The organism is Nocardioides acrostichi (assembly GCF_015319165.1).
Classification (GTDB): domain Bacteria; phylum Actinomycetota; class Actinomycetes; order Propionibacteriales; family Nocardioidaceae; genus Nocardioides; species Nocardioides acrostichi.
Map to the genome: position 1 here is coordinate 1 of NZ_JADIVZ010000015.1, position 57433 is coordinate 57433.

49 protein-coding genes, 1 pseudogene and 1 riboswitch (1 of these 51 cut by a window edge) are annotated in these 57433 nt (G+C 71.9%); of the genes and pseudogenes, 17 read left to right on the forward strand and 33 right to left on the reverse strand.

The window, feature by feature from the left end; all coding sequences use genetic code 11:
* The 3 genes and pseudogenes from ISG29_RS18905 to ISG29_RS18915 all read right to left on the reverse strand — a co-directional run.
* Positions 1-452, reverse strand: a pseudogene (locus ISG29_RS18905) (DUF222 domain-containing protein); the annotation flags it as partial.
* 447 nt (positions 453-899) lie between these two features.
* Positions 900-1835, reverse strand: a complete 936-nt coding sequence (locus ISG29_RS18910; protein ID WP_194505016.1) for a phosphotransferase family protein — start codon at positions 1833-1835, stop codon at positions 900-902.
* A gap of 178 nt (positions 1836-2013) precedes the next feature.
* A complete protein-coding gene (locus ISG29_RS18915; RefSeq protein ID WP_207793355.1) occupies positions 2014-2766 on the reverse strand; it encodes a class I SAM-dependent methyltransferase in 753 nt (250 codons plus the stop codon).
* 142 nt (positions 2767-2908) lie between these two features.
* On the opposite strand from ISG29_RS18915, the gene ISG29_RS18920 reads away from it, so the two are divergent.
* Entirely contained in the window at positions 2909-3715 is an 807-nt protein-coding gene (locus tag ISG29_RS18920) for an aminoglycoside phosphotransferase family protein (RefSeq protein WP_235960399.1), read from the forward strand.
* Positions 3716-3811: 96 nt separating this feature from the next.
* Here ISG29_RS18920 and ISG29_RS18925 read toward each other — a convergent pair whose 3' ends face one another.
* Complete coding sequence (locus tag ISG29_RS18925) at positions 3812-4645, reverse strand: PIG-L deacetylase family protein (RefSeq protein ID WP_194505019.1); 834 nt, start codon at positions 4643-4645, stop codon at positions 3812-3814.
* Positions 4646-4697: 52 nt separating this feature from the next.
* On the opposite strand from ISG29_RS18925, the gene ISG29_RS18930 reads away from it, so the two are divergent.
* Entirely contained in the window at positions 4698-5207 is a 510-nt protein-coding gene (locus ISG29_RS18930; RefSeq protein WP_194505020.1) for a polyketide cyclase, read from the forward strand.
* Here ISG29_RS18930 and ISG29_RS18935 read toward each other — a convergent pair.
* Together ISG29_RS18935 and ISG29_RS18940 are read right to left on the reverse strand one after the other, a co-directional pair.
* Complete coding sequence (locus tag ISG29_RS18935; protein WP_207793356.1) at positions 5192-6319, reverse strand: AAA family ATPase; 1128 nt, start codon at positions 6317-6319, stop codon at positions 5192-5194. The genes ISG29_RS18930 and ISG29_RS18935 overlap by 16 nt on opposite strands.
* A 25-nt stretch (positions 6320-6344) precedes the next feature.
* Positions 6345-7217 carry an LLM class F420-dependent oxidoreductase gene (locus ISG29_RS18940; RefSeq protein ID WP_194505022.1) on the reverse strand — a complete coding sequence of 291 codons (873 nt, stop codon included), beginning with the start codon at positions 7215-7217 and terminating at the stop codon, positions 6345-6347.
* A gap of 53 nt (positions 7218-7270) precedes the next feature.
* Here ISG29_RS18940 and ISG29_RS18945 point away from each other — a divergent pair, with 53 nt between their 5' ends.
* The 4 genes from ISG29_RS18945 (at position 7271) to ISG29_RS18960 (ending at position 11912) form a co-directional block, all read left to right on the forward strand.
* Positions 7271-8572 (forward strand): competence/damage-inducible protein A, encoded by a 1302-nt coding sequence (locus tag ISG29_RS18945; RefSeq protein WP_194505023.1) that lies wholly within the window; start codon positions 7271-7273, stop codon positions 8570-8572.
* 102 nt (positions 8573-8674) lie between these two features.
* Complete coding sequence (locus ISG29_RS18950) at positions 8675-10108, forward strand: MFS transporter (protein ID WP_194505024.1); 1434 nt, start codon at positions 8675-8677, stop codon at positions 10106-10108.
* Between the two features lie 10 nt (positions 10109-10118).
* Complete coding sequence (locus ISG29_RS18955; protein WP_328829863.1) at positions 10119-11177, forward strand: alanine racemase; 1059 nt, start codon at positions 10119-10121, stop codon at positions 11175-11177.
* Positions 11178-11231: 54 nt separating this feature from the next.
* Positions 11232-11912 carry a peptidylprolyl isomerase gene (locus ISG29_RS18960; RefSeq protein WP_194505026.1) on the forward strand — a complete coding sequence of 227 codons (681 nt, stop codon included), beginning with the start codon at positions 11232-11234 and terminating at the stop codon, positions 11910-11912.
* 44 nt (positions 11913-11956) lie between these two features.
* Here ISG29_RS18960 and ISG29_RS18965 read toward each other — a convergent pair whose 3' ends face one another.
* Positions 11957-13750 (reverse strand): SpoIVB peptidase S55 domain-containing protein, encoded by a 1794-nt coding sequence (locus ISG29_RS18965; protein ID WP_194505027.1) that lies wholly within the window; start codon positions 13748-13750, stop codon positions 11957-11959.
* 124 nt (positions 13751-13874) lie between these two features.
* Here ISG29_RS18965 and pepN point away from each other — a divergent pair, with 124 nt between their 5' ends.
* The 6 genes from pepN to ISG29_RS18995 all read left to right on the forward strand — a co-directional run bounded on the left by pepN (position 13875) and on the right by ISG29_RS18995 (position 24266).
* Positions 13875-16373 carry an aminopeptidase N gene (gene pepN / locus ISG29_RS18970; RefSeq protein WP_328829866.1) on the forward strand — a complete coding sequence of 833 codons (2499 nt, stop codon included), beginning with the start codon at positions 13875-13877 and terminating at the stop codon, positions 16371-16373.
* On the forward strand, positions 16370-17203 hold the full coding sequence (locus ISG29_RS18975; protein WP_194505028.1) for a formate dehydrogenase accessory sulfurtransferase FdhD: 834 nt from the start codon (positions 16370-16372) through the stop codon (positions 17201-17203). Before pepN ends, ISG29_RS18975 begins: the two co-directional genes overlap by 4 nt.
* Before the next feature lie 70 nt (positions 17204-17273).
* Complete coding sequence (locus ISG29_RS18980) at positions 17274-18422, forward strand: exonuclease SbcCD subunit D (RefSeq protein WP_194505029.1); 1149 nt, start codon at positions 17274-17276, stop codon at positions 18420-18422.
* Positions 18422-21355 carry an AAA family ATPase gene (locus ISG29_RS18985; protein WP_194505030.1) on the forward strand — a complete coding sequence of 978 codons (2934 nt, stop codon included), beginning with the start codon at positions 18422-18424 and terminating at the stop codon, positions 21353-21355. The genes ISG29_RS18980 and ISG29_RS18985 overlap by 1 nt, the downstream gene beginning before the upstream one ends.
* Positions 21352-22887 carry a TldD/PmbA family protein gene (locus tag ISG29_RS18990; RefSeq protein ID WP_194505031.1) on the forward strand — a complete coding sequence of 512 codons (1536 nt, stop codon included), beginning with the start codon at positions 21352-21354 and terminating at the stop codon, positions 22885-22887. Before ISG29_RS18985 ends, ISG29_RS18990 begins: the two co-directional genes overlap by 4 nt.
* Positions 22884-24266 carry a metallopeptidase TldD-related protein gene (locus ISG29_RS18995; protein WP_194505032.1) on the forward strand — a complete coding sequence of 461 codons (1383 nt, stop codon included), beginning with the start codon at positions 22884-22886 and terminating at the stop codon, positions 24264-24266. Before ISG29_RS18990 ends, ISG29_RS18995 begins: the two co-directional genes overlap by 4 nt.
* Here the strand turns inward: ISG29_RS18995 and ISG29_RS19000 are convergent.
* The 13 genes from ISG29_RS19000 to ISG29_RS19060 all read right to left on the reverse strand — a co-directional run bounded on the left by ISG29_RS19000 (position 24235) and on the right by ISG29_RS19060 (position 36405).
* Positions 24235-25266, reverse strand: a complete 1032-nt coding sequence (locus tag ISG29_RS19000; RefSeq protein WP_194505033.1) for an MFS transporter — start codon at positions 25264-25266, stop codon at positions 24235-24237. The genes ISG29_RS18995 and ISG29_RS19000 overlap by 32 nt on opposite strands.
* Positions 25263-28037: an aminomethyl-transferring glycine dehydrogenase gene (gene gcvP, locus ISG29_RS19005; protein WP_235960417.1), complete on the reverse strand. Its 2775-nt coding sequence runs from the start codon at positions 28035-28037 to the stop codon at positions 25263-25265. The genes ISG29_RS19000 and gcvP overlap by 4 nt, the downstream gene beginning before the upstream one ends.
* A gap of 143 nt (positions 28038-28180) precedes the next feature.
* Positions 28181-28270: riboswitch (glycine riboswitch) on the reverse strand.
* A 24-nt stretch (positions 28271-28294) separates the two neighbouring features.
* Entirely contained in the window at positions 28295-28894 is a 600-nt protein-coding gene (locus ISG29_RS19010) for a MerR family transcriptional regulator (protein WP_328829873.1), read from the reverse strand.
* Positions 28895-29079: 185 nt separating this feature from the next.
* Positions 29080-29553 carry a bifunctional nuclease family protein gene (locus ISG29_RS19015; protein WP_194505036.1) on the reverse strand — a complete coding sequence of 158 codons (474 nt, stop codon included), beginning with the start codon at positions 29551-29553 and terminating at the stop codon, positions 29080-29082.
* 40 nt (positions 29554-29593) lie between these two features.
* Entirely contained in the window at positions 29594-30337 is a 744-nt protein-coding gene (ftsR, locus tag ISG29_RS19020) for a transcriptional regulator FtsR (protein ID WP_194505037.1), read from the reverse strand.
* 4 nt (positions 30338-30341) lie between these two features.
* Entirely contained in the window at positions 30342-30860 is a 519-nt protein-coding gene (locus ISG29_RS19025; protein WP_194505038.1) for an FHA domain-containing protein, read from the reverse strand.
* 80 nt (positions 30861-30940) lie between these two features.
* A complete protein-coding gene (gcvH, locus tag ISG29_RS19030; protein WP_194505039.1) occupies positions 30941-31333 on the reverse strand; it encodes a glycine cleavage system protein GcvH in 393 nt (130 codons plus the stop codon).
* Positions 31334-31387: 54 nt separating this feature from the next.
* The gene (locus ISG29_RS19035) at positions 31388-32137 is read right to left on the reverse strand and encodes a DUF881 domain-containing protein (protein WP_194505040.1); all 750 of its coding nucleotides are present in this window, start codon (positions 32135-32137) and stop codon (positions 31388-31390) included.
* A complete protein-coding gene (locus ISG29_RS19040; RefSeq protein WP_194505041.1) occupies positions 32130-32462 on the reverse strand; it encodes a small basic family protein in 333 nt (110 codons plus the stop codon). Before ISG29_RS19040 ends, ISG29_RS19035 begins: the two co-directional genes overlap by 8 nt.
* Positions 32459-33328 carry a DUF881 domain-containing protein gene (locus tag ISG29_RS19045; protein WP_194505042.1) on the reverse strand — a complete coding sequence of 290 codons (870 nt, stop codon included), beginning with the start codon at positions 33326-33328 and terminating at the stop codon, positions 32459-32461. Before ISG29_RS19045 ends, ISG29_RS19040 begins: the two co-directional genes overlap by 4 nt.
* Complete coding sequence (locus ISG29_RS19050; RefSeq protein WP_194505043.1) at positions 33321-33923, reverse strand: CDP-alcohol phosphatidyltransferase family protein; 603 nt, start codon at positions 33921-33923, stop codon at positions 33321-33323. The genes ISG29_RS19045 and ISG29_RS19050 overlap by 8 nt, the downstream gene beginning before the upstream one ends.
* Positions 33924-33965: 42 nt before the next feature.
* The gene (locus ISG29_RS19055; RefSeq protein WP_194505044.1) at positions 33966-35033 is read right to left on the reverse strand and encodes a hemolysin family protein; all 1068 of its coding nucleotides are present in this window, start codon (positions 35031-35033) and stop codon (positions 33966-33968) included.
* Positions 35026-36405, reverse strand: coding sequence for a hemolysin family protein (locus ISG29_RS19060; protein ID WP_194505045.1), 1380 nt, complete (start codon positions 36403-36405; stop codon positions 35026-35028). The genes ISG29_RS19055 and ISG29_RS19060 overlap by 8 nt, the downstream gene beginning before the upstream one ends.
* Positions 36406-36557: 152 nt before the next feature.
* On the opposite strand from ISG29_RS19060, the gene ISG29_RS19065 reads away from it, so the two are divergent.
* Both ISG29_RS19065 and ISG29_RS19070 read left to right on the forward strand, forming a co-directional pair.
* Entirely contained in the window at positions 36558-38039 is a 1482-nt protein-coding gene (locus ISG29_RS19065) for a DUF1800 domain-containing protein (protein ID WP_194505046.1), read from the forward strand.
* Positions 38040-38067: 28 nt separating this feature from the next.
* Positions 38068-39336: a DUF1501 domain-containing protein gene (locus ISG29_RS19070; RefSeq protein ID WP_207793358.1), complete on the forward strand. Its 1269-nt coding sequence runs from the start codon at positions 38068-38070 to the stop codon at positions 39334-39336.
* Positions 39337-39353: 17 nt separating this feature from the next.
* Here the strand turns inward: ISG29_RS19070 and ISG29_RS19075 are convergent, their stop codons facing one another.
* The 7 genes from ISG29_RS19075 to ISG29_RS19105 form a co-directional block, all read right to left on the reverse strand.
* The gene (locus ISG29_RS19075; protein ID WP_194505047.1) at positions 39354-39809 is read right to left on the reverse strand and encodes a hypothetical protein; all 456 of its coding nucleotides are present in this window, start codon (positions 39807-39809) and stop codon (positions 39354-39356) included.
* Between the two features lie 69 nt (positions 39810-39878).
* Positions 39879-40703, reverse strand: coding sequence for an ABC transporter permease (locus tag ISG29_RS19080; protein ID WP_194505048.1), 825 nt, complete (start codon positions 40701-40703; stop codon positions 39879-39881).
* Positions 40700-43222, reverse strand: coding sequence for an alpha/beta fold hydrolase (locus ISG29_RS19085; protein WP_194505049.1), 2523 nt, complete (start codon positions 43220-43222; stop codon positions 40700-40702). The genes ISG29_RS19080 and ISG29_RS19085 overlap by 4 nt, the downstream gene beginning before the upstream one ends.
* Before the next feature lie 52 nt (positions 43223-43274).
* Entirely contained in the window at positions 43275-44129 is an 855-nt protein-coding gene (locus ISG29_RS19090; RefSeq protein ID WP_194505050.1) for an alpha/beta fold hydrolase, read from the reverse strand.
* Positions 44130-44165: 36 nt separating this feature from the next.
* Positions 44166-44573 carry a DUF309 domain-containing protein gene (locus ISG29_RS19095; RefSeq protein WP_194505051.1) on the reverse strand — a complete coding sequence of 136 codons (408 nt, stop codon included), beginning with the start codon at positions 44571-44573 and terminating at the stop codon, positions 44166-44168.
* Between the two features lie 7 nt (positions 44574-44580).
* Entirely contained in the window at positions 44581-45318 is a 738-nt protein-coding gene (locus ISG29_RS19100) for an SDR family NAD(P)-dependent oxidoreductase (protein WP_194505052.1), read from the reverse strand.
* A 79-nt stretch (positions 45319-45397) separates the two neighbouring features.
* Positions 45398-46600, reverse strand: a complete 1203-nt coding sequence (locus ISG29_RS19105; RefSeq protein WP_194505053.1) for a site-specific DNA-methyltransferase — start codon at positions 46598-46600, stop codon at positions 45398-45400.
* Positions 46601-46628: 28 nt separating this feature from the next.
* Between ISG29_RS19105 and ISG29_RS19110 the strand changes: the two genes are divergently transcribed.
* A complete protein-coding gene (locus tag ISG29_RS19110; RefSeq protein ID WP_194505054.1) occupies positions 46629-46919 on the forward strand; it encodes a DUF1330 domain-containing protein in 291 nt (96 codons plus the stop codon).
* Here the strand turns inward: ISG29_RS19110 and ISG29_RS19115 are convergent.
* From ISG29_RS19115 to ISG29_RS19125, 3 genes are all read right to left on the reverse strand, one after another.
* On the reverse strand, positions 46847-48727 hold the full coding sequence (locus tag ISG29_RS19115) for a DUF429 domain-containing protein (protein ID WP_194505055.1): 1881 nt from the start codon (positions 48725-48727) through the stop codon (positions 46847-46849). The two genes, ISG29_RS19110 and ISG29_RS19115, sit on opposite strands and share 73 nt — an antisense overlap.
* Before the next feature lie 59 nt (positions 48728-48786).
* Entirely contained in the window at positions 48787-51192 is a 2406-nt protein-coding gene (locus ISG29_RS19120) for a hypothetical protein (RefSeq protein WP_194505056.1), read from the reverse strand.
* Between the two features lie 63 nt (positions 51193-51255).
* Positions 51256-53409 (reverse strand): acyltransferase family protein, encoded by a 2154-nt coding sequence (locus ISG29_RS19125; RefSeq protein ID WP_194505057.1) that lies wholly within the window; start codon positions 53407-53409, stop codon positions 51256-51258.
* Positions 53410-53516: 107 nt separating this feature from the next.
* Between ISG29_RS19125 and ISG29_RS19130 the strand changes: the two genes are divergently transcribed.
* Both ISG29_RS19130 and ISG29_RS19135 read left to right on the forward strand, forming a co-directional pair.
* The gene (locus tag ISG29_RS19130) at positions 53517-53840 is read left to right on the forward strand and encodes a hypothetical protein (RefSeq protein WP_194505058.1); all 324 of its coding nucleotides are present in this window, start codon (positions 53517-53519) and stop codon (positions 53838-53840) included.
* Positions 53841-53855: 15 nt separating this feature from the next.
* Entirely contained in the window at positions 53856-54668 is an 813-nt protein-coding gene (locus ISG29_RS19135; RefSeq protein ID WP_194505059.1) for a lipase family alpha/beta hydrolase, read from the forward strand.
* Here ISG29_RS19135 and ISG29_RS19140 read toward each other — a convergent pair.
* The 3 genes in view from ISG29_RS19140 to ISG29_RS19150 are tightly spaced (each overlapping or abutting the next) and all read right to left on the reverse strand, a layout consistent with a single transcriptional unit that may run on beyond the window.
* Positions 54658-55482, reverse strand: coding sequence for an ABC transporter permease (locus tag ISG29_RS19140; protein WP_194505060.1), 825 nt, complete (start codon positions 55480-55482; stop codon positions 54658-54660). The two genes, ISG29_RS19135 and ISG29_RS19140, sit on opposite strands and share 11 nt — an antisense overlap.
* The gene (locus ISG29_RS19145) at positions 55479-56381 is read right to left on the reverse strand and encodes an ABC transporter ATP-binding protein (RefSeq protein ID WP_207793360.1); all 903 of its coding nucleotides are present in this window, start codon (positions 56379-56381) and stop codon (positions 55479-55481) included. Before ISG29_RS19145 ends, ISG29_RS19140 begins: the two co-directional genes overlap by 4 nt.
* Positions 56378-57433 carry the 3' portion of a sigma-E factor regulatory protein RseB domain-containing protein gene (locus ISG29_RS19150; protein ID WP_194505061.1) on the reverse strand. Its footprint extends 45 nt past the window's final position, so 1056 of the gene's 1101 nt are visible here — the last part of the coding sequence; its start codon lies beyond the right edge, outside the window; the stop codon is at positions 56378-56380. The genes ISG29_RS19145 and ISG29_RS19150 overlap by 4 nt, the downstream gene beginning before the upstream one ends.

The following is a 57433-nucleotide window of genomic DNA, read 5'->3' on the forward strand; positions in this document are numbered from 1 at the left end:
GGCAGGCGCCCGTCGGCGGATTCTGCGACCCGGCCATCGACACAGATCGCCTCAGCGGGGGTGAGGTCGCGAGTCTTCGTTGCGACGTGGCGGGCATAGGAGGCACGGACCTCACCGGCCTGCACCCGAGACCACAACAACGGCAGCCGGTGGTGCAGGTCGAGCGCGTCGGCCATCAACGCACGCGCGGCCCACGTGGTGCGCCCGATCCGGGCACCCAGCGACGCGGCGGCGAACTCCGCGACCTCCGGACTACCCACACCGCCATAAGACGTCGCGCGTTCGGCGCCGGGGATCTGCTTCTCCCGCCGACGGTCCGGGTGGTTGACCACCGCCCACTGGTAGGCCAGATGCAGCAGATCCGTCTCGGCCCGACGCGCCTCCTCCGCACGGTCGCCAGCCAGGTCGAGGAGCTCATCCTCGCTCAGGTCGGCCAACGTGTCGGGGCTCATGACCCGACTCTAATCGAACTGGTGTTCGTAGGAAAGGTCTGCCGAGAACATGTTGACGAGGCGTTGACGCTCTGTGCAGAGGGACTGCATCTCATCGAGGAGCCGGCCTCGCGGGGCCGGCAAGTGGCTCATCCAGATTCGCGCAAGGGGCCTTTTCAACGCATGAGAATGGATGCTGCGCCGATCAGAAGCGTGCGCCGCCGGCAAACTGGCAGGCACGGCGCAATCGATCGGAGACGGGAGTTCTCGCATCTAGTGCAACTCCCAATACCTGGGAGCCGATAAGTGACATTATGTCAGGTAATGTTCGGAGTGCCCCAGCTGGAACACTGCGACCGAGGCAGCCTCACCCCCTCTACTCGATCTCGAATCGTTCCGTCATGCGTACCCCGCTCACCTGCTCGGAGCTGCATGGAACCCGCGGTTCGGGCTGGCAGCGCGCGAGACTCACAGACCGATGGCGTCCTTGATGTCTGAGCGCTCCAGCATCCTGGCGCACCACTCGAAATGGCCATCACTTCCGGAAGCGCTGTAGCAGTTGCTCGTGGCCAGCGCATAGGCAGCTCGGTACAGGTGTAGCACACGGCGCTCGTACCCGAACTCGGCGATCACAGCCGAGTCGAGGACATCTTCGTTCGTGCGAGCGCGGACGCCGTACATGTCATAGATGCTCGCGGCGACCGCGGCATCGAAACGCGGATCGCCGACGGTGCTGAAGAATCCGAAGTCCAGTAGCGCGGAGGGCGTCAGGTTCTCGCCGACGAGGATGTTTGCCGGTATGAGGTCTCCGTGAATCAAGGAAGATGGTGTTTCGTCGGCTTCCCGAAGGTGAGCGACCACGGCTGGGACCACTCGTTCCACATCGGGAATGCGGGCGGTGAGTACCTCGCGGAACCGAGAGGTTCTGCGCTCAACCAGGGCTGCGAGGTTCGCGCTGAAACTCTCGTCGAACGAGAAGGGTTGTTCACCCTCGAGCACCGGCAGCGACGTCATCGCCTTCGTAGGAGTCGCTCGTTGCAGGTCGGACAACACCTGAAGGACACAAGAGACATCGACGTCTGCGATGAAGTACGCCCGGTCACTCATCTCGCCACGCAGAGGTCGGCCGCTCAGTCGGCTCTCGATGGTGGCCGTCTGATCGCCGAACCTGAGCACCCGCAGAATGTGCGGCGTGTCGAGACCGGTACCGCTCTCCCGGACGGCCGCGTAGAACCTCTGCAGTCGGTGGAGATCGTCGTGTGCGCGCGCGTGCCACGTCTTGGCCACGAGGTCATCGCCGAGATCCACCACGATGCCTTCCATTCCGGCCCCGATCACACGCCCCGGCGAGTACCCGGCGTCGATCAATGCTTGGCGGGCGTCAGTGGAGAGAGCAGTTGTCACCCGGTGAACACTGCCGCTCGTCGCGAGCGCAGGGCAACGTTCTTTCGACGATCTGTGCAAGCGAAGGTCTGAGAGCACTGGAATTCGCCCGGAGTTCATACGCGCTCCACACCGATCGTGGCCTGCTGATCTCCGCGGACCAGGACACGCACGACCGCCTCCTTGAGATCATCGAGCTTCATCTCGCGGCTGTTGACGAAGGCGTCTGAAGCGGGCGCAGTCGGAACATCAAGATGCCGAGATAGCGGTCCAGCACCGCCTTCTTGTGTGGATACCGCTCCGCGAGGTCCGCCGCCATCTGCGGCTCGACCGTGGTGTCGATCCAGAGGCCGGCGGCGCTGAAGGTGTTGAGCAGGTCCGACATCGTGTACGGACGTTTGGTGAGGGTGACGTGCTCGTCCCAGGTGCGGTGCCGGTAGGAGAACGCGTCGGTCGAGAAATACTCCTCGCCCAGCGACGTGCCGTTCTGCTCCGCGCGTTCCAGGGCGTGGCGCACCGGCTGGGTGCGGGTGAGCAGGATGAAGCCGTCGTCGGTCAGCATCGACCGCGCGGTGCGTAAGGCGGCTACCCCGTCGGCGGCGTAGCCGAAAGACTGGAGGAACAGGATCCGGTCGAAGCTTCGGCCCGACAGTCCCGGCACCGCCGCGAGGTCTGAGAGGTCGCCGAGCACCAGCCGGACCCCGCGTGGCGGCTCGATGAAGTTTTCGCTGAGGTCGACGCCGACGCAGTCCACCGCCCCCTCCGTCGCGAGCTGGGCGAGCTTGGCGCCGTTGCCGCACCCGGCGTCGAGGACGGAGAGGCCGGTGACGTCGCCGAGCAGCTCGCGCTGAGCCGGCCACTCGACGAGCCGGTCGAGAGAGTCCTCCCGGGCGCGGGCCTCCTCGAAACCTGACGAGAGCCGCTGCCACGGACGAGTCGCGTCGCCGCTCATGGGGACCATGATGTCGCAGCTCGTCCTAGGGTGGAGCCGTGCCGGTCGCGTGTCGTCGGTTCGATCCGGACTCCGGTGACATGACCGACCTGACACGGCTCTTCGCGCAGTATCTTGACCCTCCGCTGGACAGGTGGCACAGATGGACCAGGAGCGGCCCCTGGCCGGGGGCAACACCTCCGAGGTCGTGCGCGCCGGAGACACCGTGCGCCGCAGCACCGGTGCCTGGACGCCGGCCGTGCACCGGCTGCTCAGGCACCTCGAACGCGTCGGGTTCGACGGCGCGCCCCGCGTGCGGGGCCTCGACGACGCCGGTCGCGAGATCCTCGAATACGTGCCCGGCGATGTCGGCACCCTCACCGCGGAGCAGCCCCTGCTCCCCTGGTTCCGCACGGCCGAGGCGTGCCGGGCGGTCGGCGTCTGGGTCAAGGACTTCCAGGCCGCGCAGGCGGGCTACGCGCCAGATCCCGCACAGCCGTGGCGCCGCGTTCCGGGCCGATCGCTCGCACCCGGCGACGTGCTCGTGCACCACGACGTCTCCCCCTACAACACCGTGCGCCGCGACGACGGCTCCCTGGTGGTGCTCGACTGGGACTTCGCCTGCCCCGGCGACCCGCTGGAGGATCTCGCCTGGGCGGCCTGGCGCTGGGTGCCGCTCATGGCCGGCACTCGATGGCACGCCGAGTACGGCGTCGGCCCGCACGACGACGGCGACGCTCGCCGGCGCCGTAACCTCGCCGCCCTGCTCGAGGGCTACTGCCCCACAGCCGCGCAGCGTGGTGCCCTGGCAGAGGTCGTCTACCGGCAGATGACCGTGCACGCCGATTCTCTGGAGGAGATGGCGACGACCGACGTGGCCTTCGCGGCGCTGGTCGACCGCGGGTTCGCCCGGGAGGCGCGCGAGGACGCCGCCTGGCTGGAGCAGAACGCGGTCAGGCTGGGCCTCTGAACGCCGTGACGCCATCGAGGGTGGGCGCGAACACCCAGTCCCCGGCGGGAGGACGAGCGGCTGACGCCAGCATGCTGCGTGCGGCGTCCGAGGGGATCACCCGGCGGGGACCGGGTCCATCCACCAGCCGGTGACCATGCCCTCGGGGCGCCCCGGCTCGACGTAGTGCTCGGTGCCGAAGGCGATCGAGAAGACGTCCTCGGGCATGGAGAGGATCTGCTGGACGTCGGTCTGACTGCCGTGGCACGCCAGCGCAGCGCGCTTCGCGGCGATGTCGGGTGTCACGTCGACCGCCCAGTGGATCTCCGCCTCGGGCGTGCCGATCGGCAGGCCGTCGTCGCCCCGCGCATCGGGATCGAAGCCCTCCATGCCCATCTCCTGGGCGGCCTTGAACAGTTCGCGCATCTTGTCGCGGTTCATCGTGACCTCGAGGTAGCGCGGCTGCGTCGCGGCCATGTCGATGGCGCGCTTGCTGACCGTGTGCACCATGACGTGGTCGGGGTGCCCGTAGCCACCGTGCCAGTCGTAGCCCACGACGACGTCGGCGCCCTCCTGGTCGAGGACGTCGGCCAGCCGACGCGCGGCCTCGTCGACCTCGGCGCGTGAGAACGCGCGCTCGCCGGAGTTCTGCTCCCACCCCGTCATCCCGGAGTCGGCGTAGTCGAGCCAGGCGACCCGGGCGAGCCCGGTGATCGCGGCCGAGGCCTCCGCCTCGCTGCGACGGCGCGCGACGAGCGTCTCCCCCGGAGCAAGATCCTCCGGGGCCGCGCCGAAGTCGCCGTTCGTGGCGTACACGACGACCACCCGGTGGCCCTCGCGGGCCAGCCGCACCATGGTGCCGGCGGTACCGGTGCCCTCGTCGTCCGGGTGGGCGTGGACGAACACGACGGTCTGCCCCATGCTCGCGTCGGGAGTCTGGTCGGCACTCATGGCCGCTGCAACCCCTCGACCCGTCCACTCATTCCGCAGCTATCGTCGTGCCGTGCTGGCGGACCGTTGGGGTGTCACCGACGCCGAGGTGACCCGTCGCTACCCGTGCGACACCCTCGTCCCCTCCCCCGCGCTGGCGGCGTGGCGCGGCGTGTCGGTCGCGGCACCGCCCGACGGCGTGTGGCCGTGGGTCGGGCAGATTCGGCTGGCCCCGTACTCCTACGACTGGATCGACAACCTGGGGCGCCGCTCGCCACGTGAGCTGCACGGCCTGCCCGAGCCGCGCGTCGGCGAGGCCTTCACCGCCGTCGCCGGCCGACGGACCGGCACGATCCTCGCCGTCGATCCGGGACGAGCGCTGACCGGGCGGATCATGGGTGCCGTGATGTCGTACGTGCTCGTGCCGGCACCCGGTGAGTCGATCCGCCTGGTGCTCAAGGTCGTGACTGCCGGTGGGCCACGACCGCTCCTGGCCCTGCTGAGCGCGGGCGACCTGGTGATGGCCAGGCGCCAACTGCTGAACCTCGCGCGACTGGCGGAGGGCGGCTACTCGGCCTCGTAGTCGGGCAGCGAGCGCAGGAACTCTCGCAGGTAGGGCAGGGTGAACCGCAGGTAGCCCCGCCGCGTCGGTTCGACGATGCCGGCCACGATGAGACGGGAGCGGTAGCGCGAGACGTAGCCGTGGTCACGGTCCATGCGTCGGGCGACGTCGGAGATCGCGGAGTCGCCGTCGTCGGGGGCCATCGCCATCAGGAAGGCCCGATCGGTCTCCGAGAGATCGTTGACCGCCGGCTCGTGCAGCGCGAAGCCCGCCTCGCGCACCGCGTCTGCGATGCCGCGAGCCACGTGCTCGGCCGTGATGGTCGAAGCGTCGGGATCCTGACGCCAGGCGCGATCGCCGATGACCTGCACGAGGTAGGGATAGCCGAACGTCGCGGCGGCCATCGTGGTGACCTCGGCGTCGGCCACCTCCCGGCCGGCGGCGCGCACGGGCACTCGCAGCGCCTCCTCGGCGGCCACCGGGCTCAAGGGCTCCAGCACGAAGCGACGGGCTCGGCGCAAGAACGTCGACACGTCCGCGGTGAGCAGGTCCTGCACGGCCGCAGGCAGGCCGGCAGCCGCGAAGGCGACCGGCCGATCCTCCCGGAAGGCGTGCTGCACCGTGGCCGCGAGCTGGGCCACGTCGTCGCGCGCGGCCCGGGAATGAACCTCGTCGAGGGTGATCATGATGCCGGTGCCGTGCTGGTCGAGCAGGTCGGTGAGCGCATTGAGCTGCCGCCGAAGTCCACCCGGGCCGCGCTCGTCGGGCAGGTCGAGCTCGACGCCTCCCAGCCCGGCCGGCAACGAGATGCCCCGCACGCGCGTGCGGGTCGACGGCGCCTGCCGGATCACCCCCGCCAGCTCGGGAAGTCCGTCGGTCGTGATGCGCTCGATCAGGCCGACCGTGGCGGTCTCGGAGAGCACCAACCAACCGCGCTGCCTGGCCAGCACCTCGGCCTCGTTGAGCACGACGGTCTTGCCGATGCCGCGGTTGCCGGTGATCAGCGCGGCCCGCCCGCTCGCTCCCGGGCCGGCGTCCAGAGCCTCGGCGATGTCGTCGAGCACGGCCTCGCGGCCGGTGACGAGCGGTGGGTTGGAGCCGAAGGACGGGCGGAACGGACTGGACGGCCTCACGCGGACCATCCTTCATCATGTTTCATCAAGTGGCCAGGTCGTGCAGTCGCGGAACGACCTGCTCGACGACGCGGGTCGTCCAGGCGACGGGGTCGTCGCTCATCGGTCCGGTGACGACGGTGTCGACACCGAGCGCGGCGTACGCCTCGCACCGGCGCAGGAAGGCGTCCGGGTCGGCGGCAGGGTCGTCCATGACGATGACACTCTTCTCGATGGCGTCGTAGTCGGTGCCGGCGTCGTCGCAGTGACCGCGCAACACCGCCAACTTGTGCTCGACGACATCGTCGGACTCGCCGAAGAGGTTGCACATCTGCGCGAACTCCGCGACCAGGCGCAGCGTCTTGCGCTCCCCCGAGCCGCCGATCAGGATCGGCAGGTTCTTCTGGTAGGGCGGCGGCACGGCCACCGGCTCGGCCAGCTGGTAATGGGTGCCGGTGTACGGCTCGGTGGACTCACCCCACACGCGTCGACACACCTCCAGCGTCTCGCGCAGCCGCTCGAAGCGCTCGGATGTCGTCGGGAAGGGCACGCCGAGCCCGTGGTGCTCGCGCTCGTACCAGGCTGCGCCGATGCCGAGCATCGCGCGGCCCCGCGACAGCCGGTCGAGGGTCACGACCTGCTTGGCCAGCAGACCGGGGTGCCGGTAGGTGACCCCGCTGACGAGGAGGGAGAGGCGCACTCGCTCGGTGACGGCGGCCAGGTAGCCGAGCGTCGTGTAGCCCTCGAGCATCGGCTCGCTGGGACCGCCGAGATCCTCCATCTGGAACCAGTGGTCCATCACGGTCAGCAGGGAGACCCCACCCTGGTCGGCGACCCGTGCGGTCTCGGTGAGTCTGTCCTCCAAGGTGTGCTGCCAGTCGGGATGGGTGAAGTTCGCGTAGTGCACTCCCAGTCTCACGCTCGCCAACCTACTCCGGTCGACCGACAGCGTCGCGTGGCTAGGGTCGGGGCATGACAGCGCGCGCGGGCATCGTCGTGACCGGCACCGAAGTGCTCACCGGCCGGGTGGCCGACGCGAACGGCCCGTGGCTGGCCGAGGCCCTGCGCGGACGGGGCGTCGACGTGGGCCGCGTCGTCGTGGTGGGCGACCGGCCCGACGACCTGGCCGCCGCCGTCGGGTTCCTGGCAGGTGAGGGTGGCCACGACCTCGTCATCACCACCGGCGGCCTCGGTCCGACCGCCGACGACCTCACCGCCCGCGTGGTGGCGCAGGTCCAGGGGCGCGCACTGCGCCTCGACGAGGGGCTGCGGGCGCTGATCGACGACATCGTGCGCCGGATCGCGGACGAGCGCGGTTGGCAGGGACCGCTCGGCGACGCCCTCGACGAGGGCACTCGCAAGCAGGCTCTCGTGCCCGACGGCGCCACCTGGCTGCACCCCACCGGCACCGCTCCGGGGCTGGTCGTGCCACCGACCGGGGCGGGGGCGCCGGTGGTCGTGCTCCCCGGCCCGCCCGGTGAGCTGCGGGCGATGTGGGACGCCGTCCTCGTCGACCCGGTCGTGACGTCGGCGCTGGCGGGCGCCGAGCCGCTGGAGCAACGCACCCTGCGCATGTGGGGGCCGCCCGAGGCCGAGCTGGCGGTCGTGCTGCGCGAGCACGGGGAGCAGCACTCCATGGCCGGCCTCGAGGTGACCACCTGCCTGCGAGGTGGCGAGCTCGAGGTCGTCACCCGCTACTCCCCCGCGGCTGCCGGGGCCTACGCCGACCTGGAGGCGACCCTGCTGGAGAGGTTCGCCGACACCTTGGTGAGTGCCGACGGGCGCAGCGTCGACGAGGTCGTGGCCGACGCGCTGCGCGCCGGCGGTCTCACGGTCGCGACGGCCGAGTCGTGCACCGCCGGCTTGCTCGCGGGCCGGTTCGCCGACCGGCCGGGCTCGTCGGCCTACCTGCTCGGCGGCCTGGTGACCTACTCCAACGAGGCGAAGACGGCACTCCTCGACGTCCCGGCCGCCCTCATCGAGCGGGTGGGAGCCGTGAGCGAGGAGGTCGCGCTCGCGATGGCCGCCGGCGCCCGCGCGCGTCTGGGTGCCGACCTCGGGTTCGGTGTCACCGGCGTCGCCGGACCCGACGGCGGCACGGCCGACAAGCCGGTCGGGCTCGTGCACGTGGCGCTCGTCGGCACCCTGCCCGACGGCACCGCGGTCTCCGAGCATCGACGTCTGCGGCTGCCCGGCGACCGGATGAGCGTCCGGGCACGCACCGTGACCACGTGCCTGCACCTGCTGCGCGGCGTACTCACGTCGAGATCCTGACGCCACGGAGGGTGGCCGGGCTCACACCGGGCGAAAGTTGCGACTCGCAACGATCTCTGACTTGATGGTGCTTCGATCCCTAGTGAGAGACGTGTTTAATCCATGGTCACCGCCCCCCGCGCCAGCACTCCGACCCTGAGCGTCGTCGCGCTCTGCTTCGGCGGCCTCGCCGCGTCCCTGACCCAGACGATGGTCATCCCGATCCAGGCGCAGTTCCCGCAGCTGCTGGGCACCAGCCCGGCCAACGCGGCCTGGGTCATCACCGTCACCCTCCTCGCAGGCGCCGTGACCATGCCCGTGTCGGGTCGACTCGCGGACATGGTCGGCAAGCAGCGCATCGTCGTGCTCACCACGGTGGCCCTGCTGGTCGGCTCGATCGTGTGCGCCCTCTCGGACTCGCTGCTGCCGATGCTCGTGGGTCGCGGCATCCAGGGCGTCTCCATGGGCTTCATCCCCGTCGGCATCGCCCTGCTCCGTGAGATCGTGCCGCCGCGCCTGGCAGGCTCCGCCGTCGCCGCCATGAGCGCCACCCTCGGCGTCGGTGGCGCCATCGGGCTCCCCCTCGCGGCCTGGATCGTCCAATCCGGCAGCTGGCACGCACTCTTCTGGGTCTCCGCCGCCGTCGCCGCCGCGGTGCTCGTCGCCGTCCTCACCCTCGTGCCACACGTGCACGACGCTGCGCCGGGAAGGTTCGACGTGGCGGGTGCGATCGGGCTGGTCTTGGGCCTCAGCGCGTTCCTCGTGGGTCTCTCCAAGGCGAGCGTGTGGGGCTGGAGCTCCGGCCGCACCCTGGGATTCATGCTCGGCGGCGTCGCGGTGCTGCTCGTGTGGGGCATGGCCGAGCTGCGCGTCGCCGAGCCCCTGGTCGACCTGCGCACCACCGCTCGGCTGCCGGTGCTGCTGACCAACCTCGCGGCGGTGGCCGTCGGCATGGGGATGATGGCGCAGGCGGTGATCGTGCCCCAGTTGCTCGAACTCCCCGACGCGACCGGCTACGGACTCGGCCAGACCATCCTCCAGGCCGGTCTGTGGATGGCGCCCGGCGGCCTGATGATGATGCTGTTCGCCCCGGTCTCGAGCCGGCTGATGGGCACGATCGGGGCCAAGGCGACCCTCATGATCGGCGCCGGTGTGCTCGGCGCCGGCTACCTCCTGGCACTTGGACTCACCTCGGCCCCCTGGCAGCTGGCCGTGGCGTCCGTCGTCATCAGCATCGGTGTCGGCATCGGCTATGCCGCCATGCCCACTCTCGTGCTCGACGCCGTGCCGCTGCGCGAGGCCGGCTCGGCCGTGAGCGTGAACACCCTGATGCGCTCGGTCGGCACCACCTCGGCAGCGGCCCTCATGGGTACGGTCCTCACGAGCTCGACGACCGCGGCCGGAGTCCCGACCGAGGGCGCGTTCTCGGCATGCTTCGTGGTCGGTGCCGTGGCCGCCTTCACCGGCGTCGCCATCGCGGCCTTCATCCCGCGCCGCTCGACCCGGCACGACGTCCCGGTGCCGGCCGCCCACGAGCCGGCGGTCGCGTCTCGGTAGGTTGAGAGGCGTGTCCCTCGCGACGCCCTACCTGCACATCGACCTCCCCCAACTGCGCATCAACGTACGCCGCGCCGCCGACCAGGCGGCGCTGGTCGGCGTCGCCCTGCGCCCGCACGCCAAGACCCACAAGTCCGCCGAGGTGGCCCGACTCCAGCTCGCCCACGGGGCCGTCGGCCTGACCGTCGCCACCGTCGGCGAGGCCGAACACTTCGTGCGCCAGGGGTGCCGTGACGTGTTCATCGCCTTCCCCGTCTGGGTCGACGAGGGGCGTGCCACCCGATTGCGTGACCTGCGCGACCAGGCAGACCGGTTGGCGATCGGAGTCGACTCGGTGGAGTCGGCCGGCAACGCCGGTCGCCGGCTGGGCCACACCGGCATCGAGGTTCTCGTCGAGGTCGACTCCGGCCATCACCGCACCGGCGTCGCTCCCGAGCAGGCGGGCGTCGTGGCCCGGGCCGCCCAGCGTGCCGGCCTCCCCGTGCGCGGCGTCTTCACCTTCCCCGGCCACGGCTACGGCCCGGGTGGGTCGGAGGCCGCGGCCCACGACGAGCGGACGGCGCTCGAGACGGCGCGCGACAGTATCCAGCAGGTCGGCATCGAGGAGCCCGTGCTCTCCGGCGGCTCCACCCCGACCCTCGCGGCGAGCCTCACCAGCCGCGCGGCCACGGAGCTGCGCCCCGGTGTCTACGTGTTCGGCGACGCCCAGCAATGGGAGCTCGGCATCTTCGAACCGGACGACATCAGCCTCACCGTGCACGCCACCGTGGTCAGCCACGCGGGCGGTCGAGTCGTGCTCGACGCCGGATCCAAGACGCTCGGCGCCGACCGAGCGGCGTACTCCAGCGGGTACGGCCGCCTGCTCGAGCACCCCGAAGCGCGGATCGTCACGCTCTCCGAGCACCATGCGGTCGTCCAGATGCCCGGTCCGCGCCCCGCCCTCGGCTCGCTGGTGTCGGTCGTGCCGAACCACGTGTGCTCTGCGGTGAACCTCGCCGACACCTTCTGGGTCGCCGAGCCCGGCGGTCTGCGCGCCTGGCCGGTCGGGGCGCGCGGTCTGCACACCTGAGCCGCGCCAGGAGCGGTGCGTGCAGTTCGGGAGGGCGCCACTACGCTCCGCCCCATGCCCTCCCGCGCACTCGCGACGCCCCTGACGCTGGCCGCCACCCTCGTGCTCGCCTCGGCGCTCACCGCCTGCGGCTCCGACGACGGCTCGACGGCGTCCGCGTCGACGACGTCGTGCGACTACCCCACCGGTGGTCAGTCGGCCGCGAAGCCCGTCGACCCGCCGTCGTCCGATGCGCCGGACTCCGGCGAGGTGGCGGTCGACTTCGCGACCGACCAGGGCGACTTCACCGCGACCCTGAACGCCGCCGCCGCGCCCTGCACGGTGAACAGCTTCGTGTCGCTGGCCGACCAGGGCTACTTCGACGACACCTCGTGCCACCGGCTCACGACCCAGGGCATCTACGTCGTGCAGTGCGGAGACCCCACCGGCACCGGGGGCGGTGGCCCCGGCTACACCGTCCCAGACGAGTACGACGGTAGCGAGAAGTACCCCGCCGGCACCCTGGCCATGGCGAACACCGGGCAGCCCGACACCGGCGGGAGCCAGTTCTTCATGGTCTACCGCGACACCGACCTGCCGCCCCAGTACACGGTGTTCGGCACCGTCGACGCCGACGGGCTGGCGGCGCTGGAGAAGGTGGCGAAGGGCGGTGTCGGGCAGGAGGTCTTCGGGCCCGGCGACGGCGTGCCTGCCGTCCCCTTGACCTTCACCTCGGTCACGCCACGACAGCAGTAGGCCCCGCCCGGCGTACCGGACGGGGCCCACGAGGTGAAGCGAGGTCAGCAGCCGCGGCAGTCGACCGGACCGCCCTTGCCGCCCACCTCGACGCCGTAGAACTTGCCCCCACCCACGGGGGTCGTGGCGTCACCGGCGGGCACACCCTCGACGACCCGGCCACCGTTGCGGCGCAGGCGCAGGTTGAAGGCGACGTCGGTGTTCTTCGGCGCCTTGGCGTAGGCGTCGATCACGTCGGAGACCGACTTGGCGCGGTAGACGTTGGTGTAACTGTTCAGGCCGCCGAACACCGAGAGGAAGCCGGAGCGGGCCCGCGGACCGACCTTCGTCGACCAGGGAACCTTGGACTCGGTGCCGTCCGGCGCCTCGAGCACGGCGCGCAGCTTGAGCAGCTTGCCGGGCATCGCCACGATCGGGTTGCGCCGGTTGTTGACCTTGTGCCACTTGCCACCGCGGAACTGCTCCACGCGCTGGACCTTGAGCTTGTCCGTGGAATCGCTGATGTTCGCGACCTCGGAGACGGAGTTCACCGTGACGCCCTCGAGGGTGGAGAGCGCGTAGGCGGCGTCGGCAGGCTCGAAGGCGCTCTCGATGGAGATGTCGCCGCGCGAGACGTAGGTGTCGTCGACCAGGAGCTGGAACGGCTCGCCGTTCTCGTCGGTGCCGTCGACCTGCCACTGCATCGCCGAGGTGCCGCCCTGGACGCCGTCGAGCACGCGGTCGGTGTTGGCCAGGTGCTCGGAGAAGGTCACGTCGGCGGTGGCGTCGGGGAGGTACACGTCCGAGCTGCCGGCCCGCTGGCTGGTGCCGTGCGTGACATCGGAACTGATCGTGGCGTGCTCGGGCGCCTCTCCGAACAGACCGGTGATGCCGGAGAGGCGGTCCTGGGTGATGGTGCCCGTGGCCGGGGCGATGTTGGCGACCTTGAAGGGCGAGCCGAGGCTGTCGGGCTGCACGTAGATCGCGTCGGCCGGGTGCAGGCCGAGCGTGGTCTCGCCGGTGAAGGTGAAGGGGTGCCCGAAGCCGACGACCTCGCCCTGGCACACCTCGGTGGCCGTGCCGACGCCACCGTAGGTGACATCGCCGTAGGCGATGGTGGCGGCGAGGTTGCCGCCGGCGACGATGTCGTCGGAGGACGCAGCCCGCTCGACGCCGACCTGACCGGCGCTGAAGGTCTTGTCGGTCAGGTACGGCTTGTCGAGCTTGCTGCTGCGCTGTGCGGCCTTGTCGAGGCGGGCCTGGCTCAGCCCGGTGACGCCCATCGGCATCTTGAGCTGACTGAAACCCTGCGAGGCCTGCTCGCGGGTGGCGTCACCTTGCGCGGCGATGGTCTTCGCGGCGGGCTTGCCGACGGCCACCTTGGCCGGGGCCTTCGCGTCGGGGTGCGAGGAGAGGTAGCGCTGCATCTCGGAGAACGGCGTGACACCCGCGATGGGCGAGGGGCCCCACGAGAGGCCGTACGCGACGGCGCCGATCAGCTGACCGTCGATGTAGACCGGCGAGCCGGACATGCCCTGCCAGATGCCGCCCGCCCGCTCGATCGCCGGGGAGTCGAGGTCGACCATGATCATGTCGAGACCCGGCGCGATGCCGTCGGTGATCGTGCCGAGCACGGTGCCCGTGAACTGCTCCGGCGTGGTCCCGGTCTCGACGGTGAGGCCGGTCACCTCGTCGTCCTTCTGCAGTTGCGAGGTGTCGTAGGCCGGCGTGCAGTCCCCGGCGGGGTCGGCCGCGTGAGCCGACGTGGTGGCAGCGCCGAGGCCGCCGAGCATGAAGCCGCCGGCGACGGCAGTGGCAGCCAGGGAACGTCCCCGGCGCCGGGTGGTAGCACGCGTCATCGCGAGCCTTCCTCTCATCCCGGAGGGGTGCCGAGCGCACCCGTCTCGATGGTGTTGACGCGGCAGGGACGCCCTTGGTTGCCTCCGGGCTCAGAGAATTTTCAGAAGGTTCTAGGGTCGAGTCGTGCGTGACCACCCCTCCCCCACCCCCGACCGCTCCTCATGCCCCCCGCGCGGACTGGGCCGCGCCGAGGCCGCAGCCCGCGCCGCCCTGCTCGACGTCGTCTCCTACGACCTCACCCTCGACCTCACCACCTCGGTCGAGACCTTCGACTCCCTGACCCGGATCGTCGTCGACTCCCGGGCCGGCGACACCTTCCTCGACCTCAAGCCCACCGCCGTCCGTTCGATCCACCTCGACGGCATGTCGGTCGACGTCGAGCTGCTGTCGGCCGGACGCCTCCCGCTCGCACTGACCGAGGGCCGGCACGAGATCGTCGTCGACGCCGTCATGCCGTTCCGCACCGACGGCGAGGGCCTGCACCGCTCGGTCGACCCCGCCGACGAGCGGCACTACGTGTACGGCATGTGCTTCATGGACGCCGCCCCCACGATCTTCGCCTGCTTCGACCAGCCGGATCTCAAGGCGCCCTACACCGTGCACGTACGCGCCCCCGAGGGCTGGATCGTGCGCGGCAACGGCCAGGCCGAGAACCCCGAGGCAGGCCTCTGGGAACTCGCCACCACACCGCCACTGTCGACGTACTTCGTCACCGTGGTGGCCGGGCCCTACCACCTCGTCACCGACGAGCACGACGGGATCCCGCTCGGTCTCTCGGCGCGCGCCAGCCTGGCCGCAGACCTCGACGCGGATGCCGACGAGCTGTTCACCTTGACCCGGCAGTGCTTCGACGAGTTCCACCGACTCTTCGGTGTCCGCTATCCGTTCGGCGGCTACCACCAGGCCTTCGTGCCGGAGTTCAACGCCGGCGCCATGGAGAACCCCGGCTGCGTGACCTTCCGCGACCCGCTCGTGTTCAGCTCGGCGGTCACCCGCGGCACCCGCATCAAGCGGGCCGGCACCGTGGCCCACGAGATGGCCCACCAGTGGTTCGGCAACCTCGTGACCCCCCGCTGGTGGGACGACCTGTGGCTCAACGAGTCCTTCGCCGAGTACATGGGCGTGCGGGTCACCGCCGACGTCACCGAGTACCACGACGCCTGGGTCCAGAACTCCTACGCGCGTCGTCAGTGGGGTCTGGTCGCCGACCAGCGGCCGACGACCCACCCGGTCGCCGGCAACGGTGCCGACGACGCCCTCACCGCGCTCCAGGACTTCGACGGCATCTCCTACGCCAAGGGGTCGAGCATCCTCAAGCAGCTCGCCGCCCGCATGGGCGACGACGTCTTCCTCGCCGGGGTGCGCGACCACTTCGACCGACACCGCTTCGGCAACGCGACCATGCACGACCTGCTGGGGTCGTGGACCCGAGCGGGTGCCGTCGGGCTCGACGCCTTCGCCGCGCAGTGGCTGAGCACCGCCGGACCGGACCGGCTCGACCTCGACCGCGACGGACGCGGCGTGCTGCTGCGCACTCCCCCGGCCGAGCACCCCGCGGACCGGACCCACCGGCTGCGGCTGGCGGTGTCGGACGACGGTGGGCACTGGCACGCTCACGACCTCGACGTGGACGCCGCACGCACCGAGGTCGGCGCCCTCGGCGACGGCGCCGTGCTGGTCGACCCGTGGGAGGACTCGTGGGCGGTATGCCCCGCCGACCCCCGCACCGTGGCGGTGCTGCCCGACCTGCTGCCCCGGATGTCGGACCCGATGCTGCGGGCGGGCGCCTGGAACGCGCTGCGCAGCGGCTACCACAACGCCGAGGTCGCGCCGGACGACGTCGTGCGCGCGGCGCTCTCGTGGCTGGCCGTCGAGACCCACGACGCCGGCCCGGAGACCGTCGGGCCCTGGCTGTTGCGCGACGTGCTGCCCCTCTGCACCGACCCGTCGGACGCCGCCGAGCGTCTCCACCTCGGTGCCCTCTCCGCCGCCCGCGCGGCGTCGCCCGGCTCCTCCCTCCAGCTCTCGCTGACCCAGGTGGCCATCGCGACCTGCGCCTCCCCCGACCGACTCGAGTCCTGGCTGCGCGCCGAGGGACTGCCCACCGGCACCGATCTCGACCTGGAGCTGCGCTGGCGGATCCTCGGCCGGCTGGCCGGGCTCGGCGCGGTCGACCGCAGCCGCCTCGACACCGAGCTGGACCGCGAGCCCACGGGCGTGTCACGGGTCGAGCACACCCGCGCGGTCGCCTCGCTGCCCGATCTCGCGGCCAAGGAGTTCGCCTGGGAGCGGTTCACCGGCGTGACCACGGCCCCGAACTACGAGATCACCGCCGCCGGGCTGGGCATGTGGCGCTGTGGCCAGGACGACCTCCTCGCCCCGTTCGTCGAGCGGTACGCGGCCGACCTCTCGCGGGCGGCCGCGGCGCACAGCGGGTGGGTGCAGGGCGATGCGGCAGCCGCGTTCTTCCCGACCACGGCGCTCTCGCAGACCACGGTCGAGACGATGACGGCTCTCGCCACCGACGCCTCGCTGCCCGCACCGGTGCGGCGCCGGCTGGTCGACGCGACCGACCAGTTGACACGGCAGGTGGCCGTGGCCCGGCGCTTCGGAAGGTCGTGAGCAGCCGGCGTCCGGGCCCGAGTGTGCGCACCCGGGTCACCGAGACGTTCGCTGACCGCTCCCAGCGTGGCCACGAGGATCGGCTGGCCACCGAGGAGCCGCTCGAGGTCCGGTTGACGTGGCCGGGGGTGGCGGCCGCGCGGGTGTGGGTCACGATGCGCACGCCGGGGCACGACTTCGAGCTCGCGGCGGGCTGGGTCCGGCACGAGGGGTTGGTCGACGACGCGCCGGGCGCCATCGCCCGGGTGGCCTACTGCACCGATGCCGACCTGGCTCCGGAGCAGGAGTTCAACGTCGTCACCGTCACCCTGGCCGCTCCCCCGCTACGTGACCCGGGGCACCGGCACACCGCGTTGTCGGCGGGCTCGTCGGCCTGCGGGGTGTGCGGAGCCGACAGCGTCGCCGACGCCCTGGCCGTCGCCGGCGCCCGGCCCTGGGCGGGGGCGCTGCCGGACCCCGCCGTGGTGCTAGCCCTGCCCGACCGGCTGCGGGGGTCGCAACCGCTGTTCGAGCGCACGGGCGGGGTGCACGCCGCCGCGCTCGTCACCGCCGACGGCGACCTGCTCGTCGTGCGCGAGGACGTCGGTCGTCACAACGCCGTCGACAAGGTCACCGGCGCGCAGGTGCTCGACGGGCGCTCCCCCGCGGCGGCGTGTCTGCTGGTGAGCGGCCGGGCGGGCTTCGAGCTCGTGCAGAAGGCGGCCTCGGCGGGAGTCGGCTCGCTCGTCGCGGTCGGCGCCCCCACCTCGCTGTCGGTGCGGTTGGCGCGCGAGCACTCGCTGGCACTGTGGGGCTTCGCCTCGACCGACCGGGCCGTCCGCTACGCCTGAACGCGAAAGCAGGCGCACCCCCGGCGTGTACGCAGCGGTTGTGTCGGAGGTGACCCCTAGCGTCTGGGACATGCGGCTGCTGCACACCTCCGACTGGCACCTGGGCCGGTCCTTCCACCGGGAGGGCATGCTCGAGCACCAGGCCGCGTTCGTCGACCACCTGCTCGAGGTGGTCGAGCACGAGCGGGTCGACGCGGTGCTGGTCGCGGGCGACGTCTACGACCGGGCGCTACCTCCGGTCGACGCCGTCAGGTTGGCCGACGAGACCTTGGCCCGGTTGGCGGCCTCCCGCGCCCGCGTCGTCCTCACCAGCGGCAACCACGACTCCGCGCACCGGCTCGGCTTCGGTTCGCGCCTGGCCGACATGGCCGGGGTGCACCTGCGCACCCAGCCGGGCACCGTGGGCGCTCCTGTGCTGTTGGCCGACGACCACGGCGAGGTCGCCGTCCACGGACTCCCCTATCTCGACCCGCAGACGGTCGCCCCGCTCTGGGGCACCACGGCCTCGCACGCGGCCGTGCTCGGTGAGGCGATGTGCCGGGTGCGCCGGGACCTCGCGGCCCGCCCGGGGGTGCGCTCCATCGTCATGGCGCACGCTTTCGTCGGTGGCGCTGGGCCCGTGCAGCCCCAGGAGTCCGACTCCGAACGCGACATCTCCGTCGGTGGGGTGTCCCTGGTGCCCACGGGCGTCTTCGACGGTATCGACTACACCGCGCTGGGCCACCTCCACGGTCGGCACGTGCTCGGTGACCGGGTGCGCTACAGCGGCTCGCCCCTGGCCTACTCCTTCTCGGAGGCGGCCCACCGCAAGGGATCGTGGTTGGTCGACCTCGACGCCGACGCCCTGCACGCCGAGTTCGTCGACGCCCCGGTCCCGCGTCGCGTCGCCCGCCTGCGGGGCACCCTGGAGGAGCTGCTGACCGACCAGCGGCACGCCGCGCACGAGCAGAGCTGGGTGCAGGCCACGCTCACCGACGACGTCCGCCCCACCCAGGCGATGGAGCGGCTGCGCCGGCGCTTCCCGCACGCCCTGGTGCTGGCCTTCGAGTCCACCGCGCCGAGCCTCGGGGGCGTCCCCGCTCGCCCCTCGCAGGGTCGTACCGACCACGACGTCGTCACGGAGTTCTTCTGGACGGTGCGCGGAGCCGGTCCCACCGCCGACGAGGCCGCGCTGCTGCGCGAGGCCGTCGACTCCTGCTGTGAGGAGTCGAGCGTCTGATGCGTCTGCACCACCTGGAGATCACGGCGTTCGGACCCTTCGCCGGCACGGTCACCGTCGACTTCGACGCTCTCAGCGGCGGCGGCCTCTTCCTGCTCACCGGCGCGACGGGTGCGGGCAAGACCACCGTGCTCGACGCCGTCTGCTTCGCCCTCTACGGCGACGTGCCGGGCGACCGGTCGGGCGCGAAGCGGCTGCGCAGTGACCAGGCCGCCCCGGGGGTGCGGCCCGGCGTCGTGCTCGAGGCGACGCTGGGCGGCCGCCGGCTGCGGTTCGTCCGGTCCCCCGCGTGGTCGCGACCCAAGAAGCGCGGCACCGGCACGACCACCGAGCAGGCCTCGGTCAGCGTGAGCGAACACATCGACGGCACCTGGGAGCCGCTCTCGTCTCGACTCGACGAGGCAGGCGACCTGGTCGGGTCGCTGCTCGGTCTCACCCTCAACCAGTTCACCCAGGTGGCGATGCTGCCGCAGGGGCGCTTCTCGACGTTCCTGCGCGCCACCTCCAAGGAGCGGCACGCGCTGCTCCAGCAGCTCTTCCGCACCGGGCGGTTCGAGAGCGTCGAGGCGTGGCTCGGAGAACGCCGACGCCATCTCTACCGCTCCTCACAGTCGTGCGAGCGCGAGGTCGACGACCTCGCCAGCCGGGTCAGCGAGATCGCCGAAGAGCCGGCACCCGAGGATCCCGACGCGCTGGCCGCGTGGTCGCAGGCCGCGCACGTCACCGCCGCAGCCGAGCGCGACGCTGCCCAGCAGCACCTGGAGCGCGACCAGCTGGCCGAGACGGCCGCCGTCGGCGCCCTCGACGACGTCCGCCACCGCCTCGAGCGCGCCCAGCAGCGCCGTGCGGCCGAACGGGAGCTCGCGACGCTCGAGCAGCGCGCCGCCGACCACGCCGAGGATCTGGCACGGCTCGACGGAGCCCGCCGCGCGGCTCCCGTCGTTCCCCTGGCCGAGGTGTCGCGGCGTGCCGGTGAGGCCTGCGACGGGGCCGCGGAGAGGTGGCGGAGGGCCGCCGAGGCGGTCCCGGGGGTCGAGCCCGAAGCCTTGGCCTCGCGGCTGGAGCGTCTGCTCGAGGCACGGGCCACCATGACGGCTCTCGATCCGGGGCGCCGCCGACTCGGCTGGGTGCAGCAACAGCTGCCCCGGGTCCGGGCCGAGGCAGCGCAGACCGCCACCGAGCGTGACCGGGTCGCCGTGCGCCTCGCCGAGCTGCCCGACCAGCTGACCGCCGCGGCTGCCGCCGTCGAGAGCGCCCGCTCCCGTGCGGCTGAGACGGCTGACCTGGCGACGAGGCTCACGGCCCACGACCGTGCGCGCGGGCTGCGCGCCGAGCTGGCCGCCGCGCAGGTCGAGCACCTGGCCTCGCGCGAGCTGGTGCTGGCCGCCAGTGAGCGCCAGCTGGAGGTGCGCCGGCAACGCATCGAGGCCATGGCCGCCGAGCTGGCCGGGGCCCTCGCCGTCGGCGCGTGCTGCCCGGTGTGCGGCTCCGACGACCACCCGCACAAGGCCGTGCCGGCACGCGGGGCCGTCGACGAGGGCACGGAGCGCTCCACGCAGCGCGCGCTCGACGACGCCAAGGCATCCGAGACGGTGCATGCCGAGCACGTCGCGTCGCTGCGGACCCGCCTCGCCGTCGCCGAGGCGGCGGCTGGCGCCGATCGGCGCGAGGAGGTGGCGGCTCAGCTCGATGCCGCGCACGATCACGAACGCGCCTTACCCGACCTCCGGGCAGAGCACGACCGGCTGCGGGCCGAGCACGAGACCGCGCGCCTTCGCTGGAGTGAACTGGCGGCCACCGGGTCCGCCCTCGAGGCCGACATCGCCGCCTTCGAGCGAGAGGCGGTCGACCTCGCCGGCGAGATCGACCGGGCAGAAGAGCAGATCCGTGCGGCGACCGGTGCAGACAGCCTCGACCTCGACGGGCTGCTCGCCGCCACACGGGCGGCGGCCGAGGCGCTGACGACCAGGACCCGCGCGCGGGCCCGTGCCGAGGAGGCGCGCGCCGACCTCGACGACGCGTTGACGGCCGCCGGCTTCGGCGACGTCCATGAGGTCGAGACAGCCGCGCTGGGAGAAGCCGAGCAAGGAGTGCTCAGCAACCGTGTCGACCACCACCGAGAGCGTTCGGCCGTGGTGCGCGAGCAGCTCGGCCAGCTCGGTGACGCCGACCGCGACCCGCGGCCCCTGCACGAGCTGGTGGCCCTGCGGGCCGACGAGCACGAGGCCGCTGTTCGTCGGGTGCGTGCCGCCGGGGAGCATCGCGCCGCCGCTCAGGCCCGGTGCGGCCGGCTGCAGGAGCTCGATGCGCGGCTGCGCGTCGCGCTCGAGCGCTGGGAGCCGGTGCGTCGCGAGTACGAGCTCGTCACCCGGGTCGCCGCGTTCGCCGAGGGCAAGGCGGCCGACAACGCCTGGCAGATGCGGCTCTCGGCCTACGTGCTCGCCTGGAGGCTGGGTCAGGTCGTCGCGGCGGCCAACGAGCGGTTGGTCACCATGAGTGACCATCGCTACACCCTGCTGCACTCGGCGCGCCGCGGCGCCGGCGAGACCCGCGGTGGTCTGAGCCTGCTGGTGCGCGACGACTGGTCGGGCGAGGCACGCGACCCGGCCACGCTCTCGGGCGGCGAGACGTTCGTCGTCTCTTTGGCCCTGGCGCTCGGGCTCGCCGACGTCGTCGCGCACGAGGCCGGCGGGGCGCAGCTCGAGACGCTCTTCGTCGACGAGGGATTCGGCTCACTCGACTCCGACACGCTCGAGGACGTACTCGACGCCCTCGACGCGCTGCGTGAGGGCGGACGCGTCGTCGGCGTGGTCAGCCACGTCACCGAGATGCGCGACCGCATCCCCACTCAGCTGCACGTGCGGACCTCGCGTGCGGGCTCGACCGTCTCCCTCCACGGGGCGGCTCCCGTGGTCGTAGGCTCGCCGGCATGAGCCGACCTCCGCTCGACCCGACCTTCACGGCGCTGCCGCTGCGGCGCCTCGGCGAGGTGGCCCTGGCCCGGGCCGAGCAGCTCGGCGCCACGCACGCCGACTTCCGGCTCGAGCGGGTCCGCTACCAACGCCTCTCCGCGCGCGACGGCGTGCTGCAGCGCGCCAGCGACACCGAGGACCTGGGGTTCGCGGTCCGGGTCGTGCATCGCGGCTCGTGGGGCTTCGCGGCCGGGGTGGTGCTGACCGACGAGTCCGCCCGGTCGGTCGCCGAGCAGGCCATCGCCGTCGCGGAGGTCGCGGCGGCCATGACCACCCGCCCGGTCGAGCTCGCCCCGGAGCCCAGGTACGCCGACGTCGCATGGGTCTCGGCCTATGACATCAACCCGCTCGACGTGCCGATCGCGGAGAAGGCCGACGTGCTGCGCGGCTGGACCGATCGGCTGCGCTCTGGCGCGGCGGTCGACCACGCCACCGCCTTCCTCGTGCAGGTGCAGGAGAACAAGTACTACGCCGATCTCGCCGGCACCCGCACCACCCAGCAGCGAGTGCGCATGTTCCCCGGTTTCGAGGCCATGGGCGAGGGCGCCGACACCTTCGACACGATGGCCAGCATCGCCCCGCCCGTGGGGCGCGGCTGGGAGTACGTCGCCGGCGAGATCGGTCCCGACGGGCCGGCGTGGAACTGGGACGCCGAGCTCGACGAGGTGCCCGAGCTGCTGGCCGAGAAGCTCAAGGCACCGAGCGTGGAGCCGGGCAGCTACGACCTGGTGATCCACCCGTCGAACCTCTGGCTCACTATTCACGAGTCCATCGGCCACGCCACCGAGCTCGACCGTGCCCTGGGCTACGAGGCCAACTACGCGGGCACCTCGTTCGCGACCTACGACCAGCTCGGCACGCTGCGCTACGGCAGCGACGTCATGCACGTGACCGGCGACCGCACCATCGAGCACGGCCTGGCCACCATCGGCTACGACGACGAGGGCGTGGCCACCCAGTCGTGGGACATCGTCCGGGGCGGCACGCTCGTCGGCTACCAGCTCGACCGCTCGATGGGGCAGATGAAGCCAGAGCTGAACGCGGGGCGCTCCAACGGCTGCGCGTACGCCGACTCCCCGGGTCACATCCCGATCCAGCGCATGGCGAACGTGTCCTTGCAGCCCGCTCCCGAGGGCCCCGGCACCGGCGAGCTCATCAGCCGCGTCGAACGAGGTCTCTACATCGTGGGCGACAAGTCGTGGTCGATCGACATGCAGCGCTACAACTTCCAGTTCACCGGGCAGCGCTTCTACGCGATCCGCGACGGCGAGCTGGTCGGCCAGGTACGCGACGTCGCCTACCAGGCCACCACCACCGAGTTCTGGGGGTCGATGGAGGCCGTCGGCGGCCCGCAGACCTACGTGCTGGGTGGCGCCTTCAACTGCGGCAAGGCGCAGCCCGGGCAGGTCGCCTCCGTCAGCCACGGCTGTCCCACGGCGCTGTTCCGCGGCGTGCGGATCCTCAACACGACGCAGGAGGGTGCAGACCAGTGACCACGACGCGTCCCACTCCGCAGCAGCTGGTCGAGCACGCGCTCGCCGCCTCGGCCGCCGATGACTGCACGGTGCTGGTCACCGACACGACCAAGGCGAACCTGCGGTGGGCCAACAACACCCTCACCACCAACGGCGTCATGCACTCGGTGCACGTGGCGGTCGTCTCCTTCATGGGCCCCCGTGTGGGCACCGTGTCCGGCAGCGCATCCTCGCTGGAGCAGGTCACCGACCTCGTGCGGGCCGCCGATGCGGCCGCTCGAGCAGCCGCCCCCGCCGAGGACGCCGCCGAGCTCGTCCCGGGCCGCGTCAGCGCCGACTGGGAGGACGAACCCGTCCCGACCGACATCCACGTCTACGACGTGTTCGCGCCCGCGCTCGGTGAGGCGTTCGGGCGCGCCACCGCCGCCGACCGCGTGCTGTACGGCTTCGTCGACCACCAGGTCGCCACCACCTACCTCGGCTCCTCGTCCGGGCTGCGACTGCGGCACGTGCAGCCCACGGGGCACTACGCCTGCACCGGCAAGGACGCCGCACTCACGCAGTCGGCCTGGGTCGGCGGCGGCACCCGTGACTTCAGCGAGGTCGACGCCCTGGCTCTCGACGACGAGCTCGCCCGGCGCCTGGCGTGGGGTCGACGGCGTGTCGACCTGCCGGCGGGGCGCTACGACACGATCCTGCCGCCCACCGCCGTGGCCGACCTGATGATCGAGGCGTACTGGTGGGCCGGTGCCCGGGTGGCCCACGACGGTGAGTCGGTGTACTCGCGGCGCGGTGGCGGCACCCGCATCGGCGACGCGATCGCCGCTCCCGGCGTCCACCTCTTCTCCGACCCGGCTCACCCTGGTCTGGAGTGCGCACCCTTCGTCACGGCCGAAGCCTCCGACAACGAGAGCTCGGTGTTCGACAACGGGCTGCCGCTCGGGCGCACCGACTGGATCTGCGACGGCGCCCTCACCTCGCTGCTGCAGACCCGACACTCGGCGAGCATGACGGGCCAGCCGGTCACACCGATGATCGACAACCTCGTGCTCGACGTCGGCGGCAGCGGCACTCTGGGGGATCTCGTCGCCGGCACCGAGCGTGGTCTGCTGCTCACCTGTCTTTGGTACATCCGCGATGTCGACCCCCAGTCGCTGCTGCTCACCGGGCTCACCCGCGACGGTGTCTACCTCGTCGAACACGGTGAGATCACCGGACTGGTGAACAACTTCCGCTTCAACGAGCGCCCCGTCGACCTGCTGCGTCGCTTCACCCACGCCTCGGCCACCGGTGCGGCCTTCAGCCGCGAGTGGGGCGACGACTACTTCAGCCGCACGGCCATGCCGGCCCTGCGGGTGCCCGACTTCACGATGTCGAGCGTGTCGCAGGCGCGGTGATGGCGCGCACGCCGGTGAGGGCGACGATCGCAGGGGAGACTCCACCGAGCACGGCCACCGCGAGGAGTGCCTCACCGGTGCCGAACTCGGTGGCGGCCACCCCGCCCAGGACGGCGCCCAACGCGCCGCACGTCCGGTTCACGCAGCGACGCGTCGCGTTGGCCCGGCCCGTCCCCAGGCGTCGCCCGCCCCACGGCGCCACCACGGCACCCGCGAGTCCGGCCAGCCCACCCAGGGCGAGAAGGATCCCGAAGACGAGCGCCGAGAGCCCGATCCCGCGCAGGGCCAGGACCACCAGCACGGTGGAGCCCGCCGCATGGGCCACGAACCACACGTGGGTCGAGAGGGCCAGCGGTGCGAGAGTGGGATGGGTGTAGGTCCAGCGCAGGCCCTCCGCCATCTCGCGGCGCAGCCGCGAGCGCACCTCCGGGACGCGGGGCGTCTCCTCGACGCGCAAGGTGGCGTTGATCAGGGCATCGGCCACGTAGCTGACGGCGTCGACGGCGAGCGCCACCGGGGCGCCGAGCAGTCCCACCAGGCCGCCGCCGACGACGGGCCCGAGGGTGCGTGCTGCCGCGTCACTGGCGTCCAGCCGTGCGTTGGCCCTCACCAGGTCCGGGCGCGCGACCAGACTCGGCAGCAGGCTCTGCGTGGCGGCGAACCCGAACACCGAGAAGCCGCCGAACGCCAGGAGCAGCAGCACGAGGCTCCAGACCTCGAGCCGACCCGCGGCCCAGAGCACCGGCACTGCTCCCAGGGACACCGCGCGGCCCAGACTGCTCCACACGAGCAGGCGTCGGCGCTGCCACCGATCGGCGTAGACCCCGGCCAGCAGCCCCAGGGCCGCGTAGGGCAGGAACTGCGCCGCGTTGACCGCCCCGACGCCGGCAGCACTCGCCTGCAGATCCCGGACGACGAGCACCGGGAGCGCCACCGCGGTGACGGCCGTGCCCACCGAACTGAGCGTGGCGGCCGCCCAGAAGCGGCCGAAGAGGGTCACTGCGTCTCCGCGAAGGCCTCCGGCGAGGGGCAGGAGCAGACCAGGTTGCGGTCGCCGTAGGCCTGGTCGATGCGCGCGACGGGTGGCCAGTACTTGTCGGGGTCGATGCCGGCCGGGTAGACGCCGAGCTCGCGCGAGTACGGACGGTCCCACTCCCCCACCAGCGCCCGGCCGGTGTGCGGCGCGCCGCGCAGCGGCGACTCCTCCGGTGTCCACTCGCCGGCGGCGACGCGGTCGATCTCGGCCTTGATGGCGATCATCGCGTCGCAGAACCGGTCGATCTCGCCGAGATCCTCGGACTCGGTGGGCTCGACCATGAGGGTGCCGGCCACGGGGAACGACATCGTCGGGGCGTGGAAGCCGTAGTCGACCAGTCGCTTGGCGACGTCGTCGACGCTGACGCCGGTGGCCTTGGTCATGGGCCGCAGGTCGAGGATCGCCTCGTGGGCGACCAGCCCGCTGTGCCCGCGGTAGAGGACCGGGAAGTGCGGCTCCAGCCGCGCGGCCACGTAGTTGGCGGCCAGGACGGCGGTGGCCGTGGCACGCGCCAACCCCTCGGCACCCATGAGTGCCACGTAGGCATACGAGATCGGCAAAATGCCGGCCGACCCGTACGGTGCCGCCGAGATGGCCCCGATGCCGGGCTGCTGGCCCAGGGGGTGCATCCGGTGGCTCGGCAGGTACTCGGCGAGGTGCGCGCGGACCGCGACCGGACCGACGCCGGGCCCGCCGCCACCGTGCGGGATGCAGAACGTCTTGTGCAGGTTCAGGTGCGACACGTCGCCGCCGAACTCGCCGGGCTTGGCGTACCCCAGCAGCGCGTTGAGGTTCGCGCCGTCGACGTAGACCTGGCCGCCGTGCTCGTGCACGATCGAGCAGAGGTCGGTGATGCCGTCCTCGTAGGCGCCGTGGGTGGAGGGGTAGGTCACCATGATCGCCGCGAGCGTGTCGGCGTGCTTCTCACACTGCGCCCGCAGGTCGGCGAGGTCGACGGTGCCGTCGTCGGCCGACTTCACCACCACTACTCGCATGCCGGCCATGACGGCGGACGCCGCGTTGGTGCCGTGCGCGGAGGCCGGGATGAGGCACACGTCGCGCTGGGTGTCGCCGCGACCGTGGTGGTAGCCGCGGATGGCCAGCAGCCCGGCGAGCTCGCCCTGCGAGCCGGCGTTGGGCTGGAGCGAGACGCGGTCGTAGCCGGTCACCTCGGCCAGCCAGCCGGCCAGGTCGTCGACGAGGCTGTGGTAACCCTCGGCGTCCTCGGCGGGCGCGAAGGGGTGGAGGTCGGCGAAGCCGGGCAGGCTGATGGGCTCCATCTCGGTGGTGGCGTTCAGCTTCATCGTGCACGAGCCCAGCGGGATCATGCCACGGTCGAGCGCGTAGTCGCGGGCCGAGAGGCGGCGCAGGTATCGCAGCATCTGCGTCTCGCTGCGGTGCGCGGAGAAGACCTCGTGCGTGAGGTAGGGGGTCTGCCGCGCCAGGGCCTGCGGCACGCCGGTGTAGGCGAACCAACCGGTGTCGTCGAGCTCGAACGCCTCGGTCAGCGCACGGAAGTGCATGGAGGTCGTCGATTCGGAGAAACTCACGCCGACCCGGTCCTCGTCGACGAGACGCACGTGGATGCCGCGCTCGTGTGCGGCCTCGACCACCTTCTCCGCACGCCCCGGAACCCGCACCACCAACGTGTCGAAGAAATGTCCGTGCTCGATGTCGATCTCTGCTCCGCGAAGAAGGGCCGCGAACCCGCCGGCGAGACGATTGACCCGCCCGGCGATCGCCCGTAGCCCCTCGGGGCCGTGATAGACGGCGTACATGCCGGCGGCGACGGCCAGCAGCACCTGCGCGGTGCAGATGTTCGAGGTCGCCTTGTCGCGGCGGATGTGCTGCTCGCGGGTCTGGAGGGCCAGGCGGTAGGCGGGGCGGCCCTCGGCGTCGACCGAGACGCCCACGAGCCGGCCGGGCAGGTGCCGCTCGAGGCCGGAGGAGACCGCCATGAAACCGGCGTGCGGACCACCGTAGAAGAGCGGGATGCCGAAGCGCTGCGAGGAACCCACGGCGATGTCTGCACCGAGCTCGCCCGGCGACTCCAGCATGGTCAGGGCCAGCAGGTCGCACGCGACGACAGCCAGGCCGCCGCGCTCGTGCACGGACTCGATTGCCGGGCGGGGGTCGCTGATGCGCCCACTCGCTCCCGGGTACTGCACGAGGATTCCGCTGGGCGCGTCGATCTCATCGGGCACGCCGTCACTGAGGTCGCCCACCAGTACCTCGATGCCCATGGCCCGGGCGCGGGTGGTCACGACCTCGAGGGTCTGCGGCAGCACGTCGCTGTCGACGACGAACGGGCCCATGGCCTTTTTGTTCGCCCGCCGCACCAGGGTCATCGCCTCGGCGGCGGCGGTGCCCTCGTCGAGCAGGGAGGCGCCGGCGGTCGAGAGGCCGGTGAGGTCGGCGACCATGGTCTGGAAGTTGATGAGGGCCTCGAGGCGGCCCTGGGAGATCTCCGGCTGGTAGGGCGTGTAGGCGGTGTACCAGCTCGGATCCTCGAGCACGTTGCGGCGGATCACCGGCGGGGTCACGGTGCCGTGGTAGCCCAGCCCGATCATCGGCTCCAGCGGACGGTTGCGGGCGGCCAGCTCGCGCATCCGGCGGGCCACGGTCTGCTCGTCGGCGGCGTCGGGCAGGCCGGAGAGGGCCTCGGTGCGGATGCCGCCCGGCACGGCCGCGGCCATGAGCGACTCCAGGGAGTCGTGGCCAAGGGCGGCGAGCATGGTGGCGACATCGGCCTCACGAGGTCCGATGTGGCGGTCGGCGAACGTCGGCTGGTGAGAGGTCACGGGTGGCGGGCTCCGGTGCGAGAAGGACGTCGGACGCCTCCCCCTCTGTCACACCGGCGCTGGTGCTTCAGAGTCGCCTGGCCCGTGCCGGGTGGGTGCCTGAGAGATTCCGGGGAGGAATTGCCCCTTCGGCGCCGGCCGGAGCCGGACTCTCCCGCGCGGGATATGCAGCGAGAGCGAATCTACCAGCGTCAGCCGGCGTTGCGAGCGGCGCGGCGCGCCGCGAGCTCGTCGCCGGCGACCGGCGCCTGGGCCGAGTCGTCGCTGGTGCGCTCGGAGGGCAGTTCGGCCAGCGTGCCCTCGATCTCGCGCCACACACCGCCGATGGCGATACCGAACACGCCCTGCCCGCCCTGGAGCAGGTCGATGACCTCGTCGTTGCTGGTGCACTCGTACACCGAGGCGCCGTCGCTCATGAGGGTGACCTGGGTGAGGTCGTCGGTGCCGCGCTCACGCAGGTGGTTGATCGCGGTGCGGATCTGCGGCAGGGAGACGCCGGCGTCGAGGAGCCGCTTGACGATCTTGAGGATGAGGATGTCGCGGAAGGAGTAGAGCCGCTGCGAGCCCGAGCCCTTGGCGCCGCGCACGCCGGGCTCGACCAGGCCGGTGCGGGCCCAGTAGTCCAGCTGACGGTAGGTGATGCCGGCGGCGTTGCACGCGGTCGGGCCGCGGTAGCCCAGGTCGCTGGGCAGCGGGGAGACGTCGTCGGTGAAGAGCAGGCCCTGCTCGTCGGCGGCCCGGGCGGCCAGCTCGGCGCCGATGCTGTCGCGCAGCTCGTCGTGCTCGTTCACGGATCCTCCGGAAGGTCTACTCCGTACACCGTAACCCCGGGGAAGTGTGCGTAGTGCCGAACGGCACCACATCGGTGGAGTTACAACGAAGACACCTAGAAGGTAGGTGCGACCCCGGGATGCGTCAAAGACCTCGACGGCGTGTCGGCAACCCTCATCCTCAGGTAGAGGGTGAGGGCGCCGCGTCAGTCCGACGGGGCGTCGAAGTCCTCGGCGCTCACCTGGTCGAGGAACTCACGGAACTTCTCGACCTCGTCCTCCTGCTCGGCCGGCACCGCGAGCCCGGCCTCATCGAGAACCTCCTCGGAGCACACGATGCGCGAACCGGTGCGCAGCGCGAGCGCGATGGAGTCCGAGGGCCGCGCCGACACCTCGGCTCCCCCGGCCAGGACCAGGGTTGCGAAGAAGACGCCGTCCTTGACATCGGTGATGCGCACCTCGTCGAGGGTGTGGCCGGTGGCCTCGAGCACGTCTTTGAGCAGGTCGTGGGTCAGCGGGCGCGGCGGCGTGACGCCCTGCTGGGCGAACGCGATGGCCGTGGCCTCCACCGCACCGATCCAGATCGGCAGGTAGCGCTCGCCGGAGACCTCGCGGAGCAGCACGATCGGCTGGTTCGAGGGCATCTCGACCCGGACTCCCATGACATCCACTTCGCGCACGTCGCCACCCTACTGCCCGGCCGTGACGAACTCCCGGGGGTCAGGAGAGTCCGGACTTCACCAAGGTGGCGTGCAGGCGCACGGAGAGGGCGGCGATCTCGGATGCCGTCTCGGCGGCGCGGGCGGACGCCGCGGCGTCGCGGCCGCGGGCCAGCGGCGCGGTGACCTGCTGCACCAGGCCGATCTCGCGGTCGGCTGCGGTCTTGACCGACCGCAGGTGGCGGGGCTCGATGCCGTACTCGGCCAGCTCGCGCACGGTGCGGGCCACCACCAAGGCGTCGGTGTCGTAGTGCCGGGTACCTGCCCGAGGAGCCACGAGGCCGTACCGCTCGAGCTCCTCGAGCAGCTCCTCGTCGATGTCGGCTACCTTGCGCAGCTCCTGTCGCGAGAGTCGAAGGCTGTCGCGCCGGCGGAAGCTCTCGGGGCTGGGCATGCCGTCGGCGGCGAGCGCCACCTGGGGCACGGTCGGCACCACGGGGTCCAGCGGCGGGGGCTCGAGCCCGCGGTCGATGGCGTCGAGGTGCTCCCCGATGACCTTGAGCGGCAGGTAGTGGTCGCGCTGCATGCGCAGCACGTAGCGGAGCCGGTCGACATCGTCGCGGGAGAACTTGCGATACCCGGCAGCGGTTCGCTCGGGCTTGATCAGCCCCTTGTCCTCGAGGAACCGGATCTTGGGGATGGTGATGCCGGGGAAGTCCTCGCGGAGCAGGTCGAGCACCTGCCCGATGTTCATCAGGGGGGCGGCCTCGCGCCCTGTCGAGTGCCCCGTGGACTGGGCAGCCATGGGGTCAGGCGCCCTCGTGCCCGGCGTAGAAGACGAGCCGGTACTTGCCGATCTGCACCTCGTCGCCGTCGCCGAGACGCACGGTGTCGATGCGATCGCGGTTGACGTAGGTGCCGTTGAGGCTGCCGGAGTCGGTCACGGTGAAGGTGCTCCCGGACCGCTCGAACTCCGCGTGGTGGCGAGAGACGGTGACGTCGTCGAGGAAGATCTCGGAGTCGGGGTGACGCCCGGCAGCGACCCGGTCGGCGTCGAGCAGGAAGCGGCTGCCAGAGCCCGGCCCGCGCTGCACGACGAGCAGCGCGTGGCCCTCGGGCAGCGCGTCGACGGCGGCGGCGTCGACCGGCTTCAACTGCCGGTCGGAGGTCTCGCTGCGCGACTCGCTCAAGCCGATCGAGATGGTGGCCGTCGAGTCGTCGGACTCGGCGGCGGCCGGGGTGTCGTCGGTGACCAGACGGGTGCCGCACTGGGAGCAGAACCGGGCGTCGTCCGGGTTCTTGCGCCCGCAGGCGGTGCAGAAGGGCATCGGGACTCCTGGTCGTGCGACGTCGGGTCTACGCGGGAACCCTCACCCGGCGGCTGAGGGTGAGGAATCCGGCCAACCTATCAGCCGTCGAGTGAGGCGGTGTAGGTGTCGGCGTCCATCAGATCGTCGGTGGCAGCGGAGCCGGACTCGCTCGGGACGACCTCGAAGAGCCAGCCGCCGCCGTAGGGGTCGCTGTTGACCAGCTCGGGGGTCGCGTCGAGCGCCTCGTTGACCGCGACGACCTCGCCACTGACCGGGGCGTAGACGTCGCTGACGGACTTCGTCGACTCCAGCTCGCCGCAGGTGCTGCCGGCCTCGACGCTCTCCCCCACCTCGGGCAGCGACACGTAGACGATGTCGCCGAGGGCGTCTTGGGCGTACTGCGTGATGCCGACCCGGACCGAGCCGTCGTGATCGCCGGGGGTGCGCACCCACTCGTGCTCGGCGGTGTACTTCAGGTCGTCGGGGTACAAGATCGGTCCTCCAGGGTCAGGGGCTCGGGGGAGCACATGAGCGGCAGGGAGAGGCTACTGCGCGTCGTCGGGCTGGGCGAACTCCGGTTCGACCGGTTGCCGCACGGCCTCGATGTCGAGAGACGCGAGCTGTTCGATCTGCACGTCGGCGCCGTCGGACTGCAGCGCCACCCGGGGACCGTCGAGGATGCTCATCGCCCCGGTCAGGCTGCTGGCATCGCCGATCACGTCGACGACGTAGGGCGCCGAGAGCTGCTGACCGTCGACGAGCAGGCCGGCGTCGGTGGCTGTGAAGGAGCTCTGGGCGATCAGCCGCACCGTGCCGTTGACCTGGATCGCCTCGGCGCCGGCGTTGCGGAGCCCCTGGATCATGTCGACCATCGTCTCGACGCTCACCCGCCCGGTCACCTCCTTGATCGTGATCCGGATGCCGGGGCCCGTGACGGGCACCTGGCCGGCGAGGATGCTCAGCGTGTCGCCCTCCTTGGTCGCCTGCTCGAGGGCGGCCTTCTCGGCGTCCTGGTCGGAGACGAGCTGGTCGCGGGTGTCCTCGAGTCGGGAGATCTCCGAGCGAGCCCGACGGCTGGCACCGGCGAGACCCGAGAGCACGTCGACGAGATCCTGCTCGCGATAGCCGGCGTAGGTGTCGTCGGCCCCGGCCGCCCGGATCTGGGTGACGACGCCGAAGGACACGATGGCCAACACGACGCCCACGACCAGCTGGCGACGTCCGGGACGTCGCAGCGAGGTCAGGATCCGGCGGGCCGTGCTCTGCGGCTCCTGCTCGGGCGTCGGCTCAGGCATGGAAGAGGTGCCTTCTGATGGCGGCCACGTTGGAGAAGATCCGGATGCCGAGCACGACGATGACGCCGGTCTGGAGCTGGCCGCCGACACCGAGCTGGTCACCGAGCCAGACGATGCCCGCGGCGATGACCACGTTGCTGACGAACGAGACCACGAAGACCTTGTCGTCGAAGATCCGGTCGAGGTAGGCGCGCAGCGCGCCGAAGACCGCGTCGAGCGCCGCCACCACGGCGATCGGCAGGTACGGCTCGAGCGTCGGCGGCACGTCGGGACGGAACACCAGCCCGAGCACGATGCCCGCGACGAGCCCCAGGACGGCGATCATGGTGCGTCCTCCTGGGCCGGGTCGATCTGGTGGCCACCGCTGTCGTCGGCGACCAGGGCGCTGGCGTGTCGCAGCGGCGTCCGCGCCGCCTCCGGCAGCGCGAGGCGCTCGGCGTCGGACATCTCGAAGCCGAAACCGAAGGCACTCACTGCCGTCGCGAAGCTCTGGCCGCCCTGACTCTCGAGCAGGTTCGCCTGAAGGGTACGTCGGTCGCCGATCGCGGACACCACGTAGGGGGTGCTGATCGCCTGCTGGTTGACCCGGATGACCTCGCCGGAGTTGACGATGGAGGTCAGGGTCGTGAGGCGTTGACCGTTGATCGAGATGGCCTCGGCGCCGGCCTCCCAGAGTCCGTTCACCAACGGGCGCAGCTCGCTGGAGCGCACCTCGTCGTCGGGGCCGGGGCCGTCGGTCACCGTGATCTTGACCCCCGGGCCCGACACTGCGAGGTAGCCGGTGCTCACCTCGAGCCGTCGGACACGGCTCTGCTCGGTGACCACCGAGGCGGTGACGGCGCTCAGACGCCGGTCACGGCGGGCCACCTTGTCGCGCAGTCGCAGGATGGAGTCCTGGAGTGCGGTCACGGTGTCGCGGCGGTCCATCACGCGCTGCACCAGCTCGGTGCGGCTGGCCTGGGTCTCGTCGGAGTCCTGCGCGGTCTGGACGGCCGCAGTCGCGACCAGCAGCCCGATCGCCGCACCCGCCAGGGCCGCCACGCGGTGCGCGGGCGCGTCACGGCGCGAGGCGACGGACTCGCCGCGCTCCTCGCGCCGTCGCGCCACCAGCGCATAGTCCTCGTCGAGGGACTGCTGGGTGATGAGGGTCAGCAGCGGCGTGGTGACTCGTGCCGGCAGGTGCTCAGACATGGTCGACCGCCCGGACGTGGCGGGTGGTGTGCAGCAGGCGCCGCACCTGCCAGGCGTAGAGCACGCCGGCCCACCAGTACAGACCGACACCCCACAGCGCGAAGGCCCAGCCGAAGACGGTCGCCAGCGACGCGACCGTGCCCTGCCCCTCCCCCAGTAGCAGCAGCGGGAAGGCGTAGAGGAGGTTGAAGGTGGCGGCCTTCCCGAGGAAGTGCACCGGCAGGGAGCTGTAGCCACGAGTCCGCAGCAGCGGCACCAGCCCCCACATGAGGGCGTCGCGCAGCGGCAGGGAGACCGCCAGCCACCAGGGGATGACATCGCGCAAGGCCAGCCCCACCACGACCGCCAGGATGTAGAGCCGGTCGGCGACGGGGTCGAGCACCTGCCCGAGCATCGAGGTCTGGTCGAGTCGGCGGGCGAGCCAGCCGTCGAGGTAGTCGGTGACGCCGCTGGCCACCAGGAGGCCCAGCGCCCAGCCGTCGGCCTTCGGCACCAGCACCAGCCACAAGAAGACGGGCACGCCGAGCAACCGGAGACCACTGAGCAGGTTCGGGATCGTCCACACCCGCGCCACGCGCGTTGCGTCCTCGCTCACCGCTACCTGCACTTCACCGTCCGGGGTCGACCTGGGCTCACCCTAGCGGCCGACGGCCTCGCCGGCCGACTGGTCGTGGTGCGCCGCGTCGCGGATCTCCCCGATGAGCTCCTCGATGACGTCCTCGAGGGTCGCCAGGCCCAGGGTCTCACCGTCGGGCGAGACCACCCGGGCCAGGTGGGCGCCACGCGCCTGGAGGCGCTCGAGCGCCTCGTGCAGGGCGTCGTCGAGGCGCACCGTGGCGAACGGGCGAATCCACTTGTCGTCCAGCGCACGTGACCGGCGCTGCTCGTCGGGCTCGAGGACGTCCTTGATGTGGAGGTAGCCGACGAGCTCGCCGGCCTCGTCGGTCACCGGGAACCGGCTGAACCCCGTGGCGGCGCACACCGCCTCGACGTCCGCGGCGCTCGCGCCGCGCTGCACCGTCGCCAGCGAGGCCGTCGGCAGCAGCACCGCCTCGACGCTCTTCTCGGTGAAGCCCAGCGCCCCTGCGAGCCGGTCGTACTCGTCTTCGCGGAGCAGACCCTCGCCGCGGGACTCCTCCATGAGCGCGGCGACCTCCTCGCGCGTGAACGCCGAAGCGACCTCGTCACGAGGCTCGATGCGCATCAGCCGCAGGGTGCCGTTCGCCACGGCGTTGAGCGACACGATGATCGGCTTCAGCACGGTCACGACGCCGAGCATCGGTGGGCCCAGCACGAGGGCGGCCCGGTCGGGGCCGGCGATGGCGATGTTCTTGGGCACCATCTCTCCGAACACGACGTGGAGGAAGACCACGAGCGCGAGCGCGATGACGAAGGCCACCGGGTGCAGCAGTTGCTCGGGCACGCCCAACGCCTCGAAACCCGGCTGGATGAGGTGCGCCACGGCCGGTTCGCCGACGGCACCGAGTCCGACCGAGCAGATGGTGATGCCGAGCTGGGCGCCGGCCATCATCAGCGACACGTTCTCCATGGCCCGCAGCGTCGTGCGGGCCATCCGCGAGCCCTCGTGGGCCCGCGGCTCGATCTGGCTACGGCGGGCCGAGACCAAGGCGAACTCCGCCCCGACGAAGAAGGCGTTGAAGGCGAGCAGCAGGACGGCGACGAAGACGCCGGTGAGGTCACCCACGGGTCCGCACCTCCCCCGCGGCGGCGCTGGCCGGGTCGTCGCCCAACAGCAGGCGCAGCGACACCCGGTCGACCCGGAGCCCGTCCATGTGCTCGACCGTCAGCACCGCGAGATGCTCGCGCACCTCGTCGTCATCGCTGCGGTCGGGTACGGGGATCTCAGCGATGTCGCCGGTCTCGGGTACCCGACCCAGCACCTGCATCACCAGGCCGCCCACGGTGTCGTAGTCGTCGGACGTCGGCAGGTCGATGCCGGTGGCGTCCTCGACCTCGTCGGGACGGAGCAGGCCGGAGACGAGCCAGGAGCCGTCGCGGCGCTTGCGGGCCCGTGAGCCGAGCCGGTCGTGCTCGTCGGCGATGTCGCCGACGATCTCCTCGATGACGTCCTCGAGCGTCACGATGCCCGCGTGGCCGCCGTACTCGTCGAGCACGATCGCCATCTGGAAGCCGTCCTCGCGCAGCAGCTGGAGGAGCGGGTCGAGGCGCATCGAGTCGGGCACGACGATCGGCTTGGCCATGAGGTGCTTGACCTTCGTGGTGGCCCGTTCGTGCAGCGGCAGCGCCACCGCGTGCTTCACGTGCACGGTGCCGGCCACGTTGTCGTCGTCGTCGAGCACCGGGAACCGGGAGAGACCGGACTCGCGGGCGAGATCGAGCACAGCCTGGGCGCGGTCGCCGAGCTCGAGGGTGCGAGTGCGCACCCGCGGGGTCATGATCTCGCCGGCCGTACGCGTGCCGAACTCCACCGAGCGCTCCATCAGCTCGGCGGTCTCGGCGTCGAGAGTGCCCTCGTGGGCCGACCGCGAGATCAACGAGGCCAGCTCGGTGGAGCTGCGCGCCGAGCGCAGTTCCTCCTGCGGTTCGATGCCGAGCCGGCGCACCAAGGCATTGGCCGAGCCGTTGAGCACCCGGATGACCGGTCGGTTGACGGCGGTGAAGAGCCGCATCGGACGCTGGGTGGCCCGGGCCGTGGGGTAGGGCAGGGCGATGGCCAGGTTCTTCGGCACCAGCTCGCCGAACAGCATGGTGAGCACGGTGCTGATGCCGAAACCGAGGGCCAGGCTCAGCGGCGCGACCACGCCCTCGGCCAGACCGGCGGCGGTGAGCGGGTCATGCAGCAGCGTCGCGATGGCCGGCTCGGCCAGGTAGCCGATCGCCAGGTTGGTGACGGTGATGCCGACCTGCGCCCCGGAGAGCTGCGTCGAGAGCGTCTGCAATGCGCTCTGCACGCCGCCGGCACCGGCGTCCCCGGCGGCCGCGGCGCGCTCGACCGTGGACCGGTCGACGGTGACGAGGGCGAACTCGGCCGCCACGAAGAGGCCGCAGGCCGCGATCAGCAGCAGCGCGGCCAGGAGGAGGAGCAAGGCGGTCATGGGCGCTCTCCCAGAGGGGAGAGCCGACTACTGTCGGAGCCGTCCATCGGGGCGGTGCACGTCCTTCGCGTCGGGGTCTCGTCGGTTCCGGACCTCGGTGCTGGAGAGCATATAGGTCTCAGCAACGACTCAGGCTCGGGCGGGCGGAGCCGATGGGACGCTCCATGGGCTACCGACCGGCGCGCTACCCCCAGGGGGCCCCCGTCCTCAAGCCGCGGGATCGCCACCTGCTGCGCCGCTTCAGCTACGGCCTCACCCCGACCCTGACCCGCCAGGTCAAGCGCGCCGGCGGCGGATCGGACTGGTTCGAGCAGCAGCTCGACCCGCGTCGGGTGCCCGACAAGCAGGGCGACAAGAGCGGGTGGTGGCCCAGCCTGGACCGCGGGCCGCAGGAGATCTGGGAGCGCAGCCGCGATGGCGTCGAGGGCGGCTGGGAGGTCATGGGCGACTATCAGCGAGCCGTCCTCATGCGGCGCATCCACTCGCGCCGGCAGGTGCTCGAGGTGATGACCGAGCTCTGGGAGAACCACTTCAACGTCCCGGTGAACGCCGACCTCGTCTACACCTGGCGGCGCAACTACGGCGACGTGCTCCGCCGGCATGCGCTGGGCTCGTTCTCCCAGCTGCTCCAGGCGGCCGTCACCCATCCGGCCATGCTGCTCTACCTCGACGCAGCGGTCTCGACCAAGGACCATCCCAACGAGAACCTGGGCCGTGAGCTGCTCGAGCTGCACACGGTCGGTGTCGGGCACTACGACGAGGACGACGTCAAGAACTCCTCGCGCATCCTGACCGGGTGGAGCGTGGACCGTTTCCGCTCGTTCGCCGCCCGCTACAACGCCGAGGACCACTGGACCGGGTCGGTCCAGGTACTCGGGTTCACCGACCCGAACGCGGGCTCCGACGGACGTGCGCTGACCCTGCGCTACCTCGACTACCTGGCCCACCAGCCCGCCACGGCCCAGCGCGTCGCGCGCAAGCTCGCCGTCAAGTTCGTCACCGACGATCCGCCCCAGCAGCTGGTCGACGAGCTGGCGAGCGTCTACCTGGCCGGCGACACTCAGATCAAGCCCGTGCTGCGTGCCCTCGTGCGCCACCCCGCCTTCCGGTCCGCCGAGGGGCAGAAGGTGCGCGACCCCGGCGAGGACGTCGCGGCCTCCTACCGCGCGCTGCGGGTGCGATTCGCCGCTCCCCCGGCCGGGTCGGCGGGTGACCCCTACGGGGCGAACGCCGTGCTGTGGCAGTCGACCACGCTCGGCACCGCGCCCTTCGCGTGGCCGCGCCCCGACGGCCAGCCGCTCGACAACGCCTCCTGGGCGACACCGTCTCGCCTCACCAGCTCGATGACCATGCACTGGAGCCTGGCCGGCGGATGGTGGCCCAAGGAGGGCGTGCACTACCGCGGGCCCCGCGCATGGATGCCACGGCGCCGGATCCGCTTCGACAAGCTCGTCGACCACATGTGCCGCCAGCTGCTCGGTCAGACCTCGACCGCGGCGCTGCTCCAAGCCTGCTGCCAGGCGTGCGACGTCGGCCCCCGTGACGTCATCACCTACCAGCACCCGGTGGTCAGGTGGCGCTTCCACTGGCTCATCGGCACTCTGCTCGACAGCCCCGAGCACCTGACCCGCTGACGAGCCGTCGACCCGAGAGGAGAACCCGATGCCCGACCCGAGTGCCCCGCAGCCGTGCTGCGAGGAGATGGCACGGCTGACCCGGCGCGGGGTCCTGCGCGGGCTGGCCCTGGCCGGCGGCGCCGCGACCTTCGGCTCGGCCGTCGTCACCGCCGCTCCCGCCTCCGCCACCGAGGGGTCCAGCGGATCGGTGCTGGTCGTGCTCTCCATGCGCGGCGCCGCCGACGGGCTGTCGCTGGTCGTGCCGCACGGCGACCCGGTGTACTACGCGGCCCGCCCACGGATCGGTGTGCCACGCGAGCGCCTCATCGCCGCCGACGCCTTCTACGGCCTGCACCCGGCCCTGGCGCCGCTGCTGCCGCTGTGGAACGGCGGCCGTCTCGCCGCCGTGCACGCGACCGGACTGGCCGCGCCGAACCGCTCGCACTTCTCGGCCATGGAGGAGGTGGAGGACGCCAACCCGGGCTCGACGGTGCGCGAGGGCTGGCTGAACCGGGTCGTGGGCCTCACCCCCGGCGACTCCCCGCTGCAAGCGGTGCACATGGGTGAGACGCTTCCCTCGACCGCGCTCTTCGGCCCTGCGCCCACGTTCGCCACCCGCAGCGTCGACGACGTCAAGATCACCGGCCAGGACCAGTACGACACCGGTGGACGCCGCTCCTCGCTCGAGACACTGTGGTCTCGGCACTCCGGCACCGACGCCAAGGGACTGCTCGCTCGCGGTATGGGCGAGACGTTCAGCGCCGTCGACGGCTTCTCCCCGGCGCGAGCCGTGCCCGACACCTCCGGGTCCTACCCCCGCAGCGATCTCGCGCAGGCGCTGGCCGACGTCGCGCGCACCATCAAGGCCGACGTCGGCGTCGAGGTGTTCACGGTCGACCACGGCGACTGGGACATGCACTCCGGTCTCGGCACCTTGGAATGGGGCCGGATGGGCACCAACGCCGGTGAGTGGGCCGCGGCCATCGCCGCCTTCTTCGCCGACCTCGGGCGGGTGGCGGACCGCGTGACCCTGGTGACGATGAGCGAGTTCGGTCGCCGGGTGGCGGAGAACGACAACTACGGGCTCGACCACGGCTACGGCAACGTGATGTTCGTGGCCGGTGCCGGGGTGGCCGGCGGCCGCTACTACGGCACCTTCCCAGGACTCGCCGCCACGTTGGACGCCGACCTGCTCGTCACCACCGACTACCGGCAGGTACTGGGCGAGATCGTGACACGGCGGTTCCCCGCCGCGTCACTCTCCCGCGTCTTCCCGGGGCTGTCCTACTCCCCGGTGGGGTTCATGGGAGCCTGAGCCCTCGGGCGTGCGGCTCAGTCCTCCAGGTCGACGTTGCACTCCTCCTTGGCGTGCTCCTCGATGTTCTGGAGGGCGTCTTGGTACTTGGAGTCGCTCAGCTCCTGACTGGCCGCCTCGAGCTCCTCGAGCTTGTCGGAGTCGATGGTGCTCGGGTCGAGATTGCTGAGGTCGCTCGTGTCGACCCCCGCGTCGTCGAGCGCCTCTTGGAACTTGTCGACGCCCTCGTTCAGGGTGTCCCAGTCATCGGCCACCTCGTCGGGGGCCTCGTCGCCGAGCTTCTCGAACGTGTCGAAGGCCTTGTCGATGTCGGCGTCGCTGGAGTCCAGCGAGTTCAGCGTGCTCTTGGACTCCTTGAGCTGGTCGCAATAGGCGTCGGTGGAGTTGCCGCAACCGGCCAGGCCCAGGCTGGCCGCGAGCAGGGTGGCCGAGAGGAGCGCGGCGGGACGGGTGGTGCGCGAGAGGATCGTCATGCGAGCAGCATGCACTGTCCCAACCTGAGGAGACACCCCCACCCCTCAGTCCGATCTCAGGAGTTTACGTCAGCTGAGGACGTCCTTGCGTCCGAAGTGCCAGAAGGCCGCCGTCAGGAGGACGGTGGCGTAGAGCAGGGACCACAGGCATCCGGTGAGCACCTCTTCGACGTCGGGGTCGGGGCGCAGCAACTGGCCCCACGCGAAGAGATAGTGCGTGGGGAGCGCCTGGCGCAGCGAACCCAGGGCACTGATGCTGTCGAGGATGCTCGAGAGCACCGTCGCGAGCACGGCGCTGCCGACCGCTCCCAGTGGCGCGTCGGTGACGACGCCGACCAGGAAGGAGAGGCCCGCGACGAAGCCCAGCAGCACCCACAGCACGAGCACCGAGACCAGCAGTCGCGGCGCGAAGGCCGACCAGTCCAGCCGCGCCCCCGTCGGGTCGCGGTAGCCGGCGCCCCCGTAGGCCACCAGGCCCACGAGCAGGGTCCAGGCGGCCAGCCCGACGAGGACGACGAGGCTGCTCGCTGCCGCGACGAACAGCTTGGCGCGCAGCAGCCGCCCACGCGGTACCGGCGCGGTGAGCAGGTAGCGCAGGGTGCCCCAGCTGGCCTCGGACGGCACGGCATCGCCGGCAACGAGCGCCACCACGACGGGCAGCAGGAAGCCAGCGCTCGCGTAGAGCGTGAAGACCGTCAGGTTGGCCGCGCCCACCTGGGCCAGGTCGACGAACGTCGGCGCGGCGCCGGGATCGTCGTCCCCGAGAGCGAAGGCCCCGACGAGCAGGAGCGGCAGTGCAGCCAGCAGGGCGGCCGTGACCCGGGTGCGCCGGCGGGTGAGCTGACGGCGCAGCTCGGCCCGCAGCGGCAGTGCTCGTCGTCTGGGGTCGGTCATCGCGTCACCTGCGCCGTCGGGTCGTCGCCCACCAGGCCCATGAAGATCTCCTCCAGATGCCGACGCGCCTCGCCGTCCCCGGCCACCAGCTCGTCCACGGCGCCGGTGAGCACGACCCGGCCGCGGTGCATGACGACGACGTGTGTGCACGTCTGCTCCACCTCACCGAGCAGGTGGCTCGAGACGACGACGGTCCGGCCGGCGTCGGCATAGCGCTGGAGCACGCTGCGCAGGCCGCGGATCTGAGTCGGGTCGAGGCCGTTCGTGGGCTCGTCGAGCAGCAACAGCTCGGGCAGGCCGAGCATCGCCTGGGCGATGCCGAGGCGTTGACGCATACCGTGGCTGTAGGAGCGCACCGGCCGGTCGGCGGCGGCCCCGAGATCTGCGATCTGCAGGGCCTCCTCCAACCCGGCCTCGGCCACCGGCCGCCCGGTGGCGGCCCAGTACGCCGCCAGGTTGGCGCGGCCCGTGAGGTGTGGCAGATGCCCGGGGCCCTCGATGAGACACCCGACCTCCCGCAGGACGGGGGCACCGGGGGTGACCCGCTGCCCGAGCACCCGCACCTCGCCGCTGTCGCTGCGGATGAGTCCGACCAGCATGCGCATCGTCGTGGTCTTGCCCGCTCCATTCGGCCCGAGCAGACCGAGCACCTGGCCGCGTTCGGCCCGCCAACTGACGCCGTCGACCGCACGGAATCCGTTGCGGTACTCCTTCACCAGCCCGTCGACCTCGAGCACCGCAGCGTTCCCGACCGGTACCGTGCCGGACCGGGCACGACGCCGCCCGACCAGCCCCGCAACCAGGGCCAGGAGCACGGCCAGGCCGAGTGCGACGAGAAGCGGCACCGGCACCGAGGGCCCACCGCCGACCGGCACGGTGCGCACGGTGGGCAGGGTCAGCGTGGAATCGGCGAGGCCCACTCGGTAGACCCGGGCGTCGTCCGGCACGGCGAAGCCGAGGTCGGTCGCGCTGACCACCACGCGCATCCGCTGCCCGGGCTCGAGCCGGTACGCCGACGCGGGCAGCGTCACCTCGACCCTCTGCGCGGCCCCCGGCACGATGCCCGACAGCCGCATCGGCGCGACGAGTTGCCGCGGCAGGCTCGCCCGCCCATCGGCGTCGACGATCCACGCCGACGCGAACAGCACGGCGTCGGTCGTGCTGGAGGTGATCGACAGCTGCACCGTGGGCGCGCCGGCGACGGTCATCGGGCTGCGCACGGGCTCGCTGTCGAAGGTGGCGCTCTGACCGGGCAGCGCCGCGAGCGCGAGCCCCTGGCCGGAGGCGGTGACGGCCTGACCCAGGAGCGGGCCGGTGCCGGGAATCGAGGTGATGGCCGCCGGTTCACCGCCGGCCGGGGCGAGCACCGGCTGGTCCCGGCCGCCGAGGCGCAGGCCGGTGAGGTCACGCTCGAAGTAGTCGGGCGCCTGGACCTCGTCCGGGTCTGTGGCGCCGAGGGCCGGTGCCGGTAGCGCGAGCCGGAACGCCGTGCCGGGGTCTGGCCCCCCGCGCAGATAGTGGTCGAACCAGTCCTCGGCGCCGGTGCCGGCACTCTGTCCGGTCAGCCCGGCGCCGCCGTCGTGGCCACCGTCGATCCAGCGCACGGCGACCGGGACGCCGGCGTCGGCGAGCGCCCGAGCCGTGCGATCGGCCTGGTCGAGACCGAACAAGGAGTCCTGCTCGCCCTGCACCAACAGCGTCGGGGCGGTGATGTCGTCGACCACGGACGCCGGCGACGATGCGCGCAGGTAGCGCCGCGCGGCGGCGTCGGCCCGGCCCGTGCGCGTGGCGCGCTGGAAGAGCCGGCACACGTCGGGGGCGAACCGGCCGCAGAGCAGGTCCTCGAGGCCGTCCGGGCTGCGCTCCTGCTTCGACGAGCCGCCGTCTCGCGCCGCCGCCGCGAGGGCGCCCTGGGTGAACAGCGAGGCCCACCACTGCTTGAACACGCCGTCGGGGAACAGCGCCTGCCCGAGGTCGTTCCAGGTGATTGCCGGCACGATCGCGTCGACCCGGTCGTCGAGCCCCGCTGTGAGCAGCGCCAGGGCACCGCCGTAGGACGCGCCGGCGATGCCCACGACCGGATCGCCGGGCGCGTCCATCTCGACGTCGTCGCGCTGGGCCAGCAGGTCGATCATCCGGCTGGCGTCGGCGACCTCGTAGTCCGGGCTGTCGAGATGGATCAGCCCGCCGGAGTCGCCGAAGCCGCGGGCGGTGTAGGTGAGCACGACGTAGCCGTCACCGGCGAGCTCGCGCGCCTGGTCGGTGAGGTCGTCCTTGCTGCCGCCGAACCCGTGCGCGAGCACGATCGCTGCGTGGCGCCCTGCGTCGTCGGCGGGGGCGAAGACTGAGGTGTCCAGGCTCACCGTGGTGCCGTCGACCTCCGGACCGACCAACACCTGCAGATCCTGCTCGTGCACGGAACCGGGGTCGTCGGCGCGGGCCGAGCCCGCCGGCACGACGAGAGCTCCCGCCACCAGACCCGCCGCGACCCATGCGGCGAAAGCTCGGGCGGCGCGCATGCGGGTCAGTGTGACAGCCCCCCGGGCAGGGCCCGGCCCTGCGACCACCCCGTCAGGAGAGGAAGCCCAGCACGGCCTTCTCGAAGGCCTCCTTCGCCTCGATCATCACCCAGTGGCCGCAGTTGCCGAACACGTGCAACTGCGCATCGGGGATCATCCGCAGCGGCGCGAGGCTCATGTCGGGCGGGCTGACGCGGTCGTCGAGGCCCCAGGTGAGCAGCACCGGGCACTGCACCTTGCCCATTCGCGCCCAGTACGGGGGCTCCTCGCTGGCAGCGAGGAACTGCTGCTGCATCGCGAAGGCAGCCGAGCCGTACATGTCGCGCGCAGTCTTGGCGGCGTCGGGGTGGGTGGCGGCCTCCCAGCGCTCCTCGATCAGTTCGTCGGTCACCACGCCCGGGTCGAAGACCATGGCGCGCAACCACCGCACCAGCTTGTCGCGGTCGGGTGCGTCGGCCATCTCCTGGAGCAACCGGATGCCCTCGCTGGGGCTGGGGCTGAGCAGGTTCGGGCCCACGCCGCCGATGGTCACGAGCTTGCTGACCAGCTCCGGCTTGCGGATGGCGAGGTTGATCCCGACGACCCCGCCCATCGAGTTGCCGATCATCGGGGCGCTCTCGAGCCCCAGGGCGCGCATGAACGTCACGACCGACTTGCCGGCCGACAGCACCGGGAACCCGCCGTCGGAGTCGCTGACCCCGAAGCCGGGGAACTCCACGATGTAGGTGTGGAAGTGCTCGGCGAAGGTGCCCACGTTGCCGCGGTAGTTGCGCCAGCCGGTGACACCCGGGCCGGATCCGTGCAGCAGGATCAGCGGGGGTGCGTCGGGCGAGCCCGCCTCGTGGTACCGGAGCACCCCCCAGTCGCACTCGAGCTCTCGCTTGCTGTCCTCGTAGTCCACGTGCACGAGCTCAACCTAGCGTTGATCTAGAACGTGTTCTACTCACCAGCCCGACAGGCGCACCGCGCCCTCGCGCACCGAGGCGCGGGCGGTGCGGATCAGTTCGGCGAGGTCCAGGCCGTACACCGGTCCGTCGTAGGCGCCCAGGCGACCCACCCCGCGCTCGACCAGGCGCTCGGCCCCCACCGGGTTGCCACGCTCCAGATGGGTGAGGCCGACGCACAGTTGGGCCAGCCCCTGCCACAGCGGCCGCTCGGTGTCGGGGCAGTCCTTCCACCGCGCCTCGAGCACCTCGTGTGCGGAGAACTGCCGGCCACGCTCGACCAGGGAACGCGCGGCCACGATCGTCTCGTGGGCCGGGAGCGGCTCCTCCGAGACCGGTTCCACGCCGGCGCTGCCGTGGGGCAGCGGCCGCCCGAGCCGATCGCGCGGTCGCGTCTGCTGCTTCACCGACAGCTCACCGCCCGCCAGCGACGCGGAGCGTCGTCGCGGTCACGTAGGCGGCCTCGTCGGAGGCCAGCCACGCGACGGCGTCGGCGATCTCGGACGCCGCACCCGCGCGGCCGAGCGGGATCTGCGGCGCCATCCGGGCCACGCGTCCGGGGTCACCGGTGGTGGCGTGCAGGTCGGTGTCGATCAGGCCAGGAGCCACCCCGACCACCCGGATGCCCTCCCCCGCGACCTCGAGTCCGAGTCCTCGCGTGAGGGTGTCGACGCCGGCCTTCGCGGCTGCGTAGTGCACGTACTCCCCCGGTGAGCCCAGCGTGGCTGCCCCCGAGGAGATGTTGACGATCACGCCGCCCTGGCCTCCGCGCGAACGCGACATCGACCGCACCGCCTGCTGGGCGACGAGCACGGCAGACGTCAGGTTGAGGTCGATGGTTCGGCGCACCTCCTCCGCCGGAGTGCCGGCCAGCGGGGCGAAGCGGTACGTGGCCCCGGCGTTGTTGACCACCACACGCAGCTGATCGCCCGCCACGTCGGCGAACAGGTCGGCTACACCGGCGTCCGTGGTGAGGTCGGCGCGCACGAGGGTGCAGGTCACCCCCAGGGCTCGCACCCGTTCGGCGACGGCCTGCGCGGCGTCCTCGTCGGATCGATAGCCGAGGACGAGGTCGTGGCCGGCGCTGGCCAGTCGTTGGGCGACGGCTGCGCCGATGCCGCGTGTGCCGCCGGTGACGATCGCTGTGCTCATGCCACGACCCTGCCATGCGTACTCGGCCGTGATCGCAGGCCCCCGAGCGCAGTGCCCGGCGGGGAGGGCGACTCGCCCTTCACGGCTCGATGCGCAGCGCCCTGAACCCGATGTCGACGCCCTCATCCGCGTACATCGCACCCGCTCGGCGCAGCCGCTCGCGGGTGAGCTGGGCGATCGAGGTGTAGCCGGCCTCCGCGGCGGCCGAGCGGGGCGACGGCGGCTCGTCGAGCTGCACCAGGACGAACCGGCGGGTTCCACCGTCGGCCGCGTTCGCCGCCATCACCGCATGCCCCGTCGTGCCACTGCCGGCGAAGAAGTCGAGGACGAGCGCGCCCGGTTCGGTGGCCGTGAACATCTCCAGCAGCCGCTCGACGAGGGCGACCGGCTTCGGTGCCTCGAAGTACGCGCCGCCGAGGAGCGCGGTCAGCCGCCGAGAGGCCGTCGAGGTGTAGCCGATGTCGTCCCACCACGAGGTCACGGTGCGCCGCCGTGCCTGCGCCTGGCTGAGGAAGTACTTCTGCTGGAGCCCGCGTGCGGTCGCCACGACCAGGCCGTCGTCGTGCTTGCGCTGCATCGTCTCTCGTGAGTAGCGCCAGTGCCCCTCCACCCCGAGGAAGGCATAGAACGGGTTGCGCTTGCGCGCACCGCCCGGCCCGTCGAGCGGCACCCCGCGCCACGGGCCGCGAGGGTCGTCGTCGGGGTTGGCGAAGCCCTCCAGGTCGGGCGCCAGACCGATGCTGGAGCGTCGGGTGGCCAGCAGCTCGAGATCGCGGGCGTAGAGCAGCAGGTGGTGATGGCTGCGTGAGACGATCCGGTCGTTCGAGACCGAGGCTCGCGCCTTGTGCACCACGTGGGCGAGGAGGTTGCGCTCCCCCATCACCTCGTCGAGCAGCAAGCGCAGGTGCCCCACCTCGGTGTCGTCGATCGACACCGCGATCACGCCGTCGGCCGCCAGCGTCTCGCGGGCCACGAGCAGCCTCGGGTACATCATCGAGAGCCAGTCGGCGTGCGACACGTCGTCGCGGTAGACCAGGTCGCGCCCGGTGTTGTAGGGCGGGTCGATGTAGGCGAGCCGCACCCGCCCGCCGAGCTCGGGGGCCAGGAGCACGAGAGCCGCCAGGTTGTCGCCCTCGACGACGACGTTGCACGTCGTGGCGGCATCGACGGACTCCTCCGGCAGGTGCACGAGCTCACCGAGCACCGGCTCCTCGGCGCGTGCGGCGGCATCCTGCTTGCCCGGCCACTCCAGACTCGGCCCGCCGGCCCCCTGCGCTCGCACGCACCGACCGTAGCGGGAGGATGCCGCCATGACCGCGTACTGGATCAGCAGCTACCTCGAGATCCGCGACGAGCAGAAGATGGCTGCCTACGCAGCGTTGGCCGGCCCGGCCATCACCGCCGGGGGTGGCCGGTTCCTGGCTCGCGGCACCCCCGAGCAGGTCTACGAGGCAGGCGTGTCCGAGCGGGTCGTGCTCATCGAGTTCGACTCCGTCGAGGCGGCCCGTGCCTGCCACGACTCCCCTGCCTACGCGGAGGCGCTGGCCGCGCTCGGTGACGGGGTCGTGCGTGAGATCAGGATCGTGCCCGGGGTCGGGTGAGCCAGGCCGGGTCGCTCGTCCATCACGCGCCTGCGTGGGGGTCTCGACGCGCTCCCTCTCCGAGCTCGGGGCGCAGCCGCGCGAACCTCTGCTCCAGCAGCGGACGCCGGGGGGGCGTTGCCCCGCAAGGCGAGGTAGCGCTCCCCGTAGACGGCGAGCAGGGCGTCGTCGAGCCGACGCACCGCCCCCGGGGGGAACCGGTATCCCATCGTCTCGTTGAGGTGCTCCAGCTCCGGTCGCCGCAGGACCTCGGCGAGCTCGTCGAGACTCGTGACGCCGAGCTCGAGCAACAGTCCGGAGATCCACGCGTAGTGGTCGGTGCGCGACCACCCTGCGTCGTCGTACTGGCCGGCCAGGAACGCTGCGAGCTCGCGCGGGTCGAGTCGGGGATCCTCCGGCTCCACGGGGGAGGACGTCGCTCCCGACGGTGCGCGCAGCCGCTCGCGGATCGAGGAGAACTCCTGGTCGGCGAGCTCCAGCAGACCGGCGGCCAGCGTGAAGCGCCGGTCGAGGTCGGGCGCCAGGTCGGCCGGGACACTGCCCTTGTAGCGCGCCTCGTGCTCGAACTCCGCCCAGGCGTGCTGGAGCACGGTGCGGATCTGCACCGAGGCACGCTGCTCGCGCAGGGCCGCGTGCTCGGCGCGGCCCTCACGTGCGGCGTCCAGTCCCACCAGCAGGTGCCGGCTGGCGTAGCCGAAGCGACCCTCGCTGGCGGTCTCCAGGCCCATGTCGCGGTCGTCGGTGACCACGAGCTGGTCGTCGAGCAGGTCGGCCACTGCCGCGACATCGCTCTGCACGTAGGTGATGACGCGCACGCCGATCTGGTCGGTGATGTCGGTGAAGGGCGCGGGGTGCAGCAGCTCGCCGTCGAGTCCGCGTCGCGCGGCCTTCTCGGCGAAGGAGGTCACCGACTTGGTGCGTCCGGTGACGGAGAGGTAGTTGATGCCTGCCTCGTCGAGGATCTCGGTGACGAGATCGACGTAGCCGACACCGGCTTCGACGACCTGCGGCTGCGCCTCGACGTAGCGCCGTACCGCGTCCTGGACGATGCGCTGCGACGGATCGGTGCTGCGGGCCCGTCGTCGCTCGCCGGTGCCCTCGACCAGCGCCGGGGTCACGATGCAGCCCGTGGCGGCGTCTCCGTAGTGGGCGGTCTCGTCGGGGCGGGTGTCGGCGAACAGTGCCACGTAGGCGCACACCACGGCGTCGACCTGGTCCTCGACGACCCGCAGCTGGCTCTTGCGCGTCGCCTGCTCCACCTGGCGGCGCAGCGCGGCCCAGTCGGCGTGATCGTCGACGTCCACCACCGTCTCGACATAGCCGAGCAGGCGCAGCAGCTCCGCCCGCAGCAGGTCGAGATCGCGGCCGGGCTTGTTCTTGTACTTCAGGGTGCGGGGCAGGTCGAAGAGCACGACGCTGGCCGCGTGCGGGTAGACCTCGATGGCTCGGCGGGCGCGGCCGCTGCGCGGGTCGGGGTCGAGTCCGAGCAGCCGGCACACGCGCCGCGCCCGGGTTCCCTCGGCGAACTCGGGCTTGCCGGTGTTGCTCGGGTGGGTGCCGGCCTCGAAGCGGCGGAAGTCGCGGCTCAGCTGCTGCTCGGCCGGGCGTGAGCCGGTGGGGTTCTCGACGACGATCGGCGCATCGATGCCCACCAGGCACTCCCCCTCGACGAAGGGCCCGAGCCCCGCCTCGATCTCGGCGTCGGTGCGCACCGTCGACACGTGCAGCAGCCGGGCCTCGGCGTCGAGCACGGCGAGCCCGGTGGGCTGCTTGGTGCCCCAGGCGAGGTCGATGCCGACGTAGTGCACCCGGCCATCCTGCCCGGCCATCCTGCCCGGTCGGTCCCCGGTGTGGGGCGAGTGCCGGGTCAGTGCAGGCGACGGGTCGCGCGGGCGAGCACCTTCGCGCCGTCGTACCAGACCAGCGTGACCCGGTCGACCCGCCCGCGGACGCGCTCGGCGAGCGTGACCCGGTAGCTGCCGCGCGAGGTGACGACGGGTCGGGCAGCAACGCGCTTGCCGTCGACCAGCGCCACGACCCGCTCACCGTCACGGCGAGGGCAGCCGAAGCCGTCGTCGCCCGCCACTCGTGGGCAGCGGTCGGCCGTGTCGAGGTAGGTGTCGTGGTCGCGGTCGCCGCATCCGGCGGCCGAGGCGGGTCCGCGCCGTGTCGGGCACGCGTCGGCCACGTCGTAGACGCCGTCGCCGTCGCGGTCCGCCACCAGGGTCGTGGTTCTCGCGGTGAGGGTGTAGCTGGCCGTCCCGTAGATCTCCTGCGGGTCGACGGTGGCGACGAGGTCGCGACGGGCCCAGGGCACGAGCACCTGGATCGTGTTCGGGTCGTCGGTCTCGATGACCTCCTGCCCGGAGCCGCCGCCCACGGTGAGATCCATCGACGCCTCGCCGGTCCACGTGAGCGTGACCAGCACCGACGACTGCTTGCGCACCGGGACCGGCACGTAGTCGCGTCCGTCGACAGCGCTGACGAGGCCGACGCCGAGGGTGCTGTCCGAGCTCGTGAAGGTGCCGGTGCCGAGCTGCTCCGTGGCGGTTGTGACCTTCGTGGCACGCGGCGCGTCGCGGGTCTCGCGCGTCATGCGCGGGCCGGCCAGGTCGAGGTTGCGCGCGTCGGGCACGAGGTCGTCGTTGGCGATCCAGTCGTTGGAGCGCGCGTGGTACCCCGTGACGCCGTACACGTTGTAGGGCGCGGTGATCTGCTGGTCGGCCAGGTAGTCACGGCGCACGTGGAAGCGCACGGTGTCGGTGTCGAAGTCCCAGGTCGCGGTGCCGGCGGGCAGGTAGTAGCCGGTGCCGTTGTCCATCACGACGACCTCACCGTCGGTGCTGCCCGTCGGGATGAACGAGTCGAGCCGTCGACCGTCGATGTTCAGGCTGTAGGCCACCAGCGAGGTGCCGACGGTCACCGGCCAGAGCCGGCCCACCTTCAGCGTCGCGTCGATGGCGCCACGGCTCACCTGCACGTCGAGACCCTGGAGATCGGTGATGGGCGAGTAGGAGTCGCCGCTGGCGTCCTTGCGCACGGCCTTCGTGGCCGTGGGTTGCTTGCCGAGGGGTCGGTGCCGGGCGACACCGGTGATCCGCAGGACGCCACCGCGCCGGCTCGCGCCCTTGATCTTCAACTGCGGCTTCGTCGTGGCCTCGGGCTTCGGCATGAAGTCGCCTTCGGCCAACGGGGTGGCCGAGAGGTCGGGCTGCGGGCAGTCGCGGGCGTCGCCGGTCGACGAGGCGTAGGTGTGGTCGGCCGGGTGCTGCACCTGGAAGGAGTTCGACGCGTCGCCCTCGACGTCGTTCGGGACGAGCAGGTCGTGCTGGTCGACCTTTCCGTTGCCGTCGACGTCGAGGTACCGGCTCATCCGCAGGGCGAAGCCCTCGAGGTCGAGGCTGGAGACGCACTTGTTCACCAGGGGCGGGTCGGTGCTGTAGGCCATGATGTCGTTGGTCGGCGTCGGCCCCCACGGGCCGTCGGCGCCGTCACCGACGTGGCCCAGCGTCAGGCAGTGTCCGAACTCGTGGCTCACCAGGTCGAAGAGCGGGAAGAAGTCGGTGGCACCCGGCACCGGGTCGATCGCGCCGTTCACGGCGAAGCACACGTTGCCGCCGACGCCGCCGCAGTCCTGCACGTAGACGCCGCCCGGCTCTCCTCCGTGCTGGTCGAAGCCCTTCATGCCCTGCCAGGTGCTCATGCTCATCGGGTTCTCGATCTCGGCGCACGGCACGTCGCCGCCGTCCAGCAGCCCCAGCTCACCGGCGAAGTAGGCCGGGTCGATGCCGATCCCGATGCCGCCGGCCGGGTTCGACACGATCACGACGATCTCGGGGTCGACGAGGTCGAGAGGCTCTTGGAGCGCACCGTCGGAGTCGACGACCACCTGGTGGGTGCGCACGTCCATCTCGAAGCCGTCGTTCAACCACGTCAGACCCTCCTGCTTCGCCAGGTAGTGCAGTCCGTCGTCCCACATCTGCACCGACTGCGAGGCGATGCGCATGTCCCGCTCGGCGTCCGGTGAGACCGGGATGAGCACGTCGACGTCGACCTTCGGCGTATCGAGCCCGTTCAGCCCGACCTTCATGTGGTAGCAGTGGTTGTCGGGGTTGATCGGATCCCGGTCGACGATGCACTCGGACGGGATGTTCCCGTCCGCGAAGTGCATCGCAGGGGTCGGGGACGATGTCGGCGCGGCGTAGGCCACGGAGGTCACGACGATGACGACGGAGGTCACGCTGGCGAGCAGCAGACCGGCGAGCTTGCGCATTCATAGTCCTCTCAGGCTTTGCCCGCCTAACGACGCAGGGATCGGCGGGTTACCGAGGACGCGTTACGGCGCGGTGAACTCTTCGCCCGTGGTGGAGGCGAGCGCACGGGCGAGCGGGGCAGCCAGGTGGCGCGCGTACGGCACGGTGATGTGTCCACCGTCGCGGAAGGGCACGAAGGAGCCGATCACGGGCGGGCAGGAGCCGTCGCAGAACCAGCGCCGCGGACTGATCGTGTCTGCCCCGGCCCGCCTGGCCGCGGCACGCTGGAGCCGGATCGCGTCGAGGTGCTGGGCCGACTCGTGAGCGATGCAGGGTCGCAGCAGCGGGTTCCCGCTCGTGAGGCACGCCCCGATGTCGCCGTTGCGGTTGGGGACGTCCTCGATCAGCACGGTGTGGCCGGAGGCCGCGCCCACCTCGCGCAGCATCGAGACGTAGCCGCGCAGCGCCACGGGACGCACCTGGTCGGGATCGGTGACGGGCCGGCCGTCGGCCACCAGGCCGCGGGTGGTGCCCGGCGAGGTGGAGACGACGGTGACATCGGGCTGCAGGCGCGCCACCTGCTCCCGAGCCCACTCGTTGAAGCGGGTGCAGGCGGTGAAGGGGCGACCGTCTTGGAGCGCGGTGAAGGCCGCGGGCACGCACTGCGGCTTGACCAGGAAGTACACGCGGTAGCCGCTGCTGGCCGCGATCGGCTCCAACGCCGGGATCCAGTGGCGCCCGTGGGAGTCGCCGAGCACCACCATCGTCCGCTCACCGTCGACGTCGCCGCGCGGGCAGAGGTCGCGCAGGCTCTCGTCGCGGTAGTCGCAGTCGCCGACATCGGCCACGGAGGCACGCAGCTTCGTGAGCGGCGGCGCGAGCGGCTCGGGGGTGCGTGCGCCCTGGCGGGCCGCCTCGAGGGAGGCGCGCACCAGGGCGATGGCACGCGACTGCGTGTCGTACCGCTGCTCCCAGCCCCGCCCGAGAGCCGTGGGGGACGGCGAGCCGGAGCGCAGGGGCCCGTGCTCGACGTAGGCGCGGGCGGCCCCGGCCGACGCCAGCACGAGCACGAGGCTCACGGGGTACAAGACCATGGGCAGCCGTGGGCGCCTCCAGAGCCGACCGCGACGGAAGGGCCGCTCCACCCACGAGGTGGTGGCGGCCGCCAGGACCAGCGCCAGCGCCAGCACGACGGCCTTCTCGCTCAGGCGCAGCGGACGCCCGGCGTAGGTCGCGGCGATCATCAGCACCGGCCAGTGCCAGAGGTAGAGCGCGTAGGACCAGTCGCCGACGGTGCGCATGCCGGGCAGGGTGAGCAGGCGGCCGGCCGGCAGCCGGGGCCGGCCCGTGCCCGCCACCAGCACGGCCGTCGTGCCGAGCACGGGCAGCAGCGCGGCCACACCGGGAAAGGGGGTCTGCGGGGTGAAGGCCAGCGCGGCCACGGCGATCGCGCCCAGGCCCGCCAGCCCCAGCCCGGCGGCGACCGGTCGGGGTAGGCGCCGCTCGCCCAGCGCCTCGAGCGCCAAGGCGCTGGCGGCGCCGAGGGCCAATTCCCACGCCCGCGTGAAGGTCGAGAAGTAGGCGGTGGCGGGTGAGGTGTGCGTGGCGTAGACCGACCACGCGAGACTCGCACAGACCGTGAGGGCCACGACGACGGCCAGCGCGGTACGCAGCGCCCGCTGGAGATCCCCGTGCGGCGCGCGTCGGCGTCGCGCCAGCAGCACGACGGCGAGGATCAGCAGCGGCCAGACGATGTAGAACTGCTCCTCGACCGAGAGGGACCAGTAGTGCTGGACCGGCGAGTGTTCCAGACCTTGGTCGAAGTAGTCGGTGCCGGAGACCGCGGCATGCACGTTCTCCGCGAACAGCGCCGCCCAGACCAGGCTCCCCAGCGCGCCCGGGGCCTCGACCGGCCCCAGCCAGAGCGCAGAGGCGAGGGCCGTGCCGACCAGTACGACCGTGGCGGCGGGAAGGATCCGGCGCGCGCGCCGCGACCAGAACCGACTCAACGAGACCGAGCCCGTGGAGGCGATCTCGCGCCAGAGCAGCTGCGTGATCAAGAAGCCGGAGATCACGAAGAAGACGTCGACCCCGACGTAGCCGCCGCTGAGGTGTCGTACCCCGGCGTGCGAGATCACGACGCACAGCACGGCCACGGCGCGCAGGCCCTGGACGTCGGCGCGGAAGTGGGAGGGGGCGGCGGCCGGGCGCTGGGAGGCGGGAACCTTGGATGACATCACCTCTACCCTGGGTCACGACCTCGGGCACCGGGCGGGCGGGGTCCTCACGGTGCGCTGTCTGCGCCTCGAGGCTGCGCGCTGGGGTGCGTGGCTAGGTTGGGGTCATGGACGACCACCTCGACCGCATTCCCACAGCTCCCGTCGTGGCGGCCGGCCTCGTCGGCGGATTCGCGGCGGCCCGCTACAGCGGCCATCGTGCCCTGGGCGGGGCCGTGCTGGCCGCTGGCGGTGCCGTCGCCGCCCGCTCGTGGCGCGAGACCTCGGGCCCGGGCGTGATGGGGGTGCTCCTGGGCACCTACCTCGCCGCGTTCGGCGCCTCCCACCCGCTGGCCAAGAAGCTGGGCGCCTGGCCGTCCGTCCTCACCGTCACGGCGGTGGCGGCCGGCGCGGCGCACGCACTGGCCGACCGTTCCGACGCCACCTTCTAGCCGGCGGCGCCTCCGGTGCCCTCGCCTCTGAGCCATCTCGCCCCGGCCCGCCGGCGCACCGTCGCGGCCGCCTTCGGCCTCCTCGCCGTGCTCGTCGCCGCGGGGGTGGTGGCGGTGGTGCTGCAAGGCCGGGACGACGTGCGGCCGGTGGCGCAGGACCGTCCGGGACCGGTGCTGCTGGTGCCGGGCTACGGTGGCTCGACCTCGTCGCTGGAGGTGCTGGGGTCGGCGCTCGAGCGAGAGGGCCGCGAGGTTCGGCTGGTGCGCCCGCCCGACGGTGGCACCGGGGATCTGGACGCTCAGGCCGAGCACCTGGCGGATGCGGTGGGCCAAGCCCTCGACGAGACCGGTGCGGACTCGGTCGATCTCGTCGGCTACTCCGCCGGAGGGGTGGTCGTGCGCCTCTACGTCGCCGACCTGGGCGGCGGTTCGACCGTGCGCCGGGCGGTCACCCTCGCCTCGCCGCATCACGGCACCGATCTGGCCGCCCTGGCCGGATCCCTCGGGAGCCGGGCCTGCCCCGAGGCCTGCCAGCAGCTCGCTCCCGACTCCACCCTGCTGCGCGCCCTGAACGCCGGGGACGAGACCCCGTCCGGCCCGCAGTGGGTGGCGCTGTGGACGGCGGACGACCGCACGGTCGTCCCCGCATCGTCCGGCGTCCTGGCGGGCGCACTCGACCTCCGCCTTCAGGATCTCTGCCCCGATGAGACCGTGGCCCACCCCGACGTGCCCCGCGACCCCGTGGTCGTCGGCGTCGTCCAGGCCGTGCTGTCCGGGTCGCAGGCTGCGCTGCCTGGCCCCGAGGTCTGTCACAACGCTAGTCGCTGATGTCCTTCGTCGCGAAGTTCGCCCACGCCGCACCGAGGAAGACGACGACATAGCCGAGCTGGAGCAGCACGCCGCGCACGAGGTCGTGCCAGAGGATCGGATCGCGGAAGAGGTCGACGAAGGCGAGCCAGTAGCGGGTCAGCAGGTAGGGCTTGAGCGGATCGGCTGCGTCGAGCGTGAGCAGCAGCGTCGACCCGACCAGCAGCGCGAGAGCGCCCATGGCGGCAGCCAGTGGAGAGCGCACCAGGGTCGAGGCGAACAACGCCACCGACGCGACGCCGAGCATGCACAGCATGGCGTAGCCGAGCGCCGCGAACGTGCGCGCCACGAGCTCCGGGGTGCTCAGCGAGGTGCCCGAGACGCTGGCGGTGCCCGGGGCGCTCGCCGTCACCGACTGGTGGCCGAGCAGACCGATGCCCAGCAGGTAGGCGGTCGCCGCCACCACGAGCACGGTGAGCACCACGAAGGCCATGACGCCCACCAGCTTCGCGATCAGGAGATGCGTGCGCCCCACCGGTCGCAGCAACAGGTACCGCAGGGTGCCCTGCTGGGCCTCGCCCGCGATCGCCTCCCCTGCGAACACGGCCACGGCGATCGGCAGGAAGAGCGGTAGCACGATGGCCAGGGCGGCGAGGGGGTAGAGAGTGCCGTCGGTGAGCACCGCGGAGAGGAACGCGGGCCCGGTGCCGGGGCGGGGCCCGAGGTCGGTGACCGCCAACAGGACCGCCACGATGACCGGTAGGGCGTCGACCAGGGCGATGGTGGCCCAGGTGCGACGACTGCGCAGCAGGGAGACCAGCTCGACTCTGATCATGCGATCGCCTGCCGGGAGGTGGCATCCAGGACGACGTCCTCGAGGCTGCGTCGTTGAGCGTGCAGCGAGCGCACCGGCACTCCGGCGCCCACCAGGGCGGCGTTGACCGAGGCGGCGTCCTGGTCCCGCACGAGCAGCCTCTCCCCGTCGACCGCCTCGACCCGCCCGACCAGCAGGCGCGCGGCGAGGTGGGGGTCGGGGGTGTCGACGACGAGGAGTCCCGTCGGGCCACAGACGGACGCCAGGTCGTCCTGGAGCACCAGCCGGCCAGCGTGCAGCACCCCGACGCGGGTACAGGTGCGCTCGATCTCGCTGAGTAGGTGGCTGGAGACCAGCACCGTGGTGCCGGCCGCGTTCAGGTCGAGCAGCAGCCGACGGATCTCCTGGATGCCGGCCGGGTCCAGGCCGTTGGTGGGCTCGTCGAGCACCAGGAGACGGGGCCGGCGCATGAGGGCCGCGGCCAGCCCCAGCCGTTGGCGCATGCCGAGGGAGTAGGTGCGCACGGGGCGGCGATCGACCCCACCGAGACCGACCTGCTCGAGGGCGTCGTCGACCCGTCCAGCGCGGCCGGTCCGGCGCGACCCGGGACCGGCGGCGTCGAGCAGGGCGAGGTGGCGGCGGCCGGAGAGGTGCGGCGGTGCGGCGGGGCCCTCCACCAGCGCACCCACCTGGGGCAGCACACTGGCTCGTCGCGCCGGCATGGGTTCCCCCAGCACCTCGACGGTGCCGGAGGTCGGCAGGACCAGGCCGAGCAGCATCCGCACGGTGGTCGTCTTGCCGGATCCGTTGGCCCCCAGGAAGCCGAACACGTCACCCTCGCGCACGTCGAGCCCGACACCGTCGACAGCGGTGATGCGACCGAACCGCTTGGTCAGGCCCTCGGTGCGGATCACCTTCATTGCGGCACGCCCACGTACTGGTAGCCGGCGATGACGTCACGGGCGACGGCGTGCAGCGTCGGGGGCGTCACGGTGCCGGCCACCAGCAGCCCGCCCTCTCCCTCTGCGCCGGTGAGCAGGACGCCGAGCGGCCCCACGGTCACCCGGGTGCCGGTTGCGCCCTGCCGCGCGCCCGGGGTCACGCCGAGCTGGTCGCGCAGCGCATCGGCCTCGCGGTCGCGCAGCGGGATGGCGACCACCTGCTCGGGACCGGTGCCGTAGACGCCCACGGCGCCGTTGGACCCGTCGGCCTCCAGCCCGCCGGCGCGCTGCGGGGCGATCAGTGGCGCGTACTGGTTCGCTGCGTCAGCGATGTCGAGCACGTCGTCGCGCTCGACGCCGGCCCCCGGCGGGGTCGTGAACGACACCCGGGCCTCAGACGGCGTCGCCAGGTCCACGTCGACCGCCTCGCTCGTCAGGAAGCGACCGGATGCGTCGTACACCTCGACCCGCAGCGGCAACCCCGTGTCGGCGTCGGCCCAGACGTCCACGTGGTCGATGGTGGTGCGCGGTGAGGCCGGCACGAGCCGCAGCCCGGGGGCGGTGCGGTCTGCCACCCGCCTGGCGGGCAGCCGGGTCACGTCGTCCGGGCCGGCGCCGCGCAGCATCCGGGCGGCGAGCTCGGTGGGCAGCAGGTCCGCGGCGCGCGGCAGCCGCACCGAGGGTTCCTCCCCGAATCGCGCCTGGAGCCGCTCGTAATCCCAACGCACCGTGCGGTCACCGGTGCGCACCAGGTCCTGCTCGCCGGAGGTCGAGAGCTGGTCGACCCGCCAGTGATCCGCGTCCCGCCACCAGACCCGCATCCGTGTGCTGCCGCCGAACAGGGCGGCGACGTCGCTGAACTGGTCGGCGTCGGGAAGCGCGAGCGTGCCCGTGGTCTCCACCAGTCCCGACCAGGGCCGGTCCTCGGCGGCCTGGACGCGCCCGAGGAGGGTGCCGGCGTCAATGTCGACCGGACGGGTGGGCACGGCGCGGGCGAGCGGTGGACCCGCGGTCAGGGCCAGGGCGACCAG

Excerpts from the sequence above, each read along its gene's own strand:
- ISG29_RS18915 (WP_207793355.1), bottom strand. The coding sequence starts at position 2,766 with ATGAGCGGCGACGCGACTCGTCCGTGGCAGCGGCTCTCGTCAGGTTTC.
- ISG29_RS18920 (WP_235960399.1), top strand. The coding sequence starts at position 2,909 with ATGGACCAGGAGCGGCCCCTGGCCGGGGGCAACACCTCCGAGGTCGTG.
- ISG29_RS18925 (WP_194505019.1), bottom strand. The coding sequence starts at position 4,645 with ATGAGTGCCGACCAGACTCCCGACGCGAGCATGGGGCAGACCGTCGTG.
- ISG29_RS18945 (WP_194505023.1), top strand. The coding sequence starts at position 7,271 with ATGACAGCGCGCGCGGGCATCGTCGTGACCGGCACCGAAGTGCTCACC.
- ISG29_RS18950 (WP_194505024.1), top strand. The coding sequence starts at position 8,675 with ATGGTCACCGCCCCCCGCGCCAGCACTCCGACCCTGAGCGTCGTCGCG.
- ISG29_RS18960 (WP_194505026.1), top strand. The coding sequence starts at position 11,232 with ATGCCCTCCCGCGCACTCGCGACGCCCCTGACGCTGGCCGCCACCCTC.
- ISG29_RS18965 (WP_194505027.1), bottom strand. The coding sequence starts at position 13,750 with ATGACGCGTGCTACCACCCGGCGCCGGGGACGTTCCCTGGCTGCCACT.
- ISG29_RS18980 (WP_194505029.1), top strand. The coding sequence starts at position 17,274 with ATGCGGCTGCTGCACACCTCCGACTGGCACCTGGGCCGGTCCTTCCAC.
- ISG29_RS18985 (WP_194505030.1), top strand. The coding sequence starts at position 18,422 with ATGCGTCTGCACCACCTGGAGATCACGGCGTTCGGACCCTTCGCCGGC.
- ISG29_RS18990 (WP_194505031.1), top strand. The coding sequence starts at position 21,352 with ATGAGCCGACCTCCGCTCGACCCGACCTTCACGGCGCTGCCGCTGCGG.
- gcvP (WP_235960417.1), bottom strand. The coding sequence starts at position 28,037 with ATGCTCGCCGCCCTTGGCCACGACTCCCTGGAGTCGCTCATGGCCGCG.
- ftsR (WP_194505037.1), bottom strand. The coding sequence starts at position 30,337 with ATGGCTGCCCAGTCCACGGGGCACTCGACAGGGCGCGAGGCCGCCCCC.
- ISG29_RS19025 (WP_194505038.1), bottom strand. The coding sequence starts at position 30,860 with ATGCCCTTCTGCACCGCCTGCGGGCGCAAGAACCCGGACGACGCCCGG.
- ISG29_RS19035 (WP_194505040.1), bottom strand. The coding sequence starts at position 32,137 with ATGCCTGAGCCGACGCCCGAGCAGGAGCCGCAGAGCACGGCCCGCCGG.
- ISG29_RS19040 (WP_194505041.1), bottom strand. The coding sequence starts at position 32,462 with ATGATCGCCGTCCTGGGGCTCGTCGCGGGCATCGTGCTCGGGCTGGTG.
- ISG29_RS19045 (WP_194505042.1), bottom strand. The coding sequence starts at position 33,328 with ATGTCTGAGCACCTGCCGGCACGAGTCACCACGCCGCTGCTGACCCTC.
- ISG29_RS19060 (WP_194505045.1), bottom strand. The coding sequence starts at position 36,405 with ATGACCGCCTTGCTCCTCCTCCTGGCCGCGCTGCTGCTGATCGCGGCC.
- ISG29_RS19065 (WP_194505046.1), top strand. The coding sequence starts at position 36,558 with ATGGGACGCTCCATGGGCTACCGACCGGCGCGCTACCCCCAGGGGGCC.
- ISG29_RS19070 (WP_207793358.1), top strand. The coding sequence starts at position 38,068 with ATGCCCGACCCGAGTGCCCCGCAGCCGTGCTGCGAGGAGATGGCACGG.
- ISG29_RS19075 (WP_194505047.1), bottom strand. The coding sequence starts at position 39,809 with ATGACGATCCTCTCGCGCACCACCCGTCCCGCCGCGCTCCTCTCGGCC.
- ISG29_RS19080 (WP_194505048.1), bottom strand. The coding sequence starts at position 40,703 with ATGACCGACCCCAGACGACGAGCACTGCCGCTGCGGGCCGAGCTGCGC.
- ISG29_RS19085 (WP_194505049.1), bottom strand. The coding sequence starts at position 43,222 with ATGCGCGCCGCCCGAGCTTTCGCCGCATGGGTCGCGGCGGGTCTGGTG.
- ISG29_RS19100 (WP_194505052.1), bottom strand. The coding sequence starts at position 45,318 with ATGAGCACAGCGATCGTCACCGGCGGCACACGCGGCATCGGCGCAGCC.
- ISG29_RS19110 (WP_194505054.1), top strand. The coding sequence starts at position 46,629 with ATGACCGCGTACTGGATCAGCAGCTACCTCGAGATCCGCGACGAGCAG.
- ISG29_RS19120 (WP_194505056.1), bottom strand. The coding sequence starts at position 51,192 with ATGCGCAAGCTCGCCGGTCTGCTGCTCGCCAGCGTGACCTCCGTCGTC.
- ISG29_RS19125 (WP_194505057.1), bottom strand. The coding sequence starts at position 53,409 with ATGTCATCCAAGGTTCCCGCCTCCCAGCGCCCGGCCGCCGCCCCCTCC.
- ISG29_RS19130 (WP_194505058.1), top strand. The coding sequence starts at position 53,517 with ATGGACGACCACCTCGACCGCATTCCCACAGCTCCCGTCGTGGCGGCC.
- ISG29_RS19140 (WP_194505060.1), bottom strand. The coding sequence starts at position 55,482 with ATGATCAGAGTCGAGCTGGTCTCCCTGCTGCGCAGTCGTCGCACCTGG.
- ISG29_RS19145 (WP_207793360.1), bottom strand. The coding sequence starts at position 56,381 with ATGAAGGTGATCCGCACCGAGGGCCTGACCAAGCGGTTCGGTCGCATC.